Annotated in this window: 21 protein-coding genes and 1 pseudogene (1 of these 22 cut by a window edge); 19 read left to right on the forward strand and 3 right to left on the reverse strand. The window is 69.8% G+C overall.

Going from position 1 to position 57,671, the window contains the following annotated elements; genetic code table 11:
• The 9 genes and pseudogenes from ACWDO5_RS00280 to ACWDO5_RS00320 form a co-directional block, all read left to right on the forward strand.
• Positions 1-1,908, forward strand: a 1,908-nt coding sequence (locus tag ACWDO5_RS00280; RefSeq protein WP_450527053.1) for a beta strand repeat-containing protein, incomplete at its 5' end; no start/stop codon positions are given.
• Between the two features lie 52 nt (positions 1,909-1,960).
• Complete coding sequence (locus ACWDO5_RS00285) at positions 1,961-2,422, forward strand: YbaB/EbfC family nucleoid-associated protein (RefSeq protein WP_450527054.1); 462 nt, start codon at positions 1,961-1,963, stop codon at positions 2,420-2,422.
• Positions 2,415-2,753, forward strand: a complete 339-nt coding sequence (locus ACWDO5_RS00290) for a hypothetical protein (RefSeq protein ID WP_450527056.1) — start codon at positions 2,415-2,417, stop codon at positions 2,751-2,753. Before ACWDO5_RS00285 ends, ACWDO5_RS00290 begins: the two co-directional genes overlap by 8 nt.
• Positions 2,754-2,756: 3 nt before the next feature.
• Positions 2,757-28,553 carry a scabin-related ADP-ribosyltransferase gene (locus ACWDO5_RS00295; RefSeq protein WP_450527058.1) on the forward strand — a complete coding sequence of 8,599 codons (25,797 nt, stop codon included), beginning with the start codon at positions 2,757-2,759 and terminating at the stop codon, positions 28,551-28,553.
• Positions 28,554-29,168: 615 nt separating this feature from the next.
• Positions 29,169-30,488, forward strand: a complete 1,320-nt coding sequence (locus ACWDO5_RS00300) for a ricin-type beta-trefoil lectin domain protein (RefSeq protein ID WP_450527060.1) — start codon at positions 29,169-29,171, stop codon at positions 30,486-30,488.
• Between the two features lie 683 nt (positions 30,489-31,171).
• A complete protein-coding gene (locus ACWDO5_RS00305; protein ID WP_450527061.1) occupies positions 31,172-32,074 on the forward strand; it encodes a hypothetical protein in 903 nt (300 codons plus the stop codon).
• 91 nt (positions 32,075-32,165) lie between these two features.
• Positions 32,166-32,796 (forward strand): annotated as a pseudogene (locus ACWDO5_RS00310) (class F sortase).
• 382 nt (positions 32,797-33,178) lie between these two features.
• A complete protein-coding gene (locus ACWDO5_RS00315) occupies positions 33,179-34,573 on the forward strand; it encodes an alkaline phosphatase D family protein (protein ID WP_450527063.1) in 1,395 nt (464 codons plus the stop codon).
• Between the two features lie 365 nt (positions 34,574-34,938).
• Positions 34,939-35,154, forward strand: coding sequence for a hypothetical protein (locus ACWDO5_RS00320; RefSeq protein ID WP_450527065.1), 216 nt, complete (start codon positions 34,939-34,941; stop codon positions 35,152-35,154).
• Between the two features lie 16 nt (positions 35,155-35,170).
• On the opposite strand, the gene ACWDO5_RS00325 is transcribed toward ACWDO5_RS00320, so the two are convergent.
• A complete protein-coding gene (locus tag ACWDO5_RS00325; RefSeq protein WP_450527067.1) occupies positions 35,171-36,172 on the reverse strand; it encodes an alpha/beta fold hydrolase in 1,002 nt (333 codons plus the stop codon).
• 222 nt (positions 36,173-36,394) lie between these two features.
• Here ACWDO5_RS00325 and nagB point away from each other — a divergent pair, with 222 nt between their 5' ends.
• The gene (gene nagB / locus ACWDO5_RS00330) at positions 36,395-37,177 is read left to right on the forward strand and encodes a glucosamine-6-phosphate deaminase (protein WP_450527068.1); all 783 of its coding nucleotides are present in this window, start codon (positions 36,395-36,397) and stop codon (positions 37,175-37,177) included.
• 157 nt (positions 37,178-37,334) lie between these two features.
• Positions 37,335-38,669, forward strand: coding sequence for a globin domain-containing protein (locus ACWDO5_RS00335; protein ID WP_450527070.1), 1,335 nt, complete (start codon positions 37,335-37,337; stop codon positions 38,667-38,669).
• Positions 38,670-38,671: 2 nt separating this feature from the next.
• On the opposite strand, the gene ACWDO5_RS00340 is transcribed toward ACWDO5_RS00335, so the two are convergent.
• Entirely contained in the window at positions 38,672-40,840 is a 2,169-nt protein-coding gene (locus tag ACWDO5_RS00340) for a ThuA domain-containing protein (protein ID WP_450527072.1), read from the reverse strand.
• A gap of 18 nt (positions 40,841-40,858) precedes the next feature.
• Positions 40,859-43,294, reverse strand: coding sequence for a PQQ-dependent sugar dehydrogenase (locus ACWDO5_RS00345; RefSeq protein WP_450527073.1), 2,436 nt, complete (start codon positions 43,292-43,294; stop codon positions 40,859-40,861).
• A gap of 1,022 nt (positions 43,295-44,316) precedes the next feature.
• Between ACWDO5_RS00345 and ACWDO5_RS00350 the strand changes: the two genes are divergently transcribed.
• The 8 genes in view from ACWDO5_RS00350 to ACWDO5_RS00385 are tightly spaced (at most 30 nt apart) and all read left to right on the forward strand, a layout consistent with a single transcriptional unit that may run on beyond the window.
• A complete protein-coding gene (locus ACWDO5_RS00350) occupies positions 44,317-46,167 on the forward strand; it encodes a phage tail sheath family protein (RefSeq protein ID WP_450527074.1) in 1,851 nt (616 codons plus the stop codon).
• A gap of 29 nt (positions 46,168-46,196) precedes the next feature.
• On the forward strand, positions 46,197-46,721 hold the full coding sequence (locus tag ACWDO5_RS00355; RefSeq protein ID WP_030352235.1) for a phage tail protein: 525 nt from the start codon (positions 46,197-46,199) through the stop codon (positions 46,719-46,721).
• 30 nt (positions 46,722-46,751) lie between these two features.
• Positions 46,752-47,498 (forward strand): T4 family baseplate hub assembly chaperone, encoded by a 747-nt coding sequence (locus tag ACWDO5_RS00360; RefSeq protein WP_450527076.1) that lies wholly within the window; start codon positions 46,752-46,754, stop codon positions 47,496-47,498.
• Positions 47,491-48,204, forward strand: coding sequence for a hypothetical protein (locus ACWDO5_RS00365; RefSeq protein WP_450527077.1), 714 nt, complete (start codon positions 47,491-47,493; stop codon positions 48,202-48,204). Before ACWDO5_RS00360 ends, ACWDO5_RS00365 begins: the two co-directional genes overlap by 8 nt.
• 4 nt (positions 48,205-48,208) lie before the next feature.
• Positions 48,209-49,057, forward strand: a complete 849-nt coding sequence (locus tag ACWDO5_RS00370; RefSeq protein ID WP_450527079.1) for a DUF4255 domain-containing protein — start codon at positions 48,209-48,211, stop codon at positions 49,055-49,057.
• Positions 49,058-49,062: 5 nt separating this feature from the next.
• Positions 49,063-51,378 carry an ATP-binding protein gene (locus ACWDO5_RS00375; protein ID WP_450527080.1) on the forward strand — a complete coding sequence of 772 codons (2,316 nt, stop codon included), beginning with the start codon at positions 49,063-49,065 and terminating at the stop codon, positions 51,376-51,378.
• On the forward strand, positions 51,369-51,665 hold the full coding sequence (locus tag ACWDO5_RS00380; protein ID WP_450527081.1) for a hypothetical protein: 297 nt from the start codon (positions 51,369-51,371) through the stop codon (positions 51,663-51,665). The genes ACWDO5_RS00375 and ACWDO5_RS00380 overlap by 10 nt, the downstream gene beginning before the upstream one ends.
• Positions 51,662-57,671 carry the 5' portion of an eCIS core domain-containing protein gene (locus tag ACWDO5_RS00385; protein ID WP_450527082.1) on the forward strand. It continues 770 nt past the right edge of the window, so 6,010 of the gene's 6,780 nt are visible here — the first part of the coding sequence; its start codon is at positions 51,662-51,664; its stop codon lies beyond the right edge, outside the window. The genes ACWDO5_RS00380 and ACWDO5_RS00385 overlap by 4 nt, the downstream gene beginning before the upstream one ends.

A 57,671-nucleotide genomic window follows, 5' to 3' on the forward strand; every position in this document is an offset into this window, starting at 1 on the left:
GGCACAGGTGATCTCACGACCGGCCTCAACGGTCCCGGCGGCACAGGTGATCTCACAACCGGCCTCAACGGTCCCGGCGGCACAGGTGATCTCACGACCGGCCTCAACGGTCCCGGCGGCACAGGTGATCTCACAACCGGCCTCAACGGTCCCGGCGGCACAGGTGATCTCACAACCGGCCTCAACGGTCCCGGCGGCACAGGTGATCTCACGACCGGCCTCAACGGCGCCACCCCGGCCGGGGGCGGCTCGCTGGACAGCCTACTCAACCCTGCCGGTACGTCGGGGGACCCGAGTCTCCTCCCGCCCAGTGCGATCTCCCCCCTCAATCCCGGACCCGGTGCTGCCGGGAGCCTGACTGGGGGGATGACCAACCCGGACGGAAGTGTGACCACGCTCAATCCGGACGGAACCCTCACCACCACATCCCCTGACGGCACCGTCACCCAGCTCAACCCGTCCCTCGGAACCGCCACCACCACCAGCCCGAACGGCTCCACCAAGACCACCGACCTCAACGGCGGAGCGGTGGTGGGCCCCGACGGCAGCGTCACCGTCACCAATCCCGACGGCACCGTCACCACCACGTATCCCGACGGAACCGTCACCACGCTCAACCCGGACACCGGCACCGCCACCTCGTTGAACCCGGACGGCACCCTCACCACCATCTATCCGGACGGGAGCACCACCACCGTCGCGCCCGACACCGGACTGGCGACCACCACCAACCCCGACGGATCCACCGTCACCACCGACCTCAACAACGGTCCGCTGCAGAACCCCGACGGCAGCACCACCACCCTCAACCCGGACGGATCACTTACCACGTCCAATCCGGGCGGCAGCGTCACGACCCTCAATCCCGGCACCGGGGCGCTCACCACCAGTTATCCCGACGGCACCATCACCTCACTCAACCCGGACACCGGCGACCTCACATCGCTGCACCCGGACGGCACCCTCACCACCAGCAATCCGGACGGAAGCACCACCACCGTCGACCCCGACACCGGACTGGCCACCACCACCAACCCCGACGGATCCACCGTCACCACCGACCTCAACAACGGTCCGCTGCAGAACCCCGACGGCAGCACCACCACCCTCAACCCGGACACCGGCGAACTCACCACCACCTATCCCGACGGCAGCACCGCCACCCTCGATCCGAACACCGGGGCGCTCACCACCACCTATCCGGACGGCACTTCCACCATCATCAACCCCGACACCGGGACAGCCACCACCACCAACCCGGACGGATCCACCGTCACCACCGACCTCAACGGGCCCTCCCTGAATGGTCCGGGAGAGGGCGGCGGCACCAGTGGCGACTTCCCATCGTCCCTGAATGACGGACTCAACCTGCCCAGCAGCCTCAACACCGACCTCCACGGCCCAACCGGAAGCGGAGTCGGCGCTGCGGGCGGTGGCGACTACACCGGAGCGCTGAACAACGGGCTCAACACCGGCGGCACCGGGAGCTCCTACAACGAGCCCTACTACGACCAGCAGGACCCGACCCAGGCCGGGCGGGGTCTCGGCTCCCCCGTCCAGGCTGCCCAGTCACCGATGATGCCAGGTGGCATGCCGCTCAATCCCGGTATGGGAGGATCCCGTGACAACGGCAACTCAGAACGGGTCCGTAATGTCTTCACCGGCTCAGGCGGGGCGACCATGGCCCGGCGCAACAACCGCCCGGCCGCGCTGGACGAAGAGGACGACGTGGTGATCACAAGGGGTGGTACCGCCACGACGTCCGGCGCGATGTATCCGGCGGCCGGCGGTCCGTCTTCCGGTCAGCGCACTGAGGGCGTCTTCCAGGGGCGCAGCAGCTGGGTGACCGAGGATGAGGACGTATGGGGCACCGACGAGGGTGGCGCCCCCGCGGTGATCGGGCGATGAGTGTGTTGCGCCGCTCGGGCGGAGTCATGGCGGGCGGAACCAGGAGAGGTCGATGAACGAGTCCGTGCAACAACGCCTGGCCCAGGCGATGGAGGAACTGAAGGCGACCGAGGCTGCCGTCGCGCAGGCCGAGCAGGAACTGCGTGGTTCGTCCTACACGGTCAGGTCCAGGGACCGCTCGGTGGAGGTCACGGTCGACGCCCAGGGAGCCCTGACTGGTCTGCGCTTCCTGGGTGGCGCCTACCGGGACATGGGGCCGGCCGAACTGGCCGCCAGTGTGCTGGATGCGGCGGAAAGGGCCCGAACCACGATGGGCCGTCATGTGATGCGGATGCTCGGTCCGCTCACCGAAGCCAGCCCCACCGTGCCGGAGCTCTCGGGAATCGACGTGGACTGGGTCAAGATCTTCGGGCCGGGCGTCCTCGAGGAGACCGACGACGTGGCATCGCGGCCGTCACAGCGGAGACTGCGGGACGAAATCAACGAGGACGGAGAGGAACACAGTCATGGCTAATTCGCCGAGGTACACCGCGGAACCGGACAACCTCCTCGCGGGGGTCAAGGCGATCGAGGAGATCGGCGCTCTGGCACAGTCACTGCTGGCCGACTTCTCCAACGAGGTCAACGAGACCCGCCGTTGGCCCGGAGTGAATGACAGCTTCGCGCAGGAAGCCATCCCGCAGGAAGTCAAGGTTCGGGAGGGCTCCCTCAAGACCGTCGAGGCGGTCTTCGAGGGCGTTCGCGGGATCGGCGACGCCACCTTCGGCAACCTGCTGAACATCATGACCACCCAGAGTGGCGCCCTGGAGGCCATCCAGACCGCGGCGTCCAAGAACAAACGGTAACGTATGGCGATCGAGGCTTCCCCCCAGATCAACAATTTGCTGTTCGTGCTGATCGGCGAACGGCTCATCCAGGCCAACGAGGACCTGGCTTACGAGAGCCGCCTGGCATACGGGCGGCTGGGCGGCAAGCTTCGAGACCTGTCGGACCTCATCGAACAGTCGGTGCTGGGCGCCTCACGATCCCTGCCTCCCGCCGTGGGACAGAACTACCAGCAGGCCATGCAGTTGTTCGTGAACAACGGCGGCACCAACCACCTCAAGGAGTTCGCCCGACAGCTCGACGAGATCGGCGACAGCCGGATCCAGACCTCGTCGAACATTATCGAGGCCAAGTGGCAGATCATCGCCGAGGTCATCCGGCTGCTGATCGAGCTGTTCGTGACGGCAGTGCTGGCGATCTTCAGCGGTGGTACTTCCGCCGGTAAGATGGCCCTGGCCAGGGCGAGAAGCCGCGTCGTCATCCTGACGGTTCTGGATTGGCTGATCAGCCACACCCGGATGATGCCGTTTCTGTCGGAGGCGATCGAGGAGGCCTTCCAGGCGTTCGCGGTCCGGCTGGCGATGATGGCCTTCGGACCGAACGACCGGCGCCCGAAGGGCATCGACTGGGCGGCAATTGGCATTGACGGCTTGGCCGGTGCGTTCATGGGCGTCTTCAGTCCTGCCCTGAAGTCGATCACCAAGAACATCGGCGGCGGTGCGCTCAAGAAGTTGGGCAGCGGGTTCTGGGACGGGCAGGGGCCCGGGTTGCCGTTCTCCATGAAGGACCTGTCGAAGGATGTCGTCTCCAAGTCCACGCTGCCGGGCTGGGTGTCAAAGACCACCAGCACTGCCACTCATCAGGCCGACGACTTCCTCGTCTCGGGATTCTCCGAGTCGGGTGCCGAGGTGGTCATCAGCGGGCTATTGACAGGCAAGTGGACCTGGAACGACGCCACCTGGGGCAACACCTTCCTCGGCTCGGGTATCAGTTCCGTGTCGGAGAAGGGCCTCGACGTCGGCGCCGTCAAGTTCGGTGAGTCGATCGGTAGCCTCGGCAGCAAATTCAACTCCACCTTCGACTTCTCCCCTCCGGCGGCCGCGGGCGGCGGCTTCACCGGCACCGGTGGTATCGGCGGATCAGACGGCGGGTTGGGCAGCCGGGGTATCGACACCGTCGGCAACGGGCCCGTCGACACGGACTTCGATGTCACGCCCCCCGGTCCCGGAGCGACCGACCTGCCGCCGATGGGTCCGGTCACGATCACTGAGCCCGTCCTGTCCGCACACCCTGCCGTCCCACCGCTCACGGCCCAGGCCCAGAACGGTGGTGTGACCGGCGGCCGTGATCTGCCGGCCGAGGGCAGCCTGTCCGTGCCGACCGGCGGTCGCGGCACCGGTGTTCCGGCCGACCCGCGCATGACGTTGACGTCGACGGGACCGAACGCTGACACCCCACGTCCCCAGACGCCGGTCCCCGGCTCGGGCACCGACGCTCTCCCAGGTCCAAGGCCGTCCCTCGAATCGGACGCGGGCAGCACGGCGAGGACCCCCGTACCGGCAAGCACGCCGTCGCATACCGGCCCGTCGGTGAATACCTCACGTGGCAACCCGGCCACACACAGCGGGTACGACGACACCTACTCCGGTACCGGACCGCAGCAGGCCCCGGTTGACACCACCGACGATCACGCGGTCACGGCGGGCCAGGGGACGAATGTCCTCCCGCCCAGCTCCACCGCGCCCCACACCACCGCGCCCCACACCACCTTGTCCATCAGGACCGGTTCCGGCACCACGGGCGAGGACCAGCAGCAGGATTCACCGCCCGAGACCGAGGGTGGGACAGCCACCCCGAAGGGCACTTCCTCGGGGACACCGGGCGCCCGGAACAACGTCGGCCAAACCCCGGCGGGCGTCACGGACAACCGCAACCAACCCGTAGAGACCGACACCATCGACACCATGGTCGAGAACGACCTGGCAACACCAGTCGGCCTGTACCCGGTCTCCGGCGATCCCGGCGTCGCCACGCCACCGTCCGTTACGGCACCGGACACCACCACTCTCGACGCCGCAGACACGCGGGAGAGCACTCCGGACACCGCCCTGGCACCGCCTCCTGGTCTGGGCCTGGCGTCAGCCCCTCCCACCGTCTCCGCACCACTCACCGCGCCGAGCACCACACCCGGCACCACGACACCCCCGCAGGCGCCCCCACAGAACACCGGAGCGGGCAGCACCACCCCTGCAGACAGCCCGGCTCCGGTCACGACACTGGCCGGCAGCACACCACCGGGCCCCGCGACCGACAACTCCGAGCCTTCCTCGGCCTCCGACAGCGGCCGGCACAGCGGCGACGACGTGTCGCTGTCAACTCCGGTCACCACCTCTTGGGTTACGGACCCCGGCTGGACCGCGGCCTATGCCGACGCCACCCGGGTCGAGCGGTGGCACACCTGGGTCGACCCCGTGTCCACTCCGGCCGCGGCCGACGGCTCCGACACCACCCAGTACGTCGTGCGGTCCGGGTTCGATGTCCGCCGCTTCGTCCACGAGGACACTCGGGTGACGGACCTCACCGTCGAGTTGGAGTTCACCAACACCGAGGACGTCTCCGACGCCGACCTGCGGCAGGTCCGGGACCGGATGGCGGCCGGCGTGGACCAGGTCTTCAACGCCCCCGGCCACAAACTGCCCAACGGTGACGTCCTCCATGTGACCGTTGCCCCGCCACCACGCGGCGGACGAGGCCATCTCAAGGTGCAGCTCACCGCCGACGGACCCACGTCGCACCACGTCTGGCAGCTCGACAGCTCGGAACAGGACCTCGCACACGAGATCGGACACCAACTCGGACTGCGCGACGAGTCCAGGCATCCATCAGCTCATCAGCACCGCCCCGATGTCGCCGGCAGCCTCATGGGCGACTACAACCGCCCGGTCACCGAACCGGACGGCACCGACCAGGACGCACTCCGTTACGACGGGCCCGATCTGGCCAGTGACGGCTATGCGCAGGGCGGGTTGCGGCACCGCCATCTCGCGCTGCTGCAGACCCTGGTCGGTGACATCGCCCCGTCCTCGCACAGTTCGTCCGGCCCATCGGCACCCGTCCGGCGGCCGAACGCCGATTGGAGCGCGTTCGAGGGAGCCGACCCCCTCGCACCCAGTGCCATCACCGAACCGTCCCGCTCCAGCGGGCCACTCACGACGATTCAGGAAGAGCCGGAACCGGACGGCGTCGCCACACAAGAGACAAACGTGCCGGAGGTTGCCCCGGCCTCCGCGGTCTTGGGAGTGCTCGGATCCGCGGTCCCACGCGAGCGGATCGGCCTGGCGCTTCGGCCGTGGAGCGGCCCGGTGGCCGAGGCCACGGCGTACCTGGAAGAAATCCTGCTGACAAAGGGACCCGGCGCACGGTCCCTCGTACTGCCCCAATACTTCGCATCAGGCCCCGGACGCCCGCTGTTCGCGGTGAACGTCCACGGGCACATCCGGTGGTTCGACCACCGGAGCGGCATCCTCGTCACCCCGCCACAGGAGACAGCCGGACAGATCCAGTCGATCGACCTCGATCCGCAGGGCACACTGCTCAACCCCTCGCAGGAACTCCTCGCACTGGGCCCCGACGCGGCGCACTTCCCCATGCTCGGGCCCGGCACCGACCTGCCAGAGGCACTGGCCCACCGCCCGACGGTCTCCGACGAGACCGTCCGCGCTGTAGGGAGCAAGGATCACGGCGTGCTCGGCGAGACCACCGTGCAGGCGGAGGGGCAGTGGACGGACGAGCAGGACCGCGGCCTGGGCGACGGTGCCGGACAGTACGGCCACCTGACGGCGGGCAGTCTGGTGCAGCAGCTCCAGGCCATGGCGGTACCTGACATCCGCATGCTGCCGGTGCAACCAGGTCCCCAGGGCGTGGACTTGTTCGGTGTGCTCGAGCCGGCCTCGGTGCCTGACTTCCTGCGCGACCCGGAGTCGGGGGTGCCGCACGACTACAGCGGGCTGAACGCCGACGAGTCTGCGTACCTCCTCACTCTCATGGACATGCGGGACGAGTACCCGGCAGAGGCATTCGATCCGCGCGGCTGGCAGGACATCAGGGGCTACAGCTACACGCACCGCCGCACCACGCTGCAGTGGACACCCAATCCGGAGGCTCCCCAGCTGTCGTCGCTGGACGCCAGCACTCCTGCTCTGGTGCACGGCATCTGGCTGGGCGGCCCGTTGCGGGAATCCGGGGCGAGTGCGGCGTTCTGGACACAGTTCGGCACTGCCGCCCAACGGCACCAGAGCGAAGCGATTTTCGTGCTGTGGACCGACGTCCCTCGTGCGGAGATCGCCGAGGTCCGGTACCTGGAGGAGTCACCGAGCGATCCGTACCTCGCCGAGGTGTGGTCCATGGTGGCCTGGGCCAATACGGTCGGTGCCCGTTTGGTCAACATGCATGAGGTCTTCAACGAGTCGCGGCCCATGCAACTGCACGACGAGTTCATGACCGAGATGGCCAAGCAGACTGGCACCGGCTGGGCGGCGGCCAGTGACATCGCACGGCTGGAGATCCTGGACGTCTTCGCCGGCCTGTATCCCGAGGGCGACAACGTTCTGAACAACCTGCGCGCCCTCGAGCAGGTGACCACCAGCACCGAGGGCTATGCGGTCAATGCGATGAGCGGCACGTTCACCAATTCCACCTTTGCGGTGCAGATGCACCATCCCTTCCCCAGGATGGTCAAGAAGATCATCGGGGAGAACTACCGCAAGTCGCAGACCCAGCTCCTCCCGGCGCTCCTCTCTCAGGTGCCCAACAGCATGTGGACGCAGGGCCAGGGCCTTGCACGCCGCAACTCGGTCATGCACCGCACGGGCCCTGACGCCTATCGCGGGCTGCCCGCCCTGCTCGGGCTGGAGCGTCTGGTCGACATGCCCAGGATCCCTGGGATCAGCATCAGGTCTGACAACAGCTGGCTCGCGAAGCCGCCGGCGGCGCGCAGCCACTCGGACCAGGAGACGGTGGAGTTCACCGCCAGGGTAGTCCACACTTTGGTGCGCAGCCTGTTCAACCGCAACGGCGATCTCCATCTCACCCAGATAGCTCCGGCTGTCTCCCGGCACGGCCGGCCGGACCTCGTCTGGGAGGCCGCCCTGGGCTTCCTGGCGTCGAGGGACGACCTGCGGCCACTGGTCCACGGTGTCACCCGCACCAGCGTCACACGCGACGACGCCCCCAACCTCTACGTGCAGTTGCCCCCGGCCGCCGAGGCACTGCTGCACCTGCCCGCCAAGACGGATACCGCGCCGCCGATCGGCAACACCGAAGGCTGGTGGCTCGGCGACCGGTCCGTCCCGGTCCGCATGGTGGCGCCCGTGGCGGCCGGCACCTTCGGGCCGGGCTCCGGACACCCCTACGGGGGCGCGTCGTCGCCGACAACCGCGGTCAAGGCCTTCGCGGACCTCGCCGACAGCGCCGGGCGGTCCTACGGCTGGTCGCAGATGATGGCACAGCTGCAAGCAGCGGCGGTGTCTCCAGCCCCGAACGCATCGCGGGCGGACGAGTCCCACCTCGCCGGGACGTCCCTAGCCACGGCCGCCGAGGCCATCTCCATCCTTCAGGCGCACAACCATTTCCCGCCGGTCATTGGCGACGGGCGGCCCGAGACCCAGGCCCGTGCCGAGCAGTTCCAGGCGCTCGAGCAGGTCACGCGAGCCTTGAACGACTCGGGCTTCGTGGAGGCCGACAAAGTCGCACAGGAAATTGCGGTGCGGCGCGCCACCCCGTGGCGTCTTGACACAGCCGTGTCCGGTGAGTCGCAACCATCGCGACCGCTGCCGCAGGACAGCCGTGTCGCCGAGGGACTGTCTCCCGATGAGATGCACTTCCAAGACGACAACCCCGCGACGATGCGGGCACTCCTTCTCGCCGATGCCCCGGCCGCGTCCGAGACCCCCGCCGCCACTGAGCACGCGTCCGTAGCGCCCCCCAACGGCACCACCCCGGCCGCGCCGCCCGCTTCCACCGCCCCGGCCGACCCGCCCCCCGCAACACCGCCGATGTCCTCGTTCGTACGGAACTACGGCGCGAACCAGGACGGCAATGTCGGTCTTGTCCAGCTGGAGCCCATCTCGGCGCAGGCGGTAGAGGGCGTGCACCTGCAGATCCTCCGAAGTCTCGGCATCCTCTCGCCGGCCGACGGCCACGCCGTGCGCGTCCAGCTGCGGGAGGTGCTCAACGGCGAGCACATGATGCTGAACCTGCCCTATCTGCGCAGCATTTTCGGCCATCGGATCACGCTCACCGTGGACGGCCGGGAGCGGCCGGTGGACGTGCGTATGGCGCTGCGCGACCCGGTCAAGTCGCCCCGGTACGGTCAGCACGACATCATCGATCCCGATGTACGGGTCGAGCGGCGCGGCATGGGTACCCAGGAGGCTTCGGACTCCCAGTCCTCCGGGACGCTCAGCACCCTGTCGCTGCCCCTGAACTGGCTCTTGCCGGTTCCCGGGGCCGGAGTGGTGCGCGGTTGGGACCTCGCGCCGACCATCTCGCTGACGCACAACCGGTTCTCGTTGTCCTCGTCGGTCACGCAGGTGCTGCAAGCAAGCACGATACAGCGCAGCAACGAGCTCTCCCATCCGTATGAATTCGAGACGGAATGGGACGTGCGGGTAGATACCCCCCGGCTGGCTCCGCCGGAAACCTGGAGCGCCAAGGCGAGCCATGGACCGGTCACGGTGTGGTTCCCGCAGCATCTTGCCGTCGAGGACACCTCCGGGGAGCCGTTGCCGGAACCTGCCGATCTCGACGACCTGCCAATGTGGGTTGTGGACACGGTCGCTGATCCACAACTCCTGTCCGAACTGGCGCGGACGGAGTTCCGCAACGAGATCGCGCAGCTGAACGCCGCCTCCCTGGCGGAGTTCGAGACGTTTCTTTCCGAGCCCGTACTGCGCGGGACACTGCCCATGCAGCGCGACGGGGGCGTGTTCTCACCGGTCCTGCTGGATTCGAACGGCAGCGCCGTCGGCATGTTCAGGCTCACCACGACGGTGAGGCTCGGGAAGCCGACGCACAAGAGCCTGGACTCGAAGATCAACCTGCAAAGCCGTGTCATCCAAATGACACGGCGGGACGGTCAGGCGAGATTCACCAGCGGGGCGGGGATCGACGTGAATGGTTCCGCGTTGCTCACCAAGGACTACTCTGCCGGGCACGGCATGGCGAGTTCACTGCCCGGTGGCAGCGGGCTGGGCAGGATCGGGGCACGGTTCCAGGAGAACGCCGCGCTGTCGCACGGTGGTTCGGCCAGTCTGGCGCGTGGGGCACGGACCAACGTCAGTCACCTGCTCACCCCCGGTACCGTGACCCACACCCTCACCTTTATCAGGGCCGGCGGAGGCGAGGAGAAGCAGCACACCTTCGACGCTCGGCCCAAGGGCATGCACCTGCGGGTGCTCAGCCGGAGCGACGCCCAGGGCCACGCGCCCAGCGAGGACGAGCGGCGTGCGCTGCCGGCTGAGCTGGAAAACCTTGAAGGCATCGGTGGGTCCGCGACTCCGCTGGGGGTGTACGGCACCGAGCCGCTGTTCGCGCACGCCGAAGTGCGGCTGCGGAGGGAGGGCTTCCTGCCCGCCGAGACCCACACCCGCAACCGGGTGCTTCCCGACGAGGCTCTGGTCCAGGCCCAGTTGAACAATCTGCGCCGGTTCGAGCTGGCTCGCTCCGAGTTCGGGCTGCGTGCCACCACCGACGGCATGGTCGATGGTGGCCACCCGCTGTGGCTGGAGCGGCCCACTGCCGCGGGCACCCAGCGCATCCAACTCCGCCTCACCGCGGTCCGGGTCCCCACGCCCGGCGTGGGGACCCGTCACACCCGTGTCCTGCCGGGCATCCAGAACATGGCGATGACCATTCTCGGCGTGAGCGGCAGCGAACAACAGGGCTCGAACTGGGCGTTGACCGGTGGCGGCGGAGCCAGTGGTAGCGGCCCCACGCCGGGCGGCGCCTGGACGATCAGTGGGGCAGGGGACTACGCGTACACGTACCAGACCACGCACTCCGCCACGGCAGGCGCCGGCCTTTATCACGAACAGTTCTTCTTCGGCAATGTCCCGAGCAGCGATCTCTTCGAGGTTCCCGTCCTGTTCTCGCTCGACCTGTATGACGGGCAGGGTGACACGCCGAAGGTCCGGTTCGCCGAGGACACCGTTCCGCACGATTTCCAGGGCCCGAGGCCGGCCACCGTCGAGGGGCACATCACCCTGTTGGTGCCGCACAACCGCACCATGGAGCCCGGTACGGTCACCGAGCCCGCACCCGAAACCGTCATTCGGCCGCTGAACACCGCTGACGGCCCCGGCAGCGACCTGGACCTGCTCGGCATGGTCGACGCCGACGGCAATCCCCGATCGGACGTGGTCCGGGTCCCGGACGACGCCCTGATCGATTTCTTCCGGGGGTCGGCGGCACTACGGAAGGCCGTCCTCCAGGTCCTGGACAACACCTACGAAGGTCATCCGAAGCAGGGGCCGCTCCAGCGGTTCGCCAGCGCCGCGGCAAACTCGACGTATCTGACCGGGCAGAGCGCCGCCGACCCCACCACCGTCGCGCACGAGATACTGCATGCCGCGCTGGGCCCGGAAACCCTCCTCGCCCGGGGCCATCAGATCTTCAAGGGCAGTTATGTCGTCGAGGGCATCACCGTGCCCGGGCTCGGCGCCGACCAGGAGGCCTCCGTGGAGGTCAAGGGTGTCCTGTACAACCCGAAACTCCTGCACAGTACGAAGCAGTACATGGAATCCGGTATCAACTCCAACGACACCGCGACCCAGCAGAAGGCGGTCACCACCACGCACCAGTGGACCCCCGCCCTGGCCGGTATCCAAAGCACGCTCGCGAACAGCGGGTTGGATGCGTGGTTCAACCCGGCCGGACGCTACGCCTATGCGACGAGCACGGAGAAGTCCGGCACCCTCGGGGCCGGCACGGAGGTGGACCGCGTATTGACCGACGGCGGCATGCAGCACCGGATCGGCGCAGACGCGCTGGTGCTGGTCACGGTGCGGTTCGGCACCCGCAACGTCGTCGGCAACGCCTTGGGGCAGGGCAGCGCTCCAGCCGTCACTCTCGCCGTCAGCCTGCCTCGCGCGGTGCATTTCCTGATGACCGACGGACAACTCGCCCGGGACGCACGATGGTTCAGGGGAGTCGAAGGACTCGTCCCAAACCCCGCACCGGAGCGGAGTCTTCCGCTGCCGGATAGCTATATACACACCGGCGAAGCCGGCCTGGCCAGTGTCCTGTCCGTGATCCAGTACAGCGACACCGATCCCGGCGGCAACGCCTCGAAGCGCGAGGCACGGGACCGGTTCCGGCAGGAGTTGACCGCGCTCGTCGAGCGTGAGGCACCCGGGGCGACACAACCAGGTCACTCGGCCTACCTGCCCGGTGTGCACTCCCGTATCGCGGACTACACCTCCACCACCGCCCTGCGCGCGCTGCCCGGACGAGGACCGGCCGGGGTCCAGCGCTTCCACTTCCGGCATGTCACCCTCGGCGGCGCCCGCCTGGTCGAGGTCACCCTCACAGCCAGACCCCGCCCGTCCGAGCCCGAACTGCGCACCATACGCGGTCGGAGCGCCGACCCCGGCGTTGGTCTGGAACAGCTGCACATCCACACCCCCGCAGCGATCGGCCGCAGCGAGAGCCGCTCCGTCCAGCACACTGGCACGTTCGTCCCGACCACGCGTTACGCCCGGCCGGCGGGCAACACCCGCACGGACCGCACCAGCTCTTCGGTCGCTGTGAGCACCACCCGCACGCACGTCTCGCGGACGAACGAGTCAGCCCAGGACCGTTACCACATGCGCAACGAAAACGTGGCGTACTTCGACATCGACTACATCTTCACGGCTACAGTCCGCTCCCAACTCGTCGGCGACTGGCCTTTGGACCTGCCCGGGGGGCTCCTCGAGAACGGCATCCTCTCGTGGCACGATGCCGACGCCGACTTCGCCACCTGGGCCCGCCGCACGCTCTTCGGTCGCCCCGAGCGCTCGGTGACCGTACCGATGTCCGCCACCCTGCAGTTCACCGGCGGTCAGGTCGCTCCTGCGCGTGCGCACGCCGGCCCCATCACGCCTGCCCTGCTGCCGGACGATCCGCAGGGCACCGGGTCCTTCACGGACGACACCCGGTTCGTGCCGACGAGCCTCACCCCTGTGTTCGCGTTCAACGCATGGCAGGAACTCGCCACCGCACTCAACACCGTGGCACCCTACCGATCCAGCATCTGGGCTCCGCTGACCACCTCGTCGTCCAGCGAGAGCGCCGCCGTCCGTCTCGGTGAACTCATCCAGGCCGGACACATCACCCTCGACTCGCCCCGCGCCGCCAGTGGACTCACCACCACCATGCCGGGCGCCTGGCCCGGCCAGAGCGATCCCGATCCCGACGCGCCACTCGCCCTGTCCTTCTCCCTCCACAACCCGAGGTCGGTCAGCGACTCGGGCGATGTCACGCTCGACCGGACGCGCGTAAACACCATCAGTACGGATTCCACGGTCAGCGGTAGCACCATTGGTGCCATCCAACTCCAGCTCATCTACAGCCGGGACGACTCCAACAACGAGTTCATCGGCGCCGCCTTCCCTCTCCTCGCGAGCCAGCCCCCAGTGCGGGGCGGATCGTCGGCGGTCAGCGGCGGCCGTGACGAACGGTTCAAGATCGGCAGTGCCACTCAGCCGGCCGACGGCCGCGGCACCCGTACCTACGAGACGCTGGTCGACGTGCATCTCACCGTGCAGGGGGCGGAGGGGACCCGCCATGTCGTCGGCACGATGTCCGCCCGCTTCGGCGAACGCGACGTGCTCGGCCACGGCATCACTCCGCCCCGCACCAATCCGCAGGTCTACGACCTGCCCGCGATGCTGCGTGACCAGCCCGACGAGCATCTGCGGGACTGGATCCGGCACCCGCTCACGGATCTCCCGCAGGCGCTCGCAAACGGGATCGTCGCCGAGGACAACGCCGCCCAGCTGTGGCTCGCCCTGGGCCCCGACCCGGACGGCGGCCGACTGGGTCGTGCGCTGTTCGCCGGATCGCAGACCGCGGCCCTGACCGGCAAACCCGTCGAGCTGATGATCCGCACCGGCGACGGACTGCGGCTCTGGCGGTTCGGAGCCGACGGTTCCTTCATCGCGTCGCCCGGTGCCGACGACGGCGCGGCGGGCAGCGACGCGCGGCATGACTTCCAGACCTCGGCCGGCGAGCTGGCCAAGGCGGCGGCGGCGCAGCAGCGGGCACGGGACCTCGAGTCGGAGCTACGGAACCGGCTCGACCTCGCCGACGGCGAACTCGCAGGGCTGGAAGAGCTTTTGGCCCGCGCGACCGTCGACCACGAGGCCGCCGTCCAGGAAGTCGCACGGGCCGACCAGCGATACGACGATGCCGAGCAGAACCTCAGCGACGTCGAGGGCGAACTCCGGCAGTGGGCCGAGGAGAGCGCACGGCTCGCGCGGTCCCTCGACGCGCTGACGACCAGGATCCAGGAGAAGCAACGGGCGCAATTCGATGCCGCCGACACCGCTCTCGGGGCATCCAGCCCGGGCACCTCGGCGGACGGAGCCCGCGAGCAGGCCCAGGGACAAGGTGGCTTGATCCCCACCGACCTCAGGGCGGACCGCGCGGCCCTCGACCACGACACCGAAGCACTGGCCGGCGCGAAAGCCAACGCCCAGGGCGCACAGGAGCGTCAGGCGGACGTACTGCGCGAGGTGATCGACGCGGCGGGCGACGCGCGACGGACCAAGACACGCGCCGAACGTGCCGCCGCGGACCTGGCCGCCACCACCGCCGACCACAACAGCACCCGGGACCGCCGGGACGCCCTGGCCAGAGACATCCAGGAAGCGGTGGCCGAGCAGGCCGCCCGGGCGGCAGCGCAGAAGGCACCCGCCGAGCGGCTGCCTCTGCTCGCCACGGCCCTCGACACGGAGCGGCAGCGCACCGGGGACGGCACGCTGAACACCACGCTCGGTTCGCTTGCCTCCACACCGGCCCGTCGGCCCAACCCGACCGGACCGGTGCCCACGTACGGTCGCGCCGGTCCGGATGCCGCCTCGACCGGCGTACGGGGCCAGGACACCGCGCCCGGCGATGCCGGGGTGAGCCCGAGGGCGCTGGAGGAGGGACGAGCGCGGCGCGGGGACCCTGGCACCGCGTCCTCGCCGACGGACCAGTCCACTCCGGCGCCGTCACCGGACAACACTCCGGGGCCGCCCACCGGCGGGTCCGGCGAACCGGCCGGGCGACCGGAGCACAACGTGCCGGCGCCCGTCGCCCAGGAGCCCGGTGCGGAAGCGGCCCCACCCGCCCTGCACGCACCTCGGCCGTCCAGTGGCATGGTGACGCTGCGTCCGGTCACGGCACAGCAGGACGGCCCCGAAACCGGCCGGGGGAGGGCCCTCCTCCCGGACCGGGACGGTCCGGTGCTCCGGGACGAGCAGGTGTCCGTGCGCACCGATGGCACCGCCGTCTACGTCGCCGGCGCCACTGCGACCTCGGTGTCCCTGGACCGCACCGACACGGACGGGCAGGCTCGCCTGAGCGGCCGAGAGTTCGGCCGGTTCCTGCGTCGCAACGGCCCTTCGGGACCGTCGGACCGGCCGCTCGTGCTCCGCTCGTCCCGAGTCGGCGAGACGCCGTCGCACGGGGGGCTGCCGGTCGCCCAGCACGTCGCCAACGTCACCGGCCGCCCGGTGCTCGTGCCGCACGGCGAGCCGGAACGGTCGGCGCCGGAGAATCCGGACCACCCGGCGATGCCCGATGACACGCCGGACAACTGGCTGACGCTCACACCGGAACCTGAGGGCGAGCGGCTGGTGTCACTCGCGGAGGCGGCCGGCCTGACCGGGCCCGAACAGCGCGGGCCGCTGGATCCCTACGTCCGTGCCCACACGCTCCAGTTCGTCCGGACCCTGCGTGGCACCCTGGGAACCGCCGCGGAGACCTCGGCCGACCACACGGCCCTGTTCACGGGGCTCGGCACACTGGACGCACTTCGCCTGCGCCCCGGGCCGGACGGCATCGCCGGCCCGGCCCACCTCGACGCCCGGATGACGCCCGGTCTGCTCCGTCGCATGGTCAGCGACCTGCGGAATCTGCCGGACGGAACCGACCCGTCCGAGCAGGACTACCGCCAACTGCTGCACGACGCCGCGGGTCTCGACCGCGAGAGCCCGGACGCCGCACTCGAACTGCTGCGGCGGCCTGCCGGGTCGCCCACCGTCCCTTTCGGCGCGAGCGGTTCCACTCAGGATCCCGCCCCGGACCCGGACCCGGACGCTTCCGGTTCGACTCCGGGCGCCACCCCCGACTCCGGAGCCGCCGGGAACCATGCACCGGAGCCCGCTCCCCAGCGGAAGCAGGAACCGGAACCCGACCCGGCACCGGACCCTGCTCAGGGCTCCGGGACCGTCGGCCCGAAGGACCCGGACCAGGACCGCGAGGCCGTCGAGAACGCACGTCTCCTGACCGCGGCCCTCGACCGGCACCGGCCGCCGCGCCTGGACGTCACCATGCAGCCGCCCGGTCCGCTCGCCGGTCCGGTCCTCTTCGAGGACGGCAGCAGCCTGCCAGAGTGGCTTACCCGGGAGACTGAGCCGAGTTACGGCAATGGCTCCGCCACCCTGCGCGATGTCGACGAGGTCGCGGACCACATCATCCGGACCGCCGACATCCCGCAGGGGAAGGGGAAGAAGCGGACCGACCCGGCCGCCGCGCTCAAGCGCGCCCTGCGCATCACGCCGAGGGAGTTCAACGGCGACGGCTGGGAGTCCCCGCCGTTCATGGACGGCGACGGAAAGATCCAGGTGCTGCGCGTCGCCACGCGTCCGCATCACGACTGGGAGCGGTTCGGCGAACCGGGTTCTTCAGTGAAGTTCGACGAGGCGCAGCGCAGCCAGATCACCACCGGAGCCTCTCGCACGCTGGCCACCACCCGCCAGTTCGCACCCTCCGTGGGCGTCGGTCCGCCCTCAGGCCATGCCGGGTTCGGCCGCGTGGGGTTCGGGATCGGGCGCACCCACGGTTACGGCTTCAACATGCAGGACCAGAGCGTCAGTCAGGTCGAGACCCGTGCCACCGACGGTACGCATGTCCATCTGACCGATGTCCAGTACGAGGTGACGGTGAGCGCGTTCACCAAACCGCGCCCCTGGTACAGGCAGCTGCGCCGCCGGACCGAGGAGGAGCGGACCGGAACGTCCTCGGCGACCCACTTCACGTTCGGTGTGCACAACGGACTCACCGTCCGCCTGTCCGACGGCATGACGACCGATCTGCCGGATTCCAACGCCCCACGCGAGCTCCGGCTCGGACCGGATTCCGACTACCGGATGGTCCGCACCGAGGGCTACCTGTCCGTGGCCACGCTCAGGCAGGACGCGCTGCGGACCGCCGGGGCGAAAGAGGGCAGCACCGCCCACCGTCAGATCACCCAGTTCTTTACCAGCGAGCACTTCCAGCAGCTCGCGGACCGGCTGGCGCACGGCCCGGTGCCCGGTCCACCGCTGATCAATGACGACTCCGGGCGCACACCGCTGGGCGCCTTCGTGGTGGAGCGGGCGGTGCCGGTGCGCGGCCGCCTGCTGTCGGAGACACAGAGCGCCGAGATGCGCAACACCCTGCAGCAGACGATCAAGAACGAGCGGACCCTCTCACTCGGCAACAGCCAGGAGATCAGCGCATCGATCGGGCCGAGTTTCGAGGCGGCGGACGCGTTCGGCTTGGTCGGACTGCGCGCGCTCATCGGCGTGTTCGGCAGAATCAGCCGGAGCACGGTGCGCGCCACGGGGTTCGGCGGTTCCGGCGCGCACAAGATCGTCGGCAGGGTCAAAAGCGTGCCGACCGACCTCTACGAGGTGGAGAAAAAGATCGTCGTCCGCTGGGGCGGCAGCGACCAGCCCAGGGAATACACCGTACGGACCCTGGACCGCATGACACGGGCCGAAGCGCGCCGGCTGGCGGGCTGGGACGACGGCACCGGGCTGCGCCGCGACGCCGGCAACGCCCCGCAGCCCCCGGTGTATCTCACCCAGGACGATCCCCGAATGTTGGGCACCAGCCGTGCCGAGGCCTTCACCTGGGACAACGGCTTGCAGGTGCACCCGACGGCGGGCGCCGGCGGCCCGGCCGTCGGCGCCCCCGAGGGCATGCCACCGGCATCCGCCGGAACAGCGGCCGAGCCGGAGGCCAAAACAGCGGCGAGTCCGGGGACCGGGACCGGGAGCGCCATCACCGAGCCCGCACCGGGGACCACTCCGTCCCCGGAGCCGACGCTGTTGGAGGCCTTCACCGATCAGATCCTGCGCGCAGCGGCCCGCCGCTATCCCGGCATGGTCGCACCGCTCAGCGAACTGCCCGGACCGGACCACCGCCAGTGGCGCAACAAAGAGCACTACCGGATGGCGGTGCAGAACACTCTCACGGTCATCAACACCCTGAGCCACCACAGCATGGCCGGAAACCTGGAAGCACTGATCACCACAGGGGTGCGCATCGGACTGGTGGTGCCCGACCAGTTCACCCGCGCCTACCGGTACCTGTGGATCGACGGCCGGATGACCAGGCGGGAGTACCAGGGCACGACCAACGAGACGACCATGCGGCACAGCTCCCCCGGAACCGACAAGCTGGACGGATCTCGTACCGCTGCTCGGGGCACCGAGGAGGGCGTCGACGCCAGTCTCTCGTTCCGTGACGGCTCCCGCGACGCGGTCGGCATGCCGCGCAACATCGGTACTGTCCAGGCCGGGCCTCGCTGGGGGCATGTACGGGCCGACAAGACGGGTTACGGAGGGAGCGCGTCCTTCGAGTCCATCTCAGTGACGGCGACACCGTCCCATCTGTACAGCTACGACCTGGAACTGAGTGCGGACCTCGGCGGTTACTGGCGTCCGCGCAGCCTGTGGCGCGGCATCGGTTCCCTCGGTCTGCTGGGCACCCAGTGGTTCGTGCGCCGGGAACCCGAGGTACACCTCGTGGGCGGCACGGCGGGTGCTCCCACCAAGGGCAAGGTGCTGCTGTCGGTACCCGACCAGCACACCCCGCCCTCCGGCCCGGTCCGCGGAGCCCGGCCCACCGGCGCGGGGACCCCGACGGGCGCCGCCGGGCAGGACGGCGCAGCGGCCGGGAGCTCCCTGGTGGAGGCGACGGGGCAGCCGGCTCCGCACGACGGGGCCGGCACACCGAGGCCGGAGAAGCTCGACCGGAACACCGCCCGTGCACTGGCGGTCGGGGACGGCTTCGCTGGGGCTCCGCAGCAGGACCAGCCGTTCGCGTGGCACCAGTACCAGACCATCGGCCTCGCCGCCCACAAGGAGCTGAGCGAGGCGGCCGAGGCCGTGATGGACGAGGCGTCCGGCGGTTCCTGGCATTTCGGGCAGGTTGGCGCTCCGGCGCACGACGCAGTCATGCGCGCCATGCTGCCGCAGTCGCTGAGCGCGGGAACCGACAACACCATGGGTGCCTCCGGCGTCCGGCTGATCGGACTGTTCGGAAAGGGGTCCTATCTGGACCGGCTCGGCACCGCGATCCACCGGGTGCGGCTGCGGAACACCACCGTGATCTCGGAACCGGTCAAGCTGGAGACCGAGCAGACGGTGTCCGGGGAGTCCCAGGCTTCCGGGGCACACACCGACGCCCGTACCTTCTCCTTCGGCGGCATTGCCACATACCGCAACTCGCACGACACCTCGGGACCCTCCGTCCTCGGGTCGTACGGCATCCCGAACCGCTTCGGCCGTTCCAGGGCCAGGGTCGTCTCCGTCGCGCGCAACGTCACCGTGGAGAACGCCCAGGAGGATGGCAACCACAAGTATCTGGTGAGTGCGGACGCCCAGCACGAGGTGCTCGCCTCGGTGAACCCCAAGGGCCTGGCCTCTCCGTTGCACAGGCTGTTCAACTGGTCCAGAGCGGGCTGGCACGGGGTGCGCCTGACGATCCCGGGAGGTTGGCTCGGCGCCATCCCTGAAAAGGTCGCCCACCGGCTGGGGCTGATCAACGACGGCGCCGGGGAGGTGCCGCGCTACACCGAACAGACGTGGAGCCGCCCGGGCTGGTCGGACGTGGCTTCCTTCCCGGTAAACACCCTGGACGCCTCGCAGGTGACGGCCGCCTTCGACAAGCAGCTCGATGCGCTTGGGGTCAACGAGATCGACAGGGAACGGGTGCGCGCCCTGGCGAACCCACGGGCCCTGCGATCTCTGCGCGACCAGATGCTCGCTTCCGGGGCCACCTCACGTGCCCGGGCCGGACGGTTCAACCCGTCGGTGTGGACGGACCACCTCACCCTCCATCTGGGTGGCCGGGCGGTACAGATACGGGTACAACTCGTCGCCGGGAAAGCGATGTTCGACGGGCTCGGGCACAGCGTGGCGCTCACCAACAGCCGGGGCGCCACCGAGAAAGTCGAACTGCTCACGACGACCGCCAACTTCCGCAGCACCGGGGTGAGTGTGGGGGAGGGTGTGCACACCGGCGACGAGGTGCTCCGGACGACCGGCCCCGCCTACGCGGAGACCGGCTCCAGCGCCCGGACCACGACCACGGTCGAGTCGCAGGAGAAGGCCACCGCAGGGAGGCTCAAGCTGGACGGGCCGCACGCCGAGTATCTCACCCCCTACCGGTTGCGGTTGTCCGTCGACATCGACGGCACCACCGTCGAGGAGACGGGGGACATCGGTGAACTGCGCGAGCAGGTGCCGATGAGCCTGACGACTCCGGACCCGGGTGGGACTCCTGACCCGGCCGCCTCGCCCGACCCGACTGGGCACGCCGGATCCGTGGCGCCGTCGGCGTCCGCCCCGGCGCCGAAGAACACGCCCGAGACGGCCGCCACCGGCCAGGTGGACGGCCCCGACCCGCTCGGGGTCCCCGAACTGCCGCAGATGGAAAGGTCGGTGACACTGTGGGAGCGGCACGCGCCGGACCGGGCGGTGGCCGCCTGGCGAGAAGCCCGTTCGGTGCCCTCGGGCCTCACCTCGGACAACTTCCAGGTACGGAAGGTGGTGGGCCTGCAGTCGTTGAAGGACGCCTCCGAGATCGCGCTGGCCACCGCCTACGGCCTGCCGTCCCGGCAGTCGGGGAAGCTGACCGGCGATCAGCTGGACTCCGCCGTCAAGCGTGCCCGGCGCACGGAACTCACCTGGCCCGGCACAGCCCCCTCGCTGGTCATGGACAACGCGACCAGCGACGCCGCACTCTCCGGATTCTTCCTGGACGCCCTCGACAAGGACGGCTACCAGGTTCCGGGGCTGTCCGAGGACGCCATCCTGGGCGGCACCCACGGCGACCACCGGCTGTATGCCAGACCCGACTTCACCAAGGCGCTGCTGCTGACAGTGGCCCCCGAAGCGGCCATGGAGGGCGGCGGGGTCAAGCTGACATCAGGTGAGGAAACCACCGTCACCCGCTCCGGAGTGCACAACACCGCGCTGAACACGGTTCCCAGACTGGCCACGGCGGAGGCCGGTTCGGCCCGGCCGGGCCAGTCGGGCACCGTCCTCAACAGCTCCGAGAGCGACACCCGCCGGCTCGGCGGCAACGCCGTCCCCTCCGTCACCCTGAAGCACGCCACCTCCCCGGCGATGCTGTTCGCGATCCCCACCGACTGGCTCACGGTCGCCCAGGTGGACCACCAGATCCGCGACAGCCGGGTGGGGCAGGCCGCCCATCGCGTGCTCGGCCCCTTCGGCAAGCTCAATCCGGGGCCGAAGGCCGCGGAGGCCCAGACGTACACCCTCGCCTGGGTACGGGAGGACGCCGCCCGAGCGTGGGGACTGATCGACGACAGCACCTACCCGAAGCAGGTGACGGACGCCTGGAAGGCCGTGAAAGCGGCCGGGGACGCCTGGGCGGAATCCGACAAGGCGTACTGGAAGAACCGCCGGACCTTTGGAGCCGCGCACGCCGAACACCAGGAACTACTGGACCGGCTCAAGGCCGCGCGCGCGGCCGAGGAAGCATCCCGGAGCGCAGGGGAAACCGACGCCGCGACCGGCGGTGCGGCGGACACGGTGGCGGTGACCGCTCCGACCGTGGACGGCTCATCCCCCGACCCACAGCAGACGCAGGTCACTTCAGCGGACGGTTCCGTCCAGAAGGAGACGCCGTCGGCCGCGGAACCAGGCATCTTGGGCGGTGTCGACGAGCAGAACACCGCGGCGGACTCGTTGCCCGGCCACGTCGCCGCGCCCTCGCCGAGCGTCCAGGAACTCGAAACCGAAAGCGCGTCCCAGGAAGAGGAGTTGCGGAAGCTGTCGGCGGAACTTGCCGAGCTGCTGGACACCGCCAAGGGCGCCGCGAAGGAGTTCCATCGGGTCCGTTACGAGACGGACCGGCTGACCCGATGGCACCGGCTGGAGGCCGATCCGTCGACCGATGGAACACCTGAGCTGCGGCGCGGGCTGCTGGAGCCTCCCCGCGTCGCTTTCGAACCGGCCACGAAGAAGAAGTCCGTCGAACACCCCCGCTTCACCGAGCCGGATGGCAAGCCGGACGCCATCGTTTCCCCGGACGGCCGGATCTTCGAGGTGCACGACGTACCGAAGGACGGCGACGGCTTCTTCCACGCGCTCGGCGAAGCCCTGTGGCATGCCGCACCCGGGCACCGCGACCTGCTGGCAGACAAGACCGCGCAGGAGCGGGCCGCCGCCCTGCGGGAACTGCTCGCAGCCCGGCTGGCCCATCCGGACAACGCCGACCTGCGGGCCTTCGCCGCGGCCGACACCCTGGACACCTTCACCCCCGAAGAGATCTCGGACGCCGGCATCGTCCTGGACCAGGGATCGCCCGCCGCCAAGGAGTTCAACGATGCGCGGCGGCTCTCCCCGTATCTCTCGCTCCCCGACGAGCAGCGCGGACGCCTGGCAGGCGGTGCGCTACGGCGGTCCGGCGACTCACCGGACGAGGGCGGCTGGAACCACGGCGCCGCCGACCTGCTGCCCGCGCTTGCCGCGCGTACCTTCGGGGTCTCGGTCACTGTGGTTCGAGACAACGGCTCCTTCGCCGAGTTCTCACCGGCCGACCAGGGTCCGGACGACGGGCCGAGCGACATCCGGTCGGCTGTGCTGCATCTCGCCGACCAGCACTACCGGGTGGCGCTGCCGGAAGAAACGGCGCCGCGGTTCTTGGCCCCCGGCCCCCCTGCCGACAGTGGCGTGGCGGAGGCTGCAGACGTTGCCTCTCCGCCGACGCAGGTCCGTCCCGCGCACAAGCAGGCGCCCTGGGGCAAGAACCGGGGGACGGATGCCTGGCGTACGTCGGGCGACGCCAGGACGGTCACCGCCCCCGGCGGAACCCTGCACGACCTGCTCCCGCCCGGAGGCGCGGGCAACGGCTTCTGGCACGCGCTCGAGCTCGCCCTGCCGTCGGAGAATCCTCGCGATCCACGGGTCTTCATGGCCGGACGGTCCCCGCTGCCCGATACGGTTCCGAACCGGTCCACCGCTCTCGCGGCGCACGAACTGGCGCCGTTCGATCCCGCCCAGGAGCAGATCCAGGACGGTACGGCCGGACCGCAGGTCATGGTCGTCGGCGACAGGGAACTCACCCCAGCGGGAACCACCGCCCTGATCCGGGCTCAGCTCGCCGCCGGCCGGGGCTGGAACGAGTCGCTCACCGCGAGCGCGCTGGCCCTCGCCTCCGACGAGTACCGCGCGGAGATCACAGTGGTGCACGAGGACGGCACCTCCACGACCCATCGGCCGCCCGGCGACGCCCCGAACCGGGTGACGCTCTACCGGCGCGGCAGCGAATACCTGCTGGCGCGCCCGCGTCCCGGCGTCGCGGTGCCGTCCCCTGCCGCTCTCCCGTCGCCTCCCGCGCCTCCGGCGGCCGGCAACCCCGGAGCCGGTCCGGGCGAGGGAAGCCCCCATGCTCCCCAGGGCCCACGGGACCGGTCCGGTCCTGATCAAGAACCCCCGGTAGCCCCGGCGCGGACCCTGACCGAGCGAACCCTGACCGAGCAGGACCTGACCCCCGAGGTGAGGGAGCTGCTCGGCTCCCGGGATCTCCTTGATGTACGGGTGGCCCAGCAGGACGTGGCGGGGCTGATATATCCGTCCGGGTTCGACGTCACCTGGCAGCTCGAAGGTGAAGTGCCGGTGAAGGAGCTGCGGCTGAGCCCGCTGGACGCCGCTCGGCTCGTGTTGCGCCGTCCGGATTGCTTCCCTGATGCGGCGGCGGCGCTGCGCGCATCCGCCGCAGGCGCCTCACGGGACACCGGCACGGACGGCGACGACAGTGCCCCGGGCCAGCCGACCGCGCGGCCCACCGAGGTGGCGTCGGTCTCCAGAGGACCGCTCACCACGATCCACGAGGACCCCGAACCGGACGAATCAATCGCCGATTCGGCCCCGCGCTCAGCCGGGAGGATTCATCTTTCGCTTCCCGATTCCGACACGGATTCCCAGCCCGCCGCCGAGGGCGACAACGGCCCGCACCAGGGTTCCGACAGCCGGTCGGAGGAAGACGCCGACACCGAGACGGGCGAACACGACGACCTCGCGTCCACCGGCAGCAGCGACGAGGCTTCCGCACCCGGCTCCGGGTCCGCGACACCAGCCGGCCCGGAGGCCCAGGCCGCGGCCAGGCACCCATTGCTCCTGGAAGACCCGGACCTCATCGTGGTGAGCCGGCCCGGCGAGATCCTGTATCGCTGGTCCGACAGCGACCCCCAGGAGGTGTTCCGACAAGGCTTCGCGGTGCCCGACGAGCAGAGGACCGTGACACTCGACCAGTGGGTCCGGGGGGCTACCCCGAACGAGTTCGTCAGCACGTCGCGGGCGTATAACTCCATTTTCAAAGGCATGCGTTACCGGTACACGATCAGCCCAGTCCACAACTCGCAACCGACCGGCGTCGATGTCAACGCGACGTATGCCAAGAAGGGTCAGGCGCCGCCGATCCCCGGCGAGCAAGAGGTCTTCTTCACCACAGGCCTCGGGCCCTCGGCGATCAACAGCGTCTGGGACCGGATCGAGAAACGAACCGGACAGTGGGACCCGGTGACAGAGGATGTCGTCTGGCAACCCGGCCCGGCGGCAGCATGGGAGACACCGCTGAAGATCTCGGAAGAGGTGACGGAGGACCTGGGCCCGGACATATCGGAACTGCTCGCCACCGCGGACCTGCTGGCCACACCGGTGCGGCGAGCCGATGTGGACGGTCTCGCGGTCTCCGCGCTGGCCGGTATCACCTGGCAACTCACCGACGTGGCACAGCCTGTGGCGGACCTGGGGCTGCCTCTGCTGGACCGGGCCCGGCTGGTGCTGCGCCGCCCGGACCTCTTCCCTGATGCGGCGGCGGCACTGGGCGTATCCGCCGCAGGCGCATCACCGGACACCGGCACCAACAGCGACGAGAGTGGCCCGGACCAGCCGACCGCGCGGCCCACCGAGGTGCCGTCGGTCTCCAGAGGACCGCTCACCATGGTCCAGGAGGAGCCCGAACCGGACGAATCCACACCGGACGAATCCACCGACGAGGAGCTGCCCGCTCGGGTCGACAAGGGCAAGGCGATGGCCGGGCAGAGCACGTCGGCCGACAACTCGGTCAGCAGGGCGTCCAGGCGAGCGGCCGAAGCGGCCGAGCGGGTGTCCGTGGCGGCGCTCCGCCGACACGCGCTCAGCAACAGAGAGCTGCCGCCGGGGATCGAGGAGACCGAAGCCGGCCCGGCGTTGCCCGGCGGCCCCCACGCGCGTGAGGGCACCGGGGTGCCCTTGACGGACGACGCGCGGGGGCACACCGCCGCGCCGTGGCCGGACGGTGCGCCCCCGGCCCCCGGTGCGCCCCGGGCCGCCCAGCCGGAGGCCGCCGCCGCGAGCGTGACCACCGGCACGGGCTCCGGCGAAGGGGCCGGACGCGATGCGGACGCGTATGCATCTCGTGCAGTGCCGCCCGAGGTCGCGGAGTCGGAGTTCGGCCAACCACTACTGGAATTCGGCCCCGCCACCAAAGCAGCCACCCAGACGCACGCCCGCACCCGAACCAAGGACACCACCGCACAAGAGTCGGTGGCAGAGCCGGAGTCAGCAGCGCACGCGCGCTCGAACGGCCCGCTTCCCAGCGCGGCGGACAAGGGCAAGCAACCGATGCGGGCCGCCGATGGTCTGGAGACCGCCGAGGCGAGCCTTTCCCACGCCACGAAACCGATGGACGAGTACGTGCAGGCCGTTGAGGAACTCGTACGGAGCGCGGACGCCCACGAGGCTTTGCAGGAGCGTCTGGTGGGTGCGGGCAACTCCGGTGACATCGAGTGGTGGTCGCCGAGCCGGGCGCGGCTTGACGCCGCCACGGCCCGCTTCGATCAGGCGGCGCGCGACTTGGTCGACGCCGGTCTCGGCGACCTCTCCGGCAGGGATGACGACCGTCTGCCGGAAGTGCTGTCCTCGCTGCCGGCCGACACGTTCCGCGATGTCATGGAGCGGGCAGACGAGCTGCTCGGCAGGCCGGGTCCGACCATCGGACACGACGAGACGGTTGCTGCGGCGGAGGCGCAATGGCAGGCGCGCTCCCGTGTCGCGTCGGAGCTTGCGAAGGGCGATGACGAAGCGGCCCGCGAGCTGGCCGCCGAGTTGTCACAGCAGGCCGGCTTCCGTCACGGCGGCCTGCCCGGAGGCGCCCTCATGGTCAGCAAGGCGAACGTGACCGCACAATTCCGCAAGGGGATGCGCGACCTTGAGGAGCAAGTCCAGAGAGCCTTCTCGCTCCCGATTGAGGAGGCCGAAAGCCGCCTCCGAAAGACGAACCGCCGGCTCGCCAAGATCGATGCCGAGCTGCGGCAGTTGCAGGAGGACCAGGAGGCAGAGCACCGGCGATCACGCGTCCAGGGCGCGGCCGTACCGGCCTACGCCGAGCGAATGCAGCAGTGGGAGCAGAAGAGGCAGCAGCTCGAAGCGGATCGGCAAAAGCTCATTGATCGCCTGGCCTCGGTGGAGCAGGACATCAGCGACCTGAAGGAGCGCCGGCTGCCGGATACGCTCCTCGGTGAGCAGCGCAAGTTCCTTGCCCAGCTCATCGACTGGTTCAACAAGCAGCTGCAAAAAGAGACCGGGGCCCCACAACCCGGTGTGCGGCCGTTGAGCGATCGGCAGCTCTCCGCTTACAACGAAAACTGGTCGCGCATCAGGTGGAAGCTGAAGAAGCTGATCACAGAACCCGCCGGTCACCGCGGCTACGAGCCCGTCATCGACGGCCACGTGGGGACCCATCCGGACTTCGGCGCGAAGATGCACAACGTCAGGGTCAACAACGCGACCGAGCTGGTGCGCGGGCTCCTCGGCTGGGTGGAGGCCAAGGAGAACCGGCACCACGAAAAGGTGCTCGCACGCCAGGTGGAGAGCGAGGGGCATGTGGAAGGCATGATCGACGTTCTGCTCTCGCGGATCCATCACAAGATCGACCAGCTTGAGCAGCGTGACGCGGTATTGCGTGAGCTGGAGAGCGGATGGTCCGAGTTCCAGCCCGACAGAATGCTGGGGACCTATGTCCGTTATTTCCGCCCGGGAGCGCTGCCGTCCCACCTGAAGCATCTTGAGTCATCGATATGGCGACGCGGCGGAGTGCTGGAGGTGCTGCGGTATCCCAGCGAATTCAACCTCCGTGACAAGGTAATGGTCCTGCACGACCTCTTCGAGTACTTCGGTCCGGACGGGCGCCACACGCCGACCACGCACGGAACCGGCCTGTTGCCCCCTGAGAGGAGCGAGGAGAGTCTCAGCACCGCCCGAATCGACGATCGGGGTTACCGGATCGAGGCCACGCTCGACCGCGGCCATAACCCTATCCTCCGACCGGACGGTACCCCGGACCTGAAACCGGACAGCACGCCCACGCAGCATCCGTCCACACGCAACGAGAACGCCGACAGCACGCGACTGGCGCGTCGGTACAAGATCCCCGTGTGGGCCGGCCAGTCGTTCACATCGATGCGCATGTTCAAACTCGCGGCCTGGGCAGGGGCGTCGAAGTACGAGATCGGGGCGACCGCGTGGGGCGTCTTCTCGTTCTGGCGCCTTCACTTCGACCACACGACCCCGTTCGCCTACCACACGCTGCACGAGGTGTTGGACATCGCCCAGAACTTCGGCGTTCCCTACTCGCTGTTCGATCGCGAGGCGAGCCTGAGGAAGATCAGCGAGAGTCAGGCCCTGAAGGATGCGGAGGAACTGGCGGAGAGGCTCATGTCGGGCAGTCTGCCGCAGGGGTCTGGCGACCGTGGCCACGAAGTGGATGTGGACCAATCTTCCCTGGGGCAAGGGGATAGCGACCGTGGCGATGAGATGGATGTGGAAGAGTCCTCCGGTGCGCCGGGGGGTGGCGACCGTGGGGATTGGGTGGAGGTGCCCGTCGGTGCGCGGGGGGATGGCAACCGTGGCGATGAATCGGATGTGGAAGAGTTCTTCGGTGCGCCGGGTGGGGATTGGATAAAGGTGCCCGTCGGTGCGCAGGGGGATGACAACCGTGGCGATGAATCGGATGTGGAAGAGTTCTTCGGTGCGCCGGGTGGGGATTGGATAAAGGTGCCCGTCGGTCCGCAGGGGGATGGCAACCGTGGCGATTGGATGGTTGTGGAGGCGACCTTCGACGCGGAGGAAATGAAGGACTACGGCGCGAGGCTCATGAACAGTGTCGTGAAGGCACGGCAGGTGATGGGAGACTGGGGTTCCACCGAGGAGGAGAAGCGTGGAGCGTTCATCGCCATTCTCGATCAACTCGGCAGCGTGAGGGGACATTTCCACCTGGACGACACGCTGTAGCGGCGACAGGAAGAGGGAAAGCGGCAATCCCCGACCCGCGGATGGCCGGCGGGCCCTACAACCGCTCCAAGGAGGCGCGCCGGCGGGCGCGATATCCGTACGGCTGTCCGGGAAGCACTACGGCCCGCCCCCGCAGTCCGGTCTCACCTGCTGCGGCCGCGCTCTTTCTGACCCCCCGTGGTGGAGGAGCGTTGTGAGAAGGGCCAGCAACCGGAACCAGGCGGTGGCCCGTGGCGTCACCGCGATCAGCGAGAACCACCGAGAGGAACCCCCGCCATGGCAGACCGGAACCGGCCCGCCCCCACCGCATCCCCTGGGCCTTCTGCGGACTCGGCCGAGCCCGGCGGTATGCCCGCCGCCACCGCCTTCGGCGACGCCGCCGCGCCGGCCGGTGGCGAACCCACTCCCCCGGTTCACAACACTTCGGAAGGCACCCGGTGAGCCCCGGCGCGGACCGGAACACGGCCAGGGCGTACGGCCCTTCCCGGCTCCGGTAGGTTCGGGCTCCGCCCCAATCGGGCCTCCTGACGATCGGTCGGCTTGTGGCGCAACCCGCCGCACCGGACGACCGAGGAACCACCCTTTCCCCCACCGGCACCATCCTGGAAGGCACGGATGAGCAATCCCGACCACAACGCGGCGCAGCGCGCACCTGCAACAGCGCCGACTGCCGCAAGCGCCGCCACCGACGAGCCGGAGACGCCGTCGGCGGCGGAGATAGCCTCCGCACCTTCCCAACCGGCCGAGGACCCCGACCGGGCCGGAGAGCCCGAGCACGGAGACGAGGGCGCGGCTCGCAAAGAGGCCGAAGGAGCGTTCGCGGCGAAGCGGGAGACGCGCGGCAGGCGCACCGAGGAGGCCGGCGAACAGTCCGCCCCCGACGCGGAGGCGGAAGCCGAGGCCGAAGCGGAAGCCTCCGCTGGGGAGGGCAACGAGGAGGGCTCCGCGGCGGTTTCGGACACCGCCGCCGGATCTGCGGAGGGGACCACCGCCGCGGCCCCCGCGATCAGCCGGGCGGAGGCCGTCGCCGCGGCGGCGGCCGACGCTGCCCCGTCGGCGGATCCCGATCTGCCGGGCCGTCGGCCGCACAAGGCGATGCTGGCCGGCGCGGCGATCGCCGGGGTGCTTCTGATCACCGTTCCGCTGCTGCTCACCCAGACCGGCGACAACGAGGACACGAGGGCCGAGCGAACGAGCTCCGACGCCGGCACCGTGCTCGACACGGGTGACGCGCCGTCCGAAGCGTACGGTTCGGCCTCACCGGACGCGCCCGGCAAACCGTCGGCCGGGGATTCGACGAGCCCCGGCGCCGGCGTCAAGGCCGGTTCCGGCCCGTCGGGTGCGCCGAGCGGTGCCGGTTCCGGCCCGTCGGGTGCGCCGAGCGGTGCCGGTTCCGTCCCGCCGGGCGGCAGTCCGAAAGCCGGCGGAGCAAGCGGCAGCGGAACGGGCGGCAGCTCCGCTTCAGGTTCCGGAACGTCGACGTCTGCCAAAGGCACCGGAACCGGGAGCGGCGCGGGCGGGAGCAACCGGACGACGGCCGCAAAAGCGCCCCCCGGCCAACTGATCATCGGCTTCGCCTCCAACCGCTGCATCGATGTGACCGGCATCAGCGGAGCCGACGGCACACCACTGCAGATCTGGGACTGCGGAGGCGCGGCGAACCAGCGCTGGCAGTTCTCCGGGGACGGGACACTGCGGTCCATGGGCAAGTGCATGGACGTGGCCTGGGGTTCACGGGAGAACGGCGCGGCCATCCAGCTCGCCAACTGCAGCGGAAACCCGGCGCAGCAGTTCCGCCTGAATGCGTCGCACGACCTGGTGAACCCTCAGTCCGACAAGTGCGTGGACGTGAAGAACCAGGCCACCGGCAACGGCGCCAGGCTGCAGTTGTGGGCCTGCGGCGGCACCGCGAACCAGAAGTGGAAGACCGGCTGACGGAGTTCCAGCCGCGTCCGGCAGCGATGTGTCCGTGTGCTCCCCAAGAGCACACGGACACATCCGTCGGGATGGCCACCGCAGCGCGGGCAGCGTCCACAGGCCGACTGGCTGATGACCGCGCCCAGCCGGCCGGGCGCGAGTTCGTCACCGGTCTGTGGTCACAGTCCGGTGCCGTCGCCCGCCGAACCGTCGGGCATGCACGAGGTGGAGAGCGGTCAGAGCCACGAGCTGGTCTTCATCGGCACCGGACTGCGCGGAGACGCTGCGCGGCGCGCTCGACGGTTGCCTCGTCGGCGCGGACGAGACGGGGCCGTGGCAGGATCTCTTCGCCGCGTGGGACGTTCCCTGCACCGAGGATCACCTCACGCCGTCCGTGACACTCCGTTGGAGCCTGGGGTCGCCGGCCGGACCCGGTGGCTCGCTCGCCGCAGAGCCCAGGGGTGACGCCGTCACTCGATCGGACTCGTGTACGCCGCGGATCCGCCGGGCTCGCGGCCGTACCGCGTGACCTGGCACGACCGTCGCGGCCACTGCGACCGACGGGGGGTGACACGCCGAGGCCGCGCCGCCCTCGCCGCATGCGGGGCCCCCGTCGGCCTCCTAGCGTCTTTCTCAACGAGGGTTTCTTCTCCTGCGCGGAAGTCATCCGCAATGGCCCTCGGGAACACGGAGAACTGACCATGCGTGCGATACGTGTCGCCTCCCTCGCCCTGATCGGCACCGCCGCGCTGACCGTCGGCGCCCCGGCCGCCCTGGCCGCGGACGGGAGCAACGTCACCCCTTCCGGTTTCACTGTCACCCCCTCGACCGTCGCGCCCGGTGGCACCGTGACTCTGAACGCCACCGAGTGCGAAGTCTCAACCGTGACCGTCTCCTCCGGAGTCTTCGACACGGTCACGCTCGATGGGGGCCGGCCCGGCACGGCGAAGATCGACGCGGAGGCCAAGCCGGGGGCCGAGGACGAGGTCACGTTCGATTGCAACGGCGAGAAGGTCACAACGGCCCTCACCATCGGCAGCGGCTCCGGCTCACCCACTGGGACCGGGAAGGACACCGGGGACGCGCCCCCCGAGGTCGGGACCGAGGCCGACACAGGCGACTCGCCCACCGGGGCCGAGACCGGGACCGAGGCCGACACAGGCGACTCGCCCACCGGGGCCGAGACCGGGACCGAGGCCGACACAGGCGACTCGCCTACCGAGACCGAGGCCCAGGCCGACACAGGCGACTCGCCCACCGAGACCGAGGCCCAGGCCGACACAGGCGACTCGCCCACCGAGACCGAGGCCCAGGCCGACACAGGCGACTCGCCCACCGAGACCGAGGCCGGGACCGTAACCGGCGACGCACACACCGGGACGGGAACCGACCCCCGGGCCGAAACCGGCAACGCACACACCGGGACCGGAACCTCGCACACCGGGACCGGTACGAAGCCCGGCGCGGGCGTCAACGCCGGCGCCGGCGGCAGCTTCGCAGCTCTGAGCCCCGCACAGATCGCCGTCGGCACCGCCCTCGTCGCGGGTGGTGTGCTCGGCGGCGGCGTCCTGCTGCTGCGCCGCAGCTCCAAAGAAGGCGTCTGACGCCGACACAGCGGCTCCGCCGCCCCGGGCCCCGAGGTCCTGGGCGGCGGAGCGCCACCCGAGACACAAACGGGACAGAGGAAGAGCGCCCATGCACAGGTCCACGCACCGCGGCTCCTGGTTCACGGTGGCTTCTGTCCTGCTGCTCGGGCTGTTCCTCTTGCGCAACGGATCCACCGAGCCGGTCGGCGGCCCGCCCCAGCCCGGCTCCGCCGTCGCGGCTCGCCACAGCACGGCCGACCCACTGCCGCCCGCGCCCGATGCGCTCCCCCACTCCCCGCCACGGCGGATCGCCATTCCGTCCGTCCGGCTCGACGCCCCGCTCACCGAGGTCGGCCTCGACGCCGACGGCTGGATCGACGCGCCGCCGCTGGAGAAGAGCAATCTCGCCGGCTGGTACAAAGGCGCGGCCGGCCCCGGCGAGCGGGGCACGTCCGTCATCGTCGGCCACGTCGACAACAAGGCGGGCCCGGCCGTCTTCTACGCACTCGGTGCTCTGGAGCGGGGCAGTCGCATCGAGATCCTGCGCGGGGACGGCCGTACGGCAGTGTTCGCCGTGTACGGCATCGAGGTCTTCGCCAAGAAGAACTTCCCGGCCGCCCGCGTCTACCAGGACACCCCGGCGTCGGAGTTACGCCTGATCACCTGCGGCGGCGGCTATACGAAGGACGGGCTACGACGGGAACGTCGTGGCGTTCGCCCGTCTTGTCGAGGTGCGCTGACGAGGTACCTGCGCGACGGCCGCGAGCGACCGTCCGGGCGGAGCGCCTTCCAGAAGGCCGGTGTCACGGGGCCCGTTCCGCCGAGTTGAATCCCGGGCCCTTCGGCGGGAAGAACGGTGCCGTCGGATGCCGGAGTCACCGGCGTGGCCGAAAAGAGTCGTATCCGGACCGGCACGGTCCTCGTGGGGTTCCAGTAATCCGCCATGACCAGGCTCGACGCCTTCTCGTCGGCAGGCGTCCGAGTCGGTAAGAACGGCTTGATTTCTGCAAACGGAACACCGATTAAATGGTAAGCCTTTACCTCCTGTTTGTTTCCTTGCCTCCTGGCGCGCCATGACGCCTGTCTAGCGTCCAGATACTCGGACCGAACCTAGGAGAGCACGTGAACAGCCAGGCCACAGACCCTTCGACCAATCGACGCCGGTTCCTCGCCGGCTCGGGCGCCGCTATCGCGGGCACGGTGACCGCATCCATGCTGGGCTCGTCGGCCGTCGCGGCCGAATCGCAGCCCGCCCTGGCCACCGCCGAGAGCGGCCCCCTGCGACTGACCCACGGCGTGGTGACCGGCGATGTCACCTCGACCAGCGCGATGGTGTGGGCCCGCGGCAGCGGCGAAGGCCGGATGCAGGTGCTGTACGGGTCCGAGGAGACCGAGGTCGCCGTAGCGAAGGGCCTGCTGAGCGAGGCTGTGACGCTGACCGCGGAGCGGGACTTCATCGGGCAGGTGACCCTCCGTGACCTGACCCCGGGTACCCGGTACTTCTACATGGTCCAGTTGGAGGGCGAGAACCCCACGGTCAGACGGCCGATCTCGACCTTCGTCACCGCGCCGGAGAAGAACGACAAGCGCGACGTCCACTTCGTCTGGAGCGGTGACACGGGCGCTGGCTTCCAGAACCCGACGCCGTACCCGACGTTCGCCTCCATGCTCTCCGAGAACCCGGAGTTCTTCGTCTTCAACGGCGACACCATCTATGGCGACGTCGCCACCGCGGCCAGTGGTCCGGCCAAGACCCGCGAGATGTACTGGGCGAAGTACAAGGAGATGCGGGAGGACCCGTACCTCCAGACGCTGGCCTCCCGGGTCCCGTTCATCGTCAACTGGGACGACCACGAGGTGAGGGACGGCTTCCGCGGCCCCTCGGAGCCGCTCATGCCGATCGGCCGCGAGGCCTTCCACGACTACTGGCCCATCTCCTCCGGTCCCGAGCAGATCTACCGGTCGATACGGTGGGGCCGGGAGCTGGAGGTGTTCGTGGTGGACGGCAGGCAGTACGCCTCGCCGCTGGGAGCCCCCGACGGCGCGGACAAGATCCTGTTCGGCGCCGAGCAGCGCAAGTGGCTGATCGACTCCATGAAGCGCTCCAACGCCACTTGGAAGGTGATCGTCACCTCCAGCCCGATCTCCATCATCCGGTCCGCGCCGCCGGTGGACGACTACGTTGCCTACGAGCACGAGTTCGGCCTTCTGATGGACGAGTTCCAGAAGATCAAGGCGAAGAACGTCGTCTGGCTCACCGCTGACGTCCACTGGGCGCAGGCCATCGAGTACCCGCGCTACGGCATGTGGGAGTTCGTCGGCTGCCCGATCGGGTCGAGCCAGCGCACCAAGAGCGAACCGCTCTCGCCCACCTTCGGCCCCAAGGAGCGGTTCATCGCCCTGAATGGTCGCTACTACGGCAGCGTCAGCATCAACTCCCGCAAGCGGACCATGACGGTTCACCTCAAGCGGCAGTCCGGCGAGTCGATCTACAGCGTGGAGATCCCGGCCCGCTGACCCCCCGGCGACCGGGTCGGGCAGCCCATGGCGTCACCACCCTCGCCGGTCCCGGTCCCACCCGCATCGTCCCTGGATACGTGGCGGCTTGAGTGACGCGGCCTTCGAAGCCGCGCATGCCGAACAGGAACCGGATACGCGTACAGACGCTGCCGGCCCTGCGCGGGTCCCGGCTTGACAGGCTGCCCGGGAACCGGCGCGGGGCGGCGGCTCCATCTGCGGTCGAGGAGACCCAGGATCGCTGCCGCCCTCCCCCAAGGCCACCAGTGCCGGCGCTGTCGCTCCAGGGCGCTACGCCCGGGAACGCCGCAGGGGGCGCGGGCGCGTCAGCGAGGCCCGTCCAGGCGGCTGGCAGACTGGGGGGCATGTCCGCTCCCCGCCGCCGTTGCCCGGTCTGCCGTCGCGAAATCGCCGTCGTCGCCGGGCGGTTCGCCCGCCATGACCCGGCCGGCTCGCGTACCGCGGCGGAGCTGGTCTCCTGCCCCGGGTCCCGGCGGCAGGCGCACATCGATCCTGCCCTGCAGCCGGATCTCGACGGAGCTTTCCTGCCGGACTTCCCCGGTCAACTCCCTCTGTTCTGACAGGCAGTGCGCGTCCTCAGGTCGCGCTGCGCTCGCTCGCCAGTTGCAGCTCGTCCTCGACGCCGCGCCCCGCCCGCAGCAGTTCCCGCCAGCGCTCCGTACTCCAGTCGGCGGGGCGGGTCGTCTCGATGAAGTCCTCGACCAGCGCCAGAAAGCGCGCCGGATCGGCGTGGAAGGGAAAGTGGCCCGCCCCCTCGAAGATCTCCAGCCGGCTTCCGGGCATTGCCGCATGCGCGCCGTGCGCGTGTTCAACCGGCACCACGCTGTCGCGGGAACCCCACAGCAGCATCGTCGGCATCCCCTGTGCCAGATAGCAGCGGTCGAGCATGGTCACCACCTGGCCCCGCCAGTCGACGACGGCCCGCAGTGTGCGGATGAAGGCGCTGCGCGAGGTCGCGTCCGGCAGCGCGTCCACGAGGTTGAGCAGCTCCGGCGCGTCCTGCCCGAGGTCGATGTCCAGCATCCTGATCAGCTCGGCGAACAGGCCGGTCCCCTGCCGCATACCCGGCAGGTTCAGCGCCGCAAGCAGCAGGTCGGCGCCCGGCAGGGAGACCGCCCTGAGGACGGGATTGACCTCCCGGCCGACGCCGCCCGCGCTGACCAGGACCAGTCGTTCGGTGCGCTCGGGGAACTGGTAGGCGAACTGCATGGCCACTCCGCCGCCGAGCGAATGGCCGACGAGGGTGGCCCGGTCGATGCCGAGCACTCCGAGCAGGTCCCGCATGCCGTTCGCGTATGCCGCAACCGAGTAGTCCGCACGCGGCTTGTCGGAGGCGCCGTGGCCGAGGAGGTCGGGTGCGATGACGGTGTAGCGACGGGCCAGCCCGGGGATCAGGTCCACCCAGGTGGCGGAAGAGTCTCCTATGCCGTGGACCAGGAGTACGGCTGGGCCTTCGCCGGCGATCCGGTACGCCCGCCGGTAGCCGTGCACCACATAGTGGCGCAGCTGCACATCGTCTTCGTTGACGGAGCGCAGCCTGCTCCGGTCCGATGTCTGCGGTCCGAGGCCGGTGACCATCCGCTCACCTCCTACGCGGTTCCTCATCCGCTCTTTCGAATCTGCTCCTCCGAGCGTAGAGGCGCCACCGCACGGGGGATTTCCACCAGGTTTCACCCAGCTACAGCCTGCTGCAGGGCGAGCTGAAAGCCCAGCCGGGCCGGACATCCCGGGCGCGACAGCACCACTGCCCACCAGGTAGATTGGTCTACACCACTTGCGCCTTCAGAGACAGGGATCTTCGTGGAAGTTGTCATCGTTCCGGACTCCGCCACGGGCGGCGAGCTCATCGCCGTAGCCATGGCCGACCTGCTGCGACGCAAGCCCGACGCCCTCCTCGGCGTCGCCACCGGTTCGACCCCGCTGCCCATCTACAAGGCGCTCGGGGCCAAGGTGCGCGCCTCGGAAGTGGATGCTTCCCGTGCCCGGATCTGCCAGCTCGACGAGTACGTCGGTCTGCCGTCCGGCCACCCCGAGTCGTACCGCTCCGTTGTCCTGCGCGAGGTCGTCGAACCTCTCGGGCTCACCGACGCGTCCTTCATGGGCCCAGACGGGACCGCCGACGACGTCGCGGCCGCCTGCCTCGCCTACGACCGTGCGCTCACCGAGGCCGGCGGCGTCGACCTCCAGCTGCTCGGTATCGGCACTGACGGGCACATCGGCTTCAACGAGCCCTGTTCGTCGCTCGCCTCCCGCACTCGGATCAAGACGCTGACCGAGCAGACCCGGAAGGACAACGCCCGGTTCTTCAACGGCATCGACGAGGTCCCCCACCACGTGATCACCCAGGGCATCGGCACCATCCTGGAAGCCCGCCACCTGGTCCTGCTGGCCACCGGCGAGGCGAAGGCTGACGCCGTGGCGCTCGCCGTCGAAGGACCGCTCTCCGCACTGGTGCCCGCATCCGCCCTGCAGCTCCACCCGCACGCCACGGTCGTGGTCGACGAGGCGGCGGCCTCCAGCCTGAAGCTCGCCGGCTACTTCCGCGCCACCTACGCCGCCAAGCCCGTCTGGCAGGGCCTGTAGCGACGGCCAGTTGTCCCGACCGGAAGGGAAATGTTCCAGTCGAGAAGTAATTGACGCCACATCGGCTCGGGTCCGCCTACGAGTTGATACGGTCAGCTCGCTCAGCACTGTGACGCGCGTTCAACTATCGCGCAACCGTGCAGCCCCGGGGGAATCATTGAACGACGACGACATAGATCTGGTCAGATCGAGCCTGGAACGCGTCAGGCGGCGTGCAAGTCATGTGGTCCGATACTTCTACGCCCACCTGTTCACCCACCATCCGCGGCTGCGGCCGCTGTTCCCAGCCGCGATGGACGATCAGTACGAGCGGCTGTTCGCCGCGCTGGTGCAGGTCGTGGACCATCTCGGCCACCCAGGGCTCCCCGTCTATCTGGCTCAGCTCGGCCGGGATCACCGCAAGTTCGGGATAGGCGACGACGACTACGCGGCGGTGGGCGAGAGTCTCGTCGCCGCGGTCCGCTACCACAGCACGCAGTCCTGGGACGCGCGGACCGAAGCGGCCTGGCTGCGGGTGTACGCAACCACGGCCGAAGCGATGACCGGCGGGGCGCACAGCTCTCTCGCCGCCAACGAGCCCGCGTCGTGGGAGGCCACTGTCGTATCCCACCGGCTGCACGGTGGGCACACGGCCATCATCCGCGCCGTTCCGTCCGCCCGCTATCCATGGCGCCCCGGCCAGTACGCCACGATGGAGCATCCGGATCTGCCGGGTGTGTGGCGGCCCTACTCCCTGGCCGGCCGCCCCGACCGTGACGGTGTGCTCGAATTCCATATCGGCCGGGTCGCCCATGGGCTGCTCAGCAATGCGTTGTGCGACCACACAGAGCCCGGCCACATACTGCGACTGGGCGCCGCCTCGGGATCCGCACTCGCCCCGCCGCCCGGCACTCCGGCCGTCACTCTGATAGCCGCCGGCTCGGGCTGGGCCCCGGTCAAGGCGGTCCTCGACGAGTTACTCGCCCGCAGGCCCACGCCCCGTATCCGTATCGACGTCGTGGCCCGTGAGGCCGACTTCTACGACGGGGACTCGCTCGTCGACCTCCTGCGGGCCCACCCTTATCTGAGCGCCTACTGGTGGTACGAGGAGCGGGCCGATGGCCGGATGCGGGCCGCGGAACGGCTGCACAGCAATCTGAGTGCGCGCCGGGGGTGGACCGGCGAGACCGTCTATCTCTGCGGTCCCGTGATGTTCGTGCAGGAGACGGCCGAGTTGCTGTACGAGTGCGGGCTGCCGGCAGAATCGCTCATCCGGGATCCCTTGCCCTCGTCGGTGCAACAGCGCGGATACGTCTCCCACGCGGAACAGTTTCTTGATCCACGCCCGGTGAACTGGATCGATCCCGACGCCCGGACGCGCCCGCTCGACCTCCCGGCGCCCGAGTCCCACTCGGATCCTCAACCCAAGCCTCAGCCGGAAGCACAGCCTGAGCCCGCACCACCGGACAGCGGCGGCTGGTTCGAGCCGCACCGCGCGGCAGGACGGGTCTGACCTCACTCCCTCCGCTTCACGAACTCGCTCACCCAGTGTTTCGTACGGTCGAGATAGGCGGTCTCCGCCGCCGCCCCCGTCTTCCCGTACGCACCCGAGAAGGTCTGGTAGCCGTGCCCGGGCGGCGGGTTGCTCGACGCGGGCTCGATGGAACTGCCCTCATGCCATTCGTTGAACGAGGTGACGGAAACCCAGGTGGGCGATCCGCCGATGGCGGGGTCGAGGGCGTTGCTCCACTCCTTGTCGTAGGTGGCACCGTCGACACGGCCCAGCGTGGGCGTGGTGTTGCCCGGTACGGCACGGTCGTCGACATAACCCGGCGCGACCGACGGGGCCCAGATGAGGTTGTGCGCCTTGGCGTAGTCGCCCGCCTGCTTCCAGCCCGGTGCGGTGGCGCCGGCGATGCCGTCGTAGGTGTAGAGCCCGGAGAAATGCGCGATCTTCGTGGTGTCGGTGGTCTGCGCGAGGACGCTGCTGGTCGGCGTCACCTGGTCGAGCGCGGTCCAGTCGGTGATCCGGAGGCTCTCGAAGATGTAGAAGGCCGAGCGGTTGCCGTGGGCGGCGTCCCGGTAGAAGGCGGGATGGCTGCCGTACGTCTGATTGAGATAGGTGATGTCCTCGACGACGGACTGCGCGGTGCGTCCGCTGTACGGCTCGATGTGCCAGGCCACCTTGACGCCCTGGCGCTGGGCGGCGTCCATAACGCGCCGGGCGAGTGTGTCCTCGTAGCCGCCGCGGCCCCACCAGCTGTAGACGATCACGCCCGCTCCCGACTGGGCGACCCACTTCATGTGCTGGTCCACGGCTCCCGCCACATCCCCGGAGTCGTACGGTCCGAGGGCCGGGTACAGGTCGGCGCCGATGTCGTCGGGCGGCGTGTGTCCGCCCTGCTGCCAGTGCCGCCAACTCCCTTGCCCCGCGGGGGATCCGTACCACGGGTAGTAGAAGAGGTGGACGTCCGGCGACAGGGTCTCGCCCGCCGCCGGCTCCGTGCCGAGGGTGAAGGTGTCGATGTCGAACAGCGCGCCCGGGCCGCCGGTGAAGCGCAGGAACAGCGGTCCGCTGCCGCTCGCGGTCAGCGTCGTCGACACGGTTGTGAAGGTCTCCCAGCCACCGGTCGGCGCGACCTGCACCGAACCGAGCAGGGTGCCGGTCGCCGATCCCGCCCGGATCTCGATGGTGCCGCCCGCACCGGCCGATGAGACTTTCGCCGAGAAGGACGTGGCCCCTGCGGTGGCCACCGAGGCGTAGCCCGCCCAGTCCCCGTTGTCGATATAGCCGAGGGTCCGGCCGCCGCTGGCGCTCGCATGGCCGGCGGCCTGCACTCCGGAGCCGGAGGTGTACGCCTCGCCCTCGACGCTCACCGGCCCCGGGCCGCCCCGCGGGCTGCAGTCGGCGGCGACGACCCCCGCCGCGTAACGGATGCCGCCGAGGAGCAGGGAGCGGAAGGCGGGGTCGGCGTACGACTCGGAGGTGTGGCCGAGTCCGGTGTAGAAGGACCGCCCGGAGCCGTGCGGGTGGCACCAGGTGATGGGGTGGTCGCCGGCCATCTCCCCGCCGCTGTACGTGGATTCGTCCAGGCTCTGCAGGACGCGTACGGATGAGCGGGGGTTGGTGCGGTAGTTGTACCACTCGTCGGTGCGCGTCCAGGTGGGCCCGAGGTGTGTGGTGGCGGGATGTGTGCCGTCCTCGGTCTTGACGGTGGCCTGCTGGATCGCGGGGTGGCTCTTGAAGCGGGCGCCGACGAGTTGTTCGTACTGCGGCCACTCGTACTCGGTGTCGGCGGCGGCGTGGACGCCGACGAATCCGCCGCCCCCGTCCACGTACGACTGGAGGGCGCTCTGCTGTGTAGCGTCCAGTACGTCGCCGGTGGTGTTCAGGAAGACCACCGCCTCGTAAGTGGCGAGGCCCGCGGGTGTGAAGGCGGCGCTGTCCTCGGTGGCGGTGACGGTGAAGTTGTTCGCCGTGCCGAGTGCGCGGATGGCGTCGATGCCGGCCGGGATCGAATCGTGGCGGAAGCCGGCCGTCTTGGAGAAGACGAGCACGTCATAGGCGGGGTCGGCGGCCCGGGCGGTGGCGCCGGGTCCCGCGATCGCGGTGGCGAGTCCAAGCGCGAGAGCTCCGGCGGCGGCCGTGGAGCGGCGGATGAGGTGGGTGCGTAAGAGCGTCATGGTGTCCCCTTCCACCCGTCAGTTGAGGGTGAAGGTGTCGATGTCGAGGAGATTGCCCTGGCCGGACGGGCCTTTGAAGACCAGGAAGAGGCTGGTGGTGCCGGTGGGGGCGCCCGCCAGGTTCATCGTCACGTCGGTGAAGTTCTCCCAGCCGCCGGTCGGCGCGACGTGCACCGAACCGAGCAGGGTGCCGGTGGCCGATCCGGCCCGTACTTCGATCGTGCCGCCGACACCGCCGGAGGAGACCCTGCCGGTGAACTTCGTGGCCCCTGCGAGCGCGTAGGGCTGGAATGAGATCCAGTCGCCATTGTCGGTGAAGCCGACCGTCTTGCCGCCCTCGGCGTTGCCGTGGTCGGCGGTCTGGATGCCGGACTGCGCGCCGAAGTGCTCGGCCTGCCGGTGCCTGGGCTGCAGGATGCGCACGCTGTGGGTGGTCAGTCCGCCCTTGTCGGTGTACTCGGCGTCGAAGACTCCGTAGAGGTTGGCGGCGCTGTCGTGCTCGCCGTCGGCCGGGACGGCGATGGAGCTGGTGCAGCCGTTCGTCGAGGTGATCTGGTGGCGGTGGCTGTCGTGCCCGAGGAGATAGGTGACTTTCACCTTGGCGCAGTCGACGGGGCCGTCGTCGGGGTCGCTCGCGGTGACCGTGAAGGGCGCGGTGTCGCCGAAGGAGAACAGCGCGCCGTCCACCGGGGTCATCAGGTTCACCGTAGGCGCGGTGTTGCCGACGCTCAACACCAGGCTCGCTGAGCCGGTCAGTCCTTCGGGGTCGCGGACGGTGAGCGTCGGCCGGAAGGTGCCCGCGGTTGTATACGTATGGCTGGGGTTGGCGGCGGTGGATGTGCTCCCGTCGCCGAAGTCCCAGGAGTATGTGAGCGATCTGCCTTCGGGGTCGGAGCTGCCCTGCGAGGAGAAGGCCACGGTCAGCGGTGTGGGCCCGGAGGTCTTGTCGGCGGCGGCCTTGGCGACCGGGTTGCGGTTGCTGCCGCCGAGGTACTCGATGCGGTAGAGGGCCTGGTCGCTCGCCCCGGAGCCGTAGTCGACGACGTAGAGCGCGCCGTCGGGTCCGAAGTCCGTGTCGATGATCTGGGTCCCGCTCCACGGGAAGTCCTCGATCACGCCGTACGAGCCGTCACTCCTGACCTCGACGGCTTTGATCCAGCGTCGGCCGAGCTCGGCGGCGAAGTACCGTCCATCGAGCGACTGGGGGAATTTCACAGGTGAGTTGAGGGCCGCGTCGTAGCGGTAGACCTCGCCGCCCATGGGCGATTCGGAGCCGGATCCGAACTCGGGTGGGGCGCCCGCGTCTCCGTACTTGATCCAGCTGGCCTTGGCTGCGGGGAGGGTCGAAAGCCCGGTGTTCCGGAAGGAGTTGTTCACCGGACCGCCCGCGCAGCCGTACTTCGCAGCGGACGGGCCGCCGGGGAAGGTGTACTCGTTGTACGTCTCCGCGGCGGTGTTGGTGCCGGTGCAGTACGGCCAGCCGTAGTTGCCCGGGGCGGTGATGCGGTCGAACTCGACTTGGCCGCCGGGACCGCGGTTCGGGTCGGTGGTGCCGGCGTCCGGGCCGTAGTCGCCCAGGTAGACCGCGCCGGTGGCCCGGTCCACGGACATCCGGAACGGGTTGCGGAAACCCATCGCGTAGATCTCCGGCCGGGTCTTCGCCGTGCCGGGTGCGAAGAGGTTTCCGGCCGGGATCGTGTAGCCGCCGTCGGGCTGCGGCTTGATGCGCAGTAGCTTTCCACGCAGGTCGTTGGTGTTGCCGGAGGAGCGCTGGGCGTCGAACTGCGGATTGCGGCCCGCTCGTTCGTCGAGCGGGGAGTAGCCGCTGGACTCGAAGGGGTTGGTGTCGTCGCCGGTCGTCAGATAGAGGTTTCCGGCGGCGTCGAAGTCGATGTCGCCGCCGACGTGGCAGCACTGTCCGCGGTCGCCCGGCACTTCGATGACGACTTTCTCGCTGGCGGTGTCGAGGGTGCCGTCGGCCTTGAGGATGAACCGGGAGAGGTTCAGATGCCCTTTCCAGGGCTCGAAGTCGGCGGCGCTGCCGTTGACTGGGGCGTCGCCCGCCGGGGTGTTCAGCTTGGGCGAGTAGTAGAGGTAGACGTACCGGTTCGTGGCGAAGCCGGGGTCGGCAGCCACTCCCTGGAGCCCTTCCTCATCATGGGTGTAGACGTCCAGCCTGCCCGCGACCTTGGTGTTTCCCGCGGCGTCGGTGTGCCAGACCGTGCCGTCGCGTGCAGTGTGCAGGACGGCCCGGTCGGGCAGCACGGCCAGCGACATGGCTTCGCCCATCTCGGCCGGACCGAGGGCGAGTTGGACCTGCTGGAAGTCGGACGGCGGGATGGCGCTCGGCATGGCGGGCGGTTCGGCGGCTGTGCCGGTGACGGCGCCGCCGGACAGCACCAGCGCGAGGGCGGTGAGGGGTACCGACCACGCCTGGTGGGGGCGTAATGGCATGGAGCTTCCTTCCTGACTTGGTGTGGGGGTGCGTCAGGCAAGGCGCGCGACGGCATGCTCACCGTCAACGGGCTTACGGCCCTGCGGAGTTCTTGCATGGATCGCAAAACTCTTGTCTTCATCGTGCGAGTGTTTTGCATGCTGGCAACGCAAAGTTAATTTGTCAAGGCTATGTCAAAATTACGGATCCGAGCTTCTGGCCCGCCCCAACGCGGGTAGGCGGAGCGGGAGTTCGCCCGTTCCTGAACACACGGCAGCGAACTACCTGGGAGGGGGTGGTACCGCTGCCGCCTTGGGGCAGTCCGTCGGGGAACGGTTGAGGAACGGTCGGGGATCAGGGCGAGCCAGAGTGCCGGGGCGTTGGGCGGCTCCCGGGTTGCGATCGGTCAGCGCGGCCAAAATTCTGGCGCGTAATCGGGTTGTCGGCAGAGCTGTCCGGGCATATGGGAATAACCCCATGGCTGCCTCTCCTGTTGGACCACAGGAAGGGGCATCAGGGTTCCGAGACGTCCTGATTTTTCATTGCACCCCAAGACATCGGCCGGATTGCCGCCTCGACCAGGGAGCTTTCCCGCCGGCGCCGCCCCGCCGAGAGGCAGGCCGAATTGGCCATTTCTCGCGAATTGGACACAAGGCGGCGCGCCGGGGCCAGTTGTATTCGGCTTGTTTCCCACCCCGGATCGCATCTTCCTGTGAAACGATCGTGAATACCTCTCCACACTCGGCCGACGATATCCCTCTGACCACGTCAAATCGCCGCCGATCATCGCCAAAGCCAATGATCGCCGGATGACTGAATCGGTCTCTTGACCGACCCTTCAGCGGCGAACGAGACTCCCCAGAGGCACTCATGCATCAGGAGCCACAGGCACTGACACATGCCGATGGCCCTGCGAGACCGATATCGCACGGGGTGTGTGACGGGGGAATGCAGTGATGAGCGCGTATGCCTGCTGGAGGCATGCGCGTGGTTTCTTCACCTCCCTCCTCATCTCTTGGTGCGCGAAGGGAATGGAGGGGGAATGCCGACGCACATGGGCTATCCCGGCGTATACATCGAAGAACTTCCCAGCAGCATCCGGACCATCGCCTCGGTCACCACGTCAGTGACCGCGTTTGTGGGGCACACCCGCCGGGGTCCGCTCAACCAACCCGTGCGGGTGACCAGCTTCGCGGACTTCGAGCGGCGCTTCGGCGGACTCACCTCGCAGAGCGCCCTCAGCTACGCGGTGCACCAGTTCTTCGGCAACGGCGGTACGGTCGCGGTGATCGTCCGCGTCGCCAAGGCCGGCACCGGCGAGGAAGCGTGCGTCACGCTCCACTCCACCGAGGGGCACAGCGAGTGTCCGGTACTGGAGGTGCACGCCAAGGAGCCCGGCGTCTGGGGCTCGGGCCTGCGGGTGGCCGTCGACCACGACACCCCCACCCCGGACAAGACGTTCAACCTGCACATCCTCGACGCGCGCGGCGGCGCCCGTGAGTCCTTCACCGGGCTTTCGATGCACTCCGGCCACGGCCGCTTCGTGGAGACGGTCGTGGGCGCCGGCTCCTCCCTCGTCCGGGTCAAGGCGCTCGACGAGGACCGGCCCGACCCCTCCGGCACCGTCTCCAAGCCGTTCTCGGCCGAACTGCCGGACCTCAATGTCGAGCTGAAGGTCAAGATCGGCGATGTGGAGCGGGAGTTCACCCTCTACGAGCCCGACCACGACGGCGAGCCGCCGCGCACCGTCACCGAGCTCGCCCTGCTCCTTGAGCGCAAGCTGCGCGCGCTGCCCGACGCCCCCGGCAATCACGCCTTCGCCGGGGCCGAGGTCACCGCCTTCGGCCGCCGCCTCCAGGTCGTAGCCGGGTCCGTCGACCCCGATGACGTGGTCCGCTTCATCGGCGAGTGCGCCAACGACCTGGGTCTGGAGGCCTCGGTCAACCCGCCCGTATTCCCGCTGGAGGGCGGCAAGGACGGCGACCCGCCCGGGCCGCGCGACCTCATCGGCAGCGAGGCGCGCAAGACCGGCGTGCAGGCGCTGCGCGACGTGGACGACGTCAACCTGCTGGCTCTGCCTGAGCTTTCGGCGTACGAGTCCACCGAGGACATGGTCACGGTGCTGTCCGCCGCCGAGCAGCTGTGCCGGGAGCGGCGGATCTTCCTGCTCGTCGACTCGCCGTCGACCTGGGGCAGCGTGGACGCGGCACGGGCCGGAATCGGCGCGTTCGAGCCCGTACGCAGCAATCACGCGGGGCTGTACTTCCCGCATCTGCAGCTCACCGATCCGCTGACGGGGCGACTGCGTTCCTTCCCGCCCTCGGGCGCGATCGCGGGCGTCATCGCGAGGACCGACGGCGAGCGCGGCGTATGGAAGGCGCCGGCCGGGACCGAGGCGCGGCTGGCCGGTGTGCGGTCGCTGACGGTCAAGCTGACCGACCGGGAGAACGGACTGCTCAACCCGCTGGGCATCAACTGCCTGCGCACCTTCCCGGTGGTGGGTCCGCTGGTGTGGGGTGCGCGCACGCTCGAGGGCGCGGACGCGCTCGACAGCGAGTGGAAGTACGTGCCGGTGCGCCGGCTGGCGCTGCATGTCGAGGAGAGCCTGCACCGCGGTCTGCAGTGGGTCGTCTTCGAGCCGAACAACGAGCAGTTGTGGCAGCAGATCCGGCTGAAGGCGTCGGCGTACCTCAACGACCTGTTCCGGCAGGGCGCGTTCAAGGGCGGCACGCCGCGCGAGGCGTACTTCGTCAAGTGCGACAAGGACACCACCACCGACGCCGACATCGACGCCGGAGTGGTCAATGTCGTGATCGGCATCGCGCCGGTCAAGCCGGCGGAGTTCGTGATCGTCAAGATCCAGCAGATGGCCGGACAGTTCGACCTCTCGTAACCCAAGGAAAAGGAACACGAAGGAAACCGATGGCTGAGTTCCAGATAAACGCCCATCGCTTCGACCCGTACAAGAACTTCAAGTTCCTGGTCCTCTGGGACGGTCGAACGGTCGCGGGCATCAGCAAGATCAGTCCTCTGAAGCGCACCACCGAAGTGGTCAAGCACCGCCACGGCGGTGACCCGAGCTCACCGCGCAAGTCGCCGGGCCGCTCCGAGTTCGAGGGCGTCACGCTCGAACGCGGCGTCACCCACGACCCGGAGTTCGACCGCTGGGCCAACAAGGTCTGGCAGGTCGGCGCCGGGCTCGGCTCGGAGGTCTCGCTGCGGGACTTCCGCAAGGACATCATCATCCAGGTCCTCAACGAGGCCGGGCAGGTGGCCGTCTCGCACAAGCTGTACCGGGCCTGGGTGAGCGAGTACCAGGTGCTCGGCGAGCTGGACGCCAACGCCAACGCCGTCGCAATCCAGAGCGTCAAGCTCGAATGCGAGGGCTGGGAGCGGGACTACGAGGTGGAGGAGCCGGTCGAGCCCTCGTTCACCCACCCGGCCTGAGCACGGCCTGTCGCACCGGAGGAATGACGGATGACGCCGACGGGCCCGGCCGAGCTGCTCGCCACCTGGGAAGCCGGTCTGGCGCAGCACGACTCGGGGAGGTCTCTGCTGCTGCACCGGGCGGCCCGCCCGTGGGCCGGCGCCGACGAGTTGCTGTCGATGCCGGTCGGCGAGCGGGAGGCGGATCTGTTCGCGCTGCGCCGGGCGTTGTTCGGCGAGCGCATGCAGGTCCGTGTCGAGTGCGCGTCGTGCGGCGAGGCAATGGAGTTCGATCTCGATGCCACGCAGCTGGGCACCCGGACGCGGACGCCGGACGGGCCGCTGCGAGTGGAGGAGGGCGAATGGGCGGTCGAGTTCCGCCTGCCCACCGTCGCCGACCTCGCGGCGGCCGGCGCGGTGCGGGATCCGGCTCAGGCGCGCCGGGTGCTGGTGGCACGCTGCACGGTTTCGGCCGCGCGGGACGGGGAGGCCATTCCGCCGGAGCGGCTGGCCTCGTTGCTGCCGGAGCATGTGCAGCGACGGCTCGCCGAGACTGCGCAGGAGGCGGATCCGGCGGCCGATGTGACGCTGAACATCGCCTGTCCCGAGTGCGGTGAGGCCACCCCGGCCGAGCTGGACATCACCTCCTATCTGTGGACCGAACTGGACACCTGGGCACGGGACTTGATGCTCGACGTCCATCTGCTCGCCACCGCCTACGGGTGGAGCGAGCCGGAGATTCTGGCGCTCAGCCCGCTGCGGCGTCGTTACTACCTGGAGCTGTGCGCAGATGCCTGACTACTTCGACCGGCTGCTCGCCCGGTACACGCCGGTGCCGGCGGTCGGTGGCGCTGCGGCGCAGGTCCGGCCGCGGCTGCCCGGCCCTTTCGAACGGGTCGAGGCGCTGCGGAGCGGGCCGCCGGAGCCGGACGCGCCGGCGGCGCTGATTCCGACCACGCCCGGGCCCGCCTTCGGTCCCGCCGAGCTGGTCCGGCACGAGCGGGAGGTGCGGACCGACCACCACACCGTTGTACGGACCGAGGCGGTGCCGGCCGACGAGCCCGAGGTGCCCGCGGCGCAGGCGGCGCCGAGTCCCGGGCCGCTGCTGCGGCCCGCCGCGGCAGCGTCTCCGGCGGCGCGTCCGGCCGCGGATGTTCCGCGCTCGCAGCGGCGAGCCGGGGTGCCGTCGGTGGCCGACGCGCCGCGGACGCCGCCGGTTCCCACACCCCGCGAGCCCGCTCCCCCAATGGCCGCCGCCGCTCCGGCCCGTCCGCGCGACACCGACACCGCCGCCGCCCGTGGCGCGGGGCTGAGCGGGGTGGGACGGCGCGCGCCGCGGCCGACGGAGCGCGTCGTACACGTACAGATCGGCCGACTCGAAGTGAGCGCGGCACCACCGCCCGGCGCGAACCGCCCCGCGGGCGGCCGCCCCGACCACTCCGGACGGCGCACACCCGCGCTGACCCTGGACGACTATCTGTCGCGCGGCGAGAAGAGGGACTGACGTCATGAGCAACGCACTCGCCATCGCGACCGTCACCCAGGCGCTGGCCCTGCTGATCGAGAACAATCTGGGGCCCGAGATGGACATCGCGGTCAAGGTGGAGACCCGCAAGCCTCCGGCCGAACCGCCGGCCGAGCCGACCATCAATGTCTTCCTGTACCAGGTCACGCCGAACGCCTCGATGCGCCACACCGACCTGCCGACGCGCGCCTCGGACGGCACGCTGCTGGGGCGCCCTGCCGCGGCGCTGGATATGCACTATCTGATCAGCGCGTACGGAGAGGAGGCGGAGCTGGTCGGGCAGCGGCTGATCGGGTGCGTGGTGCGGACGCTGCACGAAATCCCGGTCCTGCCGAAGGAATTGATCGAGCTGGCGGCCGAGCGCCCCTATCTGACGGGCAGCGATCTGGCTCAGTCGCCGCAGAGGGTGCGGTTCACGCCGACGGTGATGGACATCGACGAGACGTCAAAGCTGTGGGGGATGCTGCACCAGACCCCGTACACCCTGTCGGTGGCGTACCAGGCGTCGCTGGTCCTGATCGGGGGCCGCGAGCAGCCGGTGCCGGCGAAGCCGGTGGAGCGAAGGACGGTGCGGGTGCTGCCGTTCGGAGTGCCGGGCGCGCCGGTGCCACCGGAGGCAGCGGTTGAGGTGGACGGTTCGGAGCCGTCGCCACAACCGCAGCGTGAGCCCGAGCCTGCGCCTGAGGCGGCGTCCAAGGCGGCCGTTCCCGCGAGGAAGCGCGCCGCCGCGAAGACCGCGAAGACCGCGAAGACCGCCGCGAAACGTGCCGCGCCCGCTCGGCCCCGCAAGGGAACAGGCGCGGACGCGGATACGGACGGCAAGGAGATCTGAGACAGGTGCGCGACACGGGGGCGGGTGAGGGTATGGGGACGTACGAGTCGACTGATGGGTCTGCGAACGCCGGTGCGGACGGGCGGGCGCTGTTCGCGGCCGTACGATCCGTGCTCGCCCGCGTGGACGCCCATGCGGCTCGGGCGCATGGACGGCCTGTACCCGAGCGGGGCGACACGGATCAGCCGCACGCCGCGGCCGCACGCGCCGGCGGTGCCGTTCCCGGAGCCGGTGAGCACACCGCCGCGACGGGTGCGGCCGGGCCCGCGCGGCAGGACGGGAACGCCACCGCGGGCAACAGCCGCGCAGGCACGGCCGCTCCAGACCCCGGTGAGCACCGTGCCGATGCCAACGCCCAGGGGCCCGCGCGGCAGGACGCCGATGCGAGCGCCGCGGCGTCCCTGCGGCGGAGCGACCTCGGTGCCGAAGGCAGCACCCCCACCGCGGCGGACGGGGACGAACCGTCATCCCAGAACCGCCTCTCAGCCGCCCCAGGGACCCCCGAGCTCACCGCCGTCCGCGGGCCGGCCAGCCTCGACGCGCTCGTCGCCTGCTTCGGGCTGAGCCCCTTCGAGCGTGACGTGATCCTGCTCGCCGCAGCCGCCGAGCTCGACCCCACCACCGGGGGCCGGTGCGCAGCCGCCTGCGGGGATCCGGAGCGTGCGTACCCGACCTTCTCACTGGCCCTCGCCGCGCTCGGCGGACCGCACTGGAGCGCCCTCACCCCCGTCGCCCCGCTGCGCCGCTGGCGGCTCGTCGAGCTGGACGACGAGACCCGGCTGACCACCTCCCGGCTGCGGCTCGACGAGCGCATCCTGCACTTCCTGGTCGGCTCGCCCTATCTGGACTCCCGGCTGCACGGGCTGCTGCGCCGTACGCCCGTACCGGAGTCCCTGCCCCCCTCGTACGACCTCGCGGCGAGCCGGGTCGCCGCGAGCTGGGCGGGGGCGGGCCCGCACGCCCCGCTGCGCGTCGAGCTGGTCGGCTGCGATCTGCGGACCCGTACCGACATCGCCTCCGCGGCCGCCCGCCGCTGCGGACTGGGCCTGTACGCGATGGCCGCCGACGACATGCCCACCGACCCTGTCGAGCGCGACCGGCTCGCGCGTCTGTGGCAGCGGGAGGCGATCCTGCTGCCCGCGGCCCTGCTCGTGGAGGTCGGCGAGCTCGACCGCGAACAGGCCGCGGACACCGACGCGTTCATCGAGAGCGCGGCCGTCCCGCTCGTCGTCTCCAGCGCCGATCCGCGGCAGACCGCCCGCCCGCGCGGCGAGCGCGTGACCGTGCCCGCGCTGGACACCGAGGAGCAGCTGGGGGTGTGGGCCGACGCGTTCCAGGCCGTACCGGAGGTGTCGGAGGAGGACCTGAAGGATCTCGTCGAGCAGTTCTCGCTGCCCCCGCATCTGATCCGGTCCGCCGGAGCGACTGTCGTACGGGATCTGCCCGATGAGGACGAGCTGGACGCCACCGGGCTCGCCTGGCGGGCCGGGCTCACCGAGGCCCGGATGGGCATGGACGAGCTGGGCCGGCGGATCGAGCCGCAGGCGGCGTGGGGCGATCTGGTGCTGGCGGAGCGGCAGTTGCGGATTCTGCGCGAGATCGTCGCGCATGTGCGTCAGCGCTCCACCGTCTACCAGGAGTGGGGCTTCGCCGCGACGCTGCGCCGCGGCCTCGGCGTCACGGCGCTCTTCGCGGGCGGCTCCGGCACCGGCAAGACGCTCGCCGCCGAGGTGATGGCGAAGGAGCTGGGCCTGGATCTGTTCGTCATCGATCTCTCGCAGGTGGTCAGCAAATACATCGGCGAGACCGAGAAGAACCTCCGCAAGGTCTTCGACGCGGCCGAACGCGGCGGCGCGCTGCTGCTGTTCGACGAGGCGGACGCCCTCTTCGGCAAGCGCAGCGAGGTCAAGGACAGCCATGACCGGTACGCCAACCTCGAAGTCAGCTATCTGCTGATGCGCATGGAGGCGTACCGGGGCCTCGCGATCCTCACGACCAATATGAAGCAGGCGCTGGACACCGCGTTCATGCGCCGTATCCGCTTCGTCGTCGACTTCCCCTTCCCCGGCGAGAGCGAACGCGCCGAGATCTGGCGGCGGGTGCTGCCCGCGCGGGCCCCGATGAAGGGCGTCGATCCGGAGCTGCTGGCCCGGCTGACAGTGGCGGGCGGCTCCATCCGCAATATCGCGCTGTCGGGCGCCTTCCTCGCGGCGGAGGAGGGCGACCGGCTCCAGATGCGTCACATGCTGGAGGCGGCGCGTACCGAATACCTCAAGCTGGACCGCTCCTTGACGCCCTCGGAGGTCCACGGATGGGTCTGAACGAGGCTCCGCGCCTTGCGGAGCGCACGGTACGCGTGGACATCGGCGAGCTGGTGCTCGACGGTTTCGAACGGCTCGACCCCGACCGGGTGTCGGCCGCCTTCCAGGCCGAGCTTTCCCGGCTCGTACGGGAGCGTGGCGTGCCGCTGGCCGCGGACGGCGGGCAGGCCCTTGACGCGCTGTCCGGGCTGCCGCCCCTGCCCGCGACAACGTCGCCGGGACGGCTCGGCGAGGCGCTGGCGCGTGCGGTGCACGCGGGTCTTTCGGGGCGGGGTGAGTCGCGATGAGTACGTCACATACCCAGGACACGCAGGCGGCCCAGGCCGCCGAACGGCGACGCAAGCGCAAGGAGCGGGCCAAGTCCCGTACCCCGGAGCCGAAGAACATCGTCAGCGGCGCCGGGCAGCCGCTGGACCTGAGCGTACGGCGGGAGCTGGAGGAGCAGCTCGGCCACGACTTCAGCCGGGTGCGGCTGCACACCGACCGGGACGCGGGCACGCTGACGGAGCTGCTGGGCGCCGACGCGGTGGCGGTCGGCCAGGACATCTTCTTCCGCGAGGGCGCCTACCGGCCGGGTACGTCGGACGGGCAGCGGCTGCTGGCCCATGAGTTGCTGCACACCGTGCAGAACCCGGACGGTCTGGGCGCGTTGCGCGCGGGCCGCGACCTGGGTGCGGTGAGCCTGCCGCAGCAGGCGATGGAGCGCGAGGCGGAGTCGGCGGCGCAGGCTCTCGTACGGGACGGAGAACCTGCGGCGGAGGTGGAGCCGGACCAGGCCACGCCAGGCTGGCTGCGCTACGCAACGGTCGACGCCGACCGGAACCGTATGGAGCAGCTGGACCCGGCGACGCTGGTGGACCGGCTGGCCAACGGCGTCCTGCGCTCGCTGCGCGGCGACCCTGAGGACCGCTCCAGGCGCGTCCGCATGCAGCTGGCGCAGCTGGCGCCGGAGGTGCAGGAGATCGTGCTGGACCGGCTGGAGGTCCAGCTGCCCACGCCCGCCCTCGACAGGCTGCTGGATCTGGTCGAGGAGGCGGAGCAGGGACCGCTGCCATTCAACGCGGCTGCGGCGCCCGAAGCGATCCCCGATGCGACAGAGGGCATTGAGCAGGAGCGCGCACGGGAGGCGGCCGACGAGCGCGACAAGCGCCCGGAGGCCAAGAAGGCGAGCGACGACCGGCAGGAGCGCGAGCAGGCGCGGAAGGACGAAGGGAACACCGGCGACGGGGGCGCCACTCAGCGTGGCGGGCAGGCCGCCTCCGGAGGGGCGGGCAGGACCCTCTCCTCCCAGGACGTGTCGGCGGCAGCCGGACAGTCGGCGAACCAGGACCGGGAAGAGGCCGCGGCACGGCAACAGGGGCGGTCCGAGGAGAAGCAGCGGGACAGCGAGTCTTCCCAACAGGCGGCGCAGGAGGACAAGGGCAGCGCGGCCGGCGGCCAGGAGGAGGACGCCCCGGAGCAGGCTGAAGAACCCGCTGGGGAGCAGGAGCCGCAGAGCGCCGGCGACGAGCGGGAGGAAGCGGCCGCCGACCAGAGTGGTGCCGCCGCTGCCGGGGCCCTGGACAGGAGCGCGGCGGAGCCGGGCGAGAAGGACCGGACCGGCGACCGCGACGTCAGGCGCAACGTAGGCGATCCGGAGAACGAAGAGGACGCCGACGACGAGCCGTTGGGGCTCGAAGCGGAGTTGGCGGACCTGGATGAGGACGACGAGGGGGACGAAGAAGACGAGAAGGACGGCGCGGGAAACTCGGAAGACACCCTGCCCGAAGCCAGCCTTGAGGCAGCCACTACGGCAGCCCGGAATGGGGATCCCTCGAAGTCGCGGGCCGAGCGCCTGGCTGAGAGCGTTCCCGGAGTGTCGTCCGCGACCGGCCAGGAGCAGTCAGCCGCTTCGGCAGGGCCGACGGACGCCGATGCCGCAGGCGCATCCTCCTCCGAACAGGACGACGCCGAAAATCGGTTGCTCCAGGAGCTCCAGCCCGACGAGTCCCTCGAGCAGGAGATCGGCCCCGACCCGGATACGGCCGGGGCGGAGGGCAGCACGTCCTCCGACGGCTCTGGCCCGCAGAGCCCGGACCCGACGGATCGCTTCGACGCCGAGCGGGAGAAGGAGCAGGCCGACGAACGCCGCGACGACGCCCAGGCGAAGCGGCGGGACGAGGCGGCCCGTACTGCCGATGACGCTACGGGCGCGCCCGTCCCCGGGGCCGGTGGCGAGACCGCCCCGCCGGGGCAGCTGGCAAAGGCCGACGAGGACGGCCGTCGTCAATCGGCCAGTACGTCCTCGGGGCCCTCGGCTTCGGGCTCCGCCGGTGGTTCGAGCGCGGCCGGCCGCTCAAGCGGCGCCGGGGACACGGACCGCAAGCCGGCCGGCCCGTCCGGCGGGCAGTCCGGCACGCAAACAGACATCGCACCGGGCACGGAATCCGGATCGGCCACCGGCAAGGACTCGGACACGACAGACGGCGGCACGGCGCCGGGCGGGGGCGGGAAGGCCGAGGAGGACCCTGCGTCCGTCGACGCCCCCGAGGCGAAGGGCGTCAGCGAGGGCAAGGGGCCCGCGACCACGCCAGGCCCCGAGATCGGTCCGGAGAAGGTGTCCACGGCGGGGCCGTCCCGCGGGCCGAAACTCGCCCCGGGCAACGGGCCCACCGCCATGTCTGCCGCGCCGCAGGCCAAGGACAACTCCCCCGCGGCCGACGAGCCCGCGGCGGCGAAGTCTGCGCCGCGTCCGAAAGCGGCGGCGCCCAAGCGGCAGGCGGCCCGTAAGGCGGCCAAGTCCGCACGACGCGGCGGAGGCGGCGGAGGCGGCGGCCGTACGGCTTCGGCTCCGGCACCCGTGCGAGGCGGCCGTCGCGGCGGCGCCTCTTCAGGTCCGGCGAAGCCCAAGAAGGAAGCGCCGGCCCCTGATGTCTCGAAGGCCACCCCCGAGTCGGGGCTGGCCACGGCGTCAACGCTCAAGCCGCACCAGGCTCTGGAGACGCTCCAGGGCGTCAACGGGGCGGTGGGCCGCTCGGTCGACAAGGAGCGGACGGCGCTGCGCAAGGGACCGCCGAAGACGGAACGACCGTCCGGCTCCCCGAAGACGGTGCCGGGCGGCCCGAGGGCCGCGGCTCCCGGGACCTACACCAACGCCAAGGTCTCCCGCACGGACGCGGCCCAGGGCAAGACGCCCGAGATCACCGGCGAGCAGAAGCCGGAAGGTGAGCTTCCCGGCGCCAACATGGACGAGCCCAGTTGGTGGGACATCGCCGTGACGATCGGCGCCCAGCTGCTGGGGAAGCTCCTCAAGGAGCTCCTCCCGCTCGACGATCTGATCGACTCGATCCTGCAGATACCCACCAAGGACGAAGGTCTGCAGGGTGCGCGGGTGGGCGATGCCCCCGGGTTGCCGCTCCAGGACGACTCCGACCCGCAGCGTACGGACGAGCAGGGGCAGAAGCTCGACGAACGGAAGAGCGAACTGCACCAGTCCGGCCGTGCGGACGCCGCCCGGCCGATGGGCGAGGACCAGATCTATCCGGACGTCCCCCGGGAGACGCTGACCGGCAAGGTTCCCGGCGGTGGGAAGGCCGGGAAGGGTGGGGCGGGCAAGGCGTTCGGCAGCGGCGTGCCGATCGAGTCCGCCTCCGCCGTGGCCGAGCACGACCGCGGCCCGCAGATACAGGCGGGCTTCGCCGACGGCCGGCAGAAGATGACGCAGGAGCGCCAGGCCAAGGACGAGAAGGCGAAGGACGACAAGCAGAGGCACGACAAGGACCTGCAGCGGGAAGTCTCCGCCAGCAGCAGGAAGCAGGCCGACGAGCGCGACAAGGGCCAGTCCGCGATCTCCGACTCCCGCGACAAGTGGCGGAAGGAGCAGGACGACAAGGCCGCCGACATCGACGGCAAGAAAGGCAAGAAGTACGAGAAGGTCCGCAAGGACATCACCGACAAGGAGGAGGAGACCGACAAGGACGTCGACAAGCGCACCGAGGACGACAACAAGAAGATCGAGGACGAGCAGACCGGAGCCGAGCAGGAGGCGGAGAAGAAACAGGAAGACGGCAAGAAGGACGCCGACAACTGGCTCGAGGAGGCCATCGAGCGGCTCAAGCAGTGGTTCGAGGACCTCAAGAACGCGATCAAGAGTGTCTTCGAGCGGGCGCGGAAGGCCGTCACCGACCTCATAGAGGACTTCAAGCAGCAGGTCTTCAAGCTCATCGACGACGCGCGCAACTGGGTCATCAAGCAGATCAACGACTTCGCCGACGCCCTGATCGCCCTCGGTGACGAACTGCTCGCCGACTACCCGGCGATGCGCGACAAATGGCGCAACACCATCAACGGCGCTCGCGACTGGGCCGTGCAGAAGGTGAACGAGGCAGCGGACGCGCTCAAGGAGGTCGCCGGGAAGCTGATCGACGGGTTGTGTGGCGCCCTTCTCGCGGGGCTGGACCTGCTGGAGGGCGGGTTGCTTGCCGCCGTCGAGGTCGCCGAGACCGCAACGGTCGGTGCCCTGGAGTTCGGTGCCGCCGTGGTCGAGGGGCTCGGCGAGTGGGCCGCCATCTTCAACGACATCGTCTCCGATCCCGGCGACTGGATCAGCAAGGCGGGGAGCGCTGCCGAGACGGGCTCCAAGGAGTACCTCTTCGACGAGATCAAGACCGCGGTCAGGGCCTGGTTCAACCAGAAGGTCCAGGAGATCGTCGGCATACCGATGGAGGAGTTCCAGGAGCTGATCGAGGGCGGCGTCAGCGTCGACGAAATGGGCCGGATGGCCTGGGAGGAGGCGCTCCCCCAACTGCCGGTCATCATCGGCGTGATGGTCGTCGAGAAGGTCGTCGCCAAGCTGATCCCGGGTGCCGGGTGGGTCATGGCCGTCATCGACGCCCTGAAGACGGCATGGGGAGCGCTGAGCGAAATCCTTGCCGCCTTCGGGCTCTTCATGGACTTCCTGAAGTCGGTCAAGAGCGGCAGTGGAGCGCGGCCCTTCGCCAAGGCTGTCGCGGCAGGGGTCGTGGCCCTGCTGGAGCTGATCTACGAGTTCCTGATCGAAGGCATCGGCAGGTTCATGAGCGGGGTGTCCCGCCGCCTCGGCGACATGCTCAAGAACCTGCGCAAGAAGAAGAACAAGCCGGACCAGCCCGATGCTCCGGGCAAGCCCGGGGACGACAAGCCGGGGACCACCGGCAAACCGGCCCCGACCGACAAGCCCGGTGAGCGCCCGGCCCCCAGGAAGCCTTCCCCGGACAAGTCCTCCCGCCCCAAGCCGGGGCCCCGTCCCGGAAAGCGCCCTTCGCCGGAGAAGAAGCCGCGCCCGGCGCATGCTCCCAAGCCGAAGAAGAAGCGCGACGACGACGAGCGCCGCGAGGACGGCCGCGAGGTCAACGCGGCCCGGCGCCGGACGCAGGACGCGAAGCGGAAGCTGCGCGACGACGACGGCAAGAGCGGCCCCGACAAGCGTCGTGGCCCGGCGCGGGACACGCTGCGCCCGAGGAAGCGGCGCCCCGACACCGACCGTCCCGACAAGCGGAGGCCCGACGACAAACGCCGCCCGGACAGGGAGCGGGACAGGGACGACCGCCGCCGGCAGACCGACGACACCACGAAGAGGCGCCGCCCCGAGTCCCGCACGCGCAGCAAAGTGCGCCGCGCCCGCCAGACCGTCAAGTCGGCCCTCAACAGGGCCCGCCGTGCGGTCCGTCGACTCTTCGGCAAGGGCCGCAAACTCGGCCGCAAGCTGAACAACCGCATACGCCGCCTGAGGGACCAGTGGAGGCGCCGGCTCGACCGCATGCGGCGCAACCGCGACAGGCAGCGGGAACGGCAGCGCGAGCCCGAAGGCCAGAGGGACTACGACCTGCCACGGGTGCGATTCCGGACTGAGGACGGGGAGATGCACACGCTGCTCTTCAACGGCAAGGGCACGAGCGCGTCCCTAACCGTACGGAGCACCCCGCAGGCCATGAGGAGCTTCTTCAGCTACTGGAGCAGGGAGAACGACCTGCTGAAGGAGACTGATCCGGAACGCTGGGCCGATCAGGAGCATGCGCTCAAGAAGGCCAAGGAACAGTACGCAAAGGTGGAAGAGGTGCAGGACGGCCTCCCGAACTCCTCCCGGGAGGATCGATACCGCCCGCACACACGACGCTACGGAACCCCAGTCCATGTCGGAAGTTCAGCGGATCCAGCGTTCAACCTGAAGATCCATGAACTCAAGGAACATATGCAGTATCTGGCCGAACTGCTCGAAGCCCGGCATTCGGCCCATGAGATACCGCCGTTGCCGCCGACCGTTCTGCCCCCGTTCG

It is taken from the genome of Streptomyces sp. NPDC000880 (assembly GCF_053599675.1).

Coding starts and splice junctions, on each gene's coding strand:
- ACWDO5_RS00355 (WP_030352235.1), top strand. CDS start 46,197: ATGGCTGAGTTCCAGATAAACGCCCATCGCTTCGACCCGTACAAGAAC.
- ACWDO5_RS00325 (WP_450527067.1), bottom strand. CDS start 36,172: ATGGTCACCGGCCTCGGACCGCAGACATCGGACCGGAGCAGGCTGCGC.
- ACWDO5_RS00290 (WP_450527056.1), top strand. CDS start 2,415: ATGGCTAATTCGCCGAGGTACACCGCGGAACCGGACAACCTCCTCGCG.
- ACWDO5_RS00350 (WP_450527074.1), top strand. CDS start 44,317: ATGCCGACGCACATGGGCTATCCCGGCGTATACATCGAAGAACTTCCC.
- ACWDO5_RS00295 (WP_450527058.1), top strand. CDS start 2,757: ATGGCGATCGAGGCTTCCCCCCAGATCAACAATTTGCTGTTCGTGCTG.
- ACWDO5_RS00305 (WP_450527061.1), top strand. CDS start 31,172: ATGCGTGCGATACGTGTCGCCTCCCTCGCCCTGATCGGCACCGCCGCG.
- ACWDO5_RS00365 (WP_450527077.1), top strand. CDS start 47,491: ATGCCTGACTACTTCGACCGGCTGCTCGCCCGGTACACGCCGGTGCCG.
- ACWDO5_RS00340 (WP_450527072.1), bottom strand. CDS start 40,840: ATGACGCTCTTACGCACCCACCTCATCCGCCGCTCCACGGCCGCCGCC.
- ACWDO5_RS00345 (WP_450527073.1), bottom strand. CDS start 43,294: ATGCCATTACGCCCCCACCAGGCGTGGTCGGTACCCCTCACCGCCCTC.
- ACWDO5_RS00285 (WP_450527054.1), top strand. CDS start 1,961: ATGAACGAGTCCGTGCAACAACGCCTGGCCCAGGCGATGGAGGAACTG.
- ACWDO5_RS00380 (WP_450527081.1), top strand. CDS start 51,369: ATGGGTCTGAACGAGGCTCCGCGCCTTGCGGAGCGCACGGTACGCGTG.
- ACWDO5_RS00320 (WP_450527065.1), top strand. CDS start 34,939: ATGTCCGCTCCCCGCCGCCGTTGCCCGGTCTGCCGTCGCGAAATCGCC.
- ACWDO5_RS00370 (WP_450527079.1), top strand. CDS start 48,209: ATGAGCAACGCACTCGCCATCGCGACCGTCACCCAGGCGCTGGCCCTG.
- ACWDO5_RS00360 (WP_450527076.1), top strand. CDS start 46,752: ATGACGCCGACGGGCCCGGCCGAGCTGCTCGCCACCTGGGAAGCCGGT.
- ACWDO5_RS00300 (WP_450527060.1), top strand. CDS start 29,169: ATGAGCAATCCCGACCACAACGCGGCGCAGCGCGCACCTGCAACAGCG.